Origin of the sequence: Pantoea sp. EABMAA-21, from assembly GCF_030053335.1 — a bacterium.
Taxonomy (GTDB): Bacteria; Pseudomonadota; Gammaproteobacteria; order Enterobacterales; family Enterobacteriaceae; genus Pantoea; species Pantoea communis.
The window spans coordinates 1-55,291 of record NZ_JASGBX010000022.1; the positions used below are offsets into that span (position 1 = coordinate 1).

A 55,291-nucleotide genomic window follows, 5' to 3' on the forward strand; every position below is an offset into this window, starting at 1 on the left:
CTGCCAATCCGGTGTGTGGAACGGTCCGAAAAACAACGGCCGTTATGCATGGGTTGGCAGTTTTACTTCACAGTACAACGGGTATAACTCAGGTAACGCAACCATCACCGTTTATGCCGTGGGCGGCAATTCAATCGTATACAAGGATCTCGGTGATGGGCAGGGCTGCACGAACACCTGGGCGCTCAGTGCTTCTGCAGGCGGCGTAGGCGCAGCGTCTGCTTCTGACAACAATCCGGCCTGGTCTAAATCAGGTACGATTTCATTTCAGGTTCCAGCCAATACCAGCTATTCGATCGTGTCGAACCCTCTACCAAGCGAGGGATGCTCACCGGGTGCTTTCACCGTATATACATACCAGTGACTATCTATGTGCACAGATAGCATAGGCAGTGACGGTTGTATTGGGGCACGCAGCCGCCCATCCATTACCAGTTGGCTGGCTCCATTTCAGGCGCTCATCAGAGCCGGAATTACAACCGGCACCGCCGCCAACGAGTATCTCGTCCGAGGCGCAGTCAACGGCAACTGTTTTGGAGGCTGCCGCCGATCTGATTTGCGTTGTAGGCGATGAGGACGTTTGCTTCCACACACCGGATTGGCAGAGGGGTAAAATGCTTTAATAACCGACCGCAAACCATGAAGTGCCGGTGGCGCCGGGTTCGCTGGTAAACGTAAAGCATGACTTATTCACAGAGCCAATATAGTCATGGCCATTGTCACCGTGGACCTGACGCCCCATGCTGACAACGCTGACATTCAGCACAGCTGTTTTGAACGGGGTTGTAAAACAGGCGGACGAGTCATCACCATGAGTAGATGTGAATCCCCACTGCATCATTAAGCCGGTGTCAGTATCCAGCACCTTATAACCGTTTTGTCCAAGGTTATAGGCACCGCTTTTGGCGCCTCGCCACACACCGGATTGGCAGTGATGTCAGGATGAATTGTGGTATCGTCCCCCCCTTTTTGGGGGGTATATGGCAGTCAGACAACGCATAAGAAAAATGGCCTTATCAAAGGCGCTCGATAAATACTGTCGCGTTGTGTCCGTGCACAAGCGGGGACACCTGCAGGAGTTTTATCGCATCAATGTGCTGAAACGCTCAGCGCTGGCCGAAAAGAACATGGATGAAATCACTTCCGTCGACATTGCCACCTACCGGGACGGGAGGCTGGCAACGATCAGCGACAGGACAGGCCGCACGGTTAGCGCCAATACGGTACGGCTGGAGATGGCGCTGCTCTCGGCGCTGTATAATCTGGCGCGTATCGAGTGGGGCACCTGCACGCATAATCCGGTTGAGCACGTTCGCAAGCCGCAGGCCTCCTCCGGGCGTACGCGCCGGCTGACCTCTGTTGAGGAGCGCCGGATCCGGCGTGCGTTACGGACCCGCAATGCCGAACTGTCGGTGATTTTCACGCTCGCGCTAGAAACGGCCATGCGTCAGGGGGAGATTCTGGCATTGCGCTGGGAGCACGTGGATCTGAACCTGGGCATCGCTCACCTGCCGATGACGAAAAACGGCACCGCCCGCGACGTTCCGCTGTCGTATAAGGCCCGTCAGGCGCTACGCGAATGCACGGGCGCGCTTTCCGGTCCGGTTTTCAGCTACACCTCTAACGGTTTTAAAAGTGCATGGCGCAGCATACTTGGCGGGCTCGAAATCGAAGACCTGCACTTCCACGATCTGCGGCATGAAGCCGTCAGCCGGCTGTTTGAGCTGGGCACGCTGAACGTAATGGAAGTGGCTGCGATTTCCGGACATAAAAGCCTGAATATGCTGAAGCGGTACACGCACCTGCGCGCCACACAGCTGGTCAGCAAGCTTGACGTCAGACGGCGTCAGGCGCAGAAGTTTGCGGCGCTCTTCGTGCCTTATCCTGCGGAACTGTGTGAGGAAGCCGGCGCCGTTACGGTGAGTTTTGCTGACCTCGAACACCTGACCCTCCCGGCGCCCACGCGGGAAGAAGCACTCATTAATGCGGCTACTGATCTGCTCCGGATACAGGCCCGGGCAGCCTGCGCGGGCAAGCGTCTGCCTCCGCCCGGTGCGGTGCAGGCCAACGATACCCGGAGGGTCTTAATCAGACCGCTCTGACGCCCGGAACTATTTCACGCATTCTGCCTTGCGCGGGGCCTCGTCCTCCTGCGGGTTAACCCCTGTCCGCTCCCCCCGGTCAGGCTCCATCACCTCACCCCGGAACACTTATGCGATCTTCCGTTTTCTTCGCAGCCATGCTGCTGGCGGTAGCCACTTCCTGCCTGATGTTTATCAATTTATCCGCCCGCGAGAACGTGGACCGCGTGACGCAGGGTCAGCAGGCGGGGCAGTTTCTCCAGTACGTCTCTGCATTTAACAATCTCTGGACGAGCAGCACTCCGGCCGACGGGGATGCTGCCGCGCGGATAGCCCTGCCGGACTGGCTGCCCCGGAGCAGCACGATTTTGCTGCGCATCAGCGGCGGTGCGGGGTATGTCTTTATGCCTGCCAGCCCGGGAGTTTATGCCCAGCTGATGACAGACACAGAAAACAGTTCGCACTTTGGCCTGAGCGATGCGGCCGGTATCAACACGCCGTCCGGACGGCTTGCCCGGCCTGACTTTATTCCGGCCGGATATGTGGTTTACGTGAGGTAATGCAATGCTGATTATTCCCGCCGTACTGATTTTCTCATTGATGCTCGCCTTTAACCTGCCGGCGCTTTACGCCAGCGCCCGGATAGCTGCCGAAGCCTCTGCGGCTGAAACGCAGGCCTATCCGGACGTGGCACCCATCCGGCCACTGCTGGCTGCCATGATGCTCTGCGGTGGCGTGTTCCCCGCCTGGCTTATGACGCACAACCCGGCCTTTGTCCTGTTCGTGCTGCTGCTGGCCAGCGCCGCCTATATCGACTGCGTGACACAGTGGGTGCCCGACCTGATTATTTTCCTGCTCTCCTGGCTGTCGCTGACCACGCTGCTGCCGGGCGGTTCTGATGCCATCCCCGCCCTGACGGGTGCCGCGGTTATGCTGCTGCCGGCGCTGCTGCTGAATCTCATCACCTGGTTACGTTCACAGCCGCCGGCACTGGCCTCGGGTGACCTGTACGTGCTGCCGGCCATTGGCGCCTGGCTGACGCCTACCTGGTCTGGCGCGTGTCTGGCCATGAGCCTGGTGCTGACCGCAATAGCGGGACGGTTCGTGCGCGGCGTGCCGTTTATCACCGTTCTCTATCCGGTCTTCGTGGCGGTGTCGCTATGTGGCGCGCTGTGATGATTTGCCTGCTGCTGACCGTGGCGGGCATGACGGATGCGGCGAAAGTGCTGCCGGATACCGCACGCTGCTTTCGTGAGGCGGGCGTACGATTCAGCGTTGACTGGCGGCTGCTGCAGGCTATTGCCGAAGTCGAAAGCGGGCTGAACCCCGGCGCCATCGGGCTCAACAAAAAGAACGGCCGGGTGCTGAGCGAAGACCTCGGTATGATGCAAATCAACTCCTCCTGGCTGCCGGTGTTAAGCCCGATGGGCATAACCCGTGACGTGCTGCTCGGCAACGCCTGCCAGAACATTCACGTCGGCGCCTGGATACTGGCCAAAAACATCGCGCAGAACGGGGTGAACTGGACGTCAGTCGGGGCCTACAACGCCGGTTTTAAAAACGCGAACGAGCCGTTTCGCATGCGCTACGCCCGCAAGGTATATGCGCGCTATATCGAACTCACAGGAAACTGAATCATGCAGAAAGTAACGTTAAAGCGGGCGGGCATAGCAGCCAGCGTATTTTTTTCGGCTGGTATTGCGCGGTGGGCTATCTGAGCTGGCAGTATGACGTTGACTTCTCACCCTGGCAGAAGGACGAGGCGTCCGTGCTACCCCTGACGCAGGCAATCTTCAGGCATCAATGTACCCGTGAGAACCAAACGTTAACTCGCGAAGCCGTCAAAGGCGATAAGGCTTTCGAGACCTTTAGCGCGGGGTGGTTCGGCTGCCTTTCCGACCGTTCTGACGCACTCATGCACAGTCTGTCGCTGGCCGTCACCGGATACAGTGACCTGAGCTGCAGGATGAAGGCCGAAAGTGAAGGGCGCCCTGATGATGCCTGCAAAAAGGCGCTCGATGAGCGGATACTGATGCACCGTGCGCTCAAAGAATTCCCTGCTGAATAACTACCCCTCCTGATGTCATAGCCACAGGCCCGGCTGCCCGGTGCCGGAGATTTCACCCATGCGAATCACCCACTTCTGGCGCACGCTGCTGTTGCTGGCGGCCGCGCTGTTTTTCTCCGCCACCGCACAGGCCTACTGCTTCCGCGAGGCCGGCGCCCGCTATCACGTGTCACCGCAGCTCCTGCGCGCCATCGCGCAGGTGGAAAGCGGTATGAACCCACACGCGGTCGGCTACAACCGCGACCGGCAGGGGCGCGTGACCAGCAGGGATTTCGGGCTGATGCAGATCAACTCCACGCACCTGGCAAAGCTCAAAGCCATGGGCGTTATCAGCGATGAACGCGACCTCCTGACGCAGCCCTGCCTTAACGTGCAGACGGGCGCCTGGATCCTCGCGCAGCACCTGCAGGTCTGCGGCCTGACCTGGCAGTGCCTCGGCAGCTACAACGCCGGATTTGCGGACGGCAATCAGGCCCGCCGCATGCTGTATGCACGAAAAGTCTATTCCATCTGGATGGCCAGCCGCTGAACGGCGCCGCCTGCAACTCCCTTTCTGAAGACCGGCAACTCCCGGAGACAACATGAACAAACACTTTATTACCGCGCTGCCGGTGCTGCTGCTGTGCGGCTGTCAGCTGCCCGCGCAACAGCACGCAGCCGCTCCGGCTGCGGCACAGACCACCCCGCCATCCCGGACGGCACTGCAGATGACGCAGCTCTGGACCCAGGGCGACCTCGACGCCGGCACGCCGCTGCCGGTGGCGTCCGTCCGGGCCGACAGCGACCGCGTCACGTTCAGCTGGAACGGTGACGCGGTGGAACTCCTGAGCCAGCTCGCCCGGGCGCGCGGGCTGGCTTTCAGCTACACGGGCGTGCGCCTGCCGCTGCCCGTGAACATCGACGTGCAGGGCGTTACCTATGCCAACGCGATGCGCATGATTGAGATGCAGACCGCCTGGCGCGCCACGATCGTCACCTACCCGGGGCAGATGGTGCTGCAGTTCATGCCGTCTCTGCCAGACGTTCAGACCCGACACGCGAAGGGGAACCGCCGATGAAAGCCCGACTCACCGTCCTGCTGCTGCCCGCGCTGCTGGCGGGCTGCGCGGGATTTCACTTCACGAAGGCGTCGCCCGCGCCCGGGCCGGACGGCGCACCGCCGCCGGGTCCTGAGGCCTACCTCTCGCCGCAGAAGCGTGACACGTCAGACGTGTCCGACAACCGCCGCCAGATGCTGACCGAGGGGGGGCGGACCACCGGCTTTCGCGGGGGCAAGGCGCAGCGCGCGTGGGAGCTCCGGCGTGACCTGGAGGCGCGCGCGAAGCAGCTGGACGCCACCTATGACTTCCGGCCCCTTATCAGCCCACGCGGCTGGCTGCCGCCGGTCATCACCGAGGCCGTGGACGTGGCGCACGTCACTCCCGACCAGATACGCACCGCCAGCCACGTGTACGAAATTGTTCAGCCCGAGCGCTTCGTGAGCAATCCGCCGACGTGGCGCGGCTGGCTGATGGCCGGACTCAGCACCGTGCCGCCGGACGAGCCGGTGGGCGGGCTTATCCCGGAGAACGGCGTGCAGCGCGACATCTGGCAGGCGGCGGTGAACGAGGGCTGGGCGGAAGGGCGTCAGAGCGCCGACGAGACGCTGGAGGCCAACGTCAACCGCCTGACGCGCGACTACAACGGCATGCTGCAGTACGTGCTGCTGCGCCGTCAGAACCTCATTACCGCCCCGGTGGTCACCGAGCGTCAGCAGACGGTCACCGGCGACAGCAACAAGCTCACCACCGGCGACCGCGAGCGTCGCCTGGAGTCACGCGCCGGCTTTGTCACCGACAAGGCGAAGTGGAAGCCGGTTATCAACACGGAGAAGCGATGATGTCAGCCTCAGGACTGGAACTTTACGACTTTGGCAGCGGGCTGAGCGCCGACGCGCTGCGCGGCTTTATGGTGTGGTGCGCGCGTAACAACGTCAGCGACATTCACCTGCAGGGCGACAACCACTTCGTGGTGGGCCGCTACGGCCGCCTGCTCAGGGCGAGCCCCTTCGCGGTGGCGGACGACACCCTTTCCAAGCTGATGGACGAGGTGTTTACCCCGGAGCTGCGGCCGAAGGTGCGCGGCGGGGTCGCCATTGACCGCGCGATGCAGCTCGACGGCGACATGACCGGCCGCTGGGGCCTGAACCGCGGCGAGCGCATCCGCTATCGCGTCAACCTGCTGCAGGGGACGGCGGGGCGTCAGGACAGCACCATCGGCTGGACAATGCGCGTCATTCCGTCCGATATCCCGCCGCTGGAGAGCCTCGGCCTTGAGCCGGACCTGATGGCCAACCTCCTGCCGGCCAAAGGCATGGGGCTGTGGGGCGGCATTACCGGCTCGGGCAAGAGCACGTCGCTGGCGGCGACCTACCGCTACTGCCTGGACACGGACCCGGACCGCAAGGTCACCACCAAAGAGGACCCGATCGAGTTCATCCTCGGACGGCCGGACGACGTGCTGCCGCCCCTGCAGTCGCAGGTCGGCAGGGACATTCCCGACTTCGCCAGCGGCATCCGCGCTGACCTCAGACGCGCGCCGTCGGTCATCGGGGTGGGGGAGATGCGCGACCGCGAAACCATTGACGTGGGCATCCGCGCCGGGCAGCTCGGCCACCTGACGCTGTCCACCACGCACATCGACTCACCCGGCGAGGCGTTTCCGCGCCTCATCAACGAGTTTCCGCACGAGAGTCGCGACTCTCTGGCCTGGTCGCTGCTGGGCGTGCTGCAGTACGTGGTGGTGCAGACGCTGCTGCGCACCACCGACGGAAAACGCGTGGCGGTGCGCGAGTACATCCTTTTTGACTACTACCTGCGCGAGAAGCTTGCCGGCATGCCGTGGTCGCAGTGGGGCGCGCACATCAACAGCATCATCCGGCTGGAAAAGCGCCGCATCGTGGATCAGGCCTGGCAGCTGTTCCGCACCGGGCGCATCGCCGAGTCCGAGCTGGCGGTGGTGATGTCGCCGCCTCAGCGCCGTGAGTTTGAGGAGGGCATCGCGTGAGTGAATTCAAAAAAGAGGATTACCCGCCGGGGTTCTGGCGGTGGGCGGGCAGCCCGCTGAGCTTCCTCGGCATCCCCGCCTGGCTGTTTCTGCTTTATCTCTTCTGGTTCCGCTTTCCCGCCATGAACACGATTTACGTCGTGACCGGCATCATCGCCGTGTTCCGCCTGCTGAAAGCCTTCGGCTGGGGCGTCACCGAGCTGCTGACGCGTCTTGCCCGCATTGCACGAGGCAAAAGCCTGAGCGGCCGTCCCTGGTGGTACCGGCGCTACACCGACGGTGAGTAGCCGTCTCTGACCCTGTAACAGGAGGCATCATGAGTACAGCTGACTACCCGGTATGGCTTGCGGTCCTGCCGGACCAGCGCGACGCCGCGCGCGCCGACGCCGGGAAACACCCGGACGGGGGCAACGCCATCACGTGGGATAAAGAGGCACAGCTCTGGTACGCCCGTCCGGGCGCCGACCTGAGCCGGCTGCAGAAGTGGCTGCCGGACCGCAGCATCCGCAGCAGCGGCGGCGGCGACCCGCAGTCGGAGTTTCTGGACGCGCTGACCAGCGGCGGTCTGGTGCTGGACGGCCTGCCGGTGATGGACGGGCGGCGACACCGCGTGCCGGTGGCGGACGGGAAAAAAGGGAACAAAGACGGCGTCTATCGCGGTTTTCTCGACGGCGTGAAGCCCGGCGGCTGGTTCATCAACTACCACCGCGCCGAGAACGACAAGGACATCACGCGCTGGAGGGCCAGCAGCGGCGGAGCAGGAAAAGCTGACCCGCTGGCGCGCGTGCACATCCGCGCGGTGATGCGTCAGTCGCAGGATGACTTTGCCCGCGAGCAGGCCGCGCTGTACGCCCGGCAGACCGCAAAGGCAAAGGCGCTGTATGAGCGGCTGCCGGCGGCCGACCCGGCGCACGGCTATCTGGTGCGCAAGGGCATCACGGTGGCGGATGACGTGCGCCAGACGCGCAACGGCGCGCTGGTCGTGCCGTTCGGTGACGCAGACGGCGCGTTTCGCACGCTGCAGTACATTCCGCCCGACGGTGAGAAGTTCCTGTTTAAGGACGCCCCCAAGGCCGGGCACTTCCGCGTGGAGGGCGGTGAGCTGCGCAACGGCGAGCCCGTCCTGTACGCGGAGGGATACGCCACCGCGCGCAGCCTGCACATGGTCACCGGCCGTCCGGTGGTGATGACCATCGACGCCGGGAACATGGAAACGGTGGCGAACGTACTGAAGAACCGCTACCCCGACAGCCCGCACCTGTTTATGGCCGACGTTGACCACACCAAAGACATCAATAAAGGCGTGCTGTCGGCAAACCGCGCCGCGGCAGCCACCGGCGGCGCCGTGCTGCTGCCGGACCTGACGGCCGCTGAAATCGAGCGCGGCTTTACGGATTTTAACGACCTGCACCTGTTCCGCGGCGCTGAGCGCCTGCGCGAAACGCTGCTTCCCGACATTGCTCAGGCTCTTGAGCAGCTCAACCATAAGGATGCCCCCATGGCCACACCTGACGACGCACAGCCAGCGCCGGACAATCTTCCCGCCGCGTCCCCGGACGCCGCAGCGGACTCCACTCCGGCACGCCGCCCTGGTGCGGCCAAAGAGAAAACGGATGAAATTCTGAAGCTGCGCGATGAGGGGCTGAAGCCCGCGCAGATTGCGGAGCAGCTCGGCATCGGGCAGACCAGCGTTTACCGCATCCTGAAGGCGCAGCAGCCTGAAGCCGCGCCAGCCACACCGCCAGCGCCGGCTGCCGCTGACGTGCCGGCCAGCAGGGTGAATGATTCACCCGCTGCGCCTGTGCGTGACACGATCACCCTGTACCACGGCTCACCGGCCACCTTCAGCGCCGTTGACCCTGAAAAAATTGGTCTGGGTCAGAACTTCATGGGCCGCGGATTTTATACCGATAACTCCGTTACGGGCGTGCAATATGCGATGGAGGAGATCAACCACCCGGACTATCACGTGTATGAACTGGAGATACCCTCTCATTCGGTGATTCTGGACCGCTGGGACAGTTCCTCACTCACGGATGCGCTGCGGGACCGGATAAGAGAGGCCGGGAAAACGGTCGATCAGGAGCTGACAGCGAAAGGGGAGACCTCTCGTCTGGGGTATGGAGATCTGCTCGCCGGCTGCGAGAAAATCGATGCGCCATTTTTTCAGTATGCCAGCAGCCCTGAAGGGATGCGTATTCTGAAAGAGGCAGGCATTGATGCCCTGAAAGACAACAGCTATATCGCCATCGTCAACACTGACCTCATCGATAACGTCCGGCTGCGCTTTGCAGAAGGGGCGTCAAGAGCCGAAATGGCGCAATACATTGAAAGGGCGTCAGATAATGCCGCTCAGGACGCGTCAAGGCTGTCGGAAATCCTGCAGGAAAAACCGGATGTGTCGGTTCATTATGACGCCATCCGTTCAGAGCTGGTCAGTCTGGCCAGCGCGCAGAACAAGCCAGAGGAAGCTGAAAGGCTGACCGCTCTGCTCAGGCATACGCTGGTTGAAACGGCTGATAATCCCCCTGACAGGAAAACGGCGATCACCCCGTTAAACCGGCTCTATGCGGAAGCGGTCAGAAGCCTTGATCTGAAATACGATGACAGTGCTGCCCGGCTGGGTCAGCTGGTCGACAGCGCTGTCAGCAATATGAATCCTGATCAGAAACCCGCGGCGGAACCGTTCAGACCGGAACCGGTGGCTGCTGAACCGGTTGCCGCGGTTCAGGACAGTCCGGCCCCCGAAGCGCCGCAGACGACTCCTGCTGATGCAGCTGACGTCACCGCAGTGCCAGATCCGGTCGTTCCGGCGCCTGCTGTGGCAGAGGCGCCCGCCGTTCCCCACCCGCAGCCGGCACCCGCAGCGCCAGCTGCTGCACCGGTGGCGGAGGCTGATAGCCTGCGCGCACCGCCGGCGATACAGGGCGAGCTGCGCGGAGCGCTGTCCTCGCTGATTCAGGGAAGCATTACCCCGGAGGCGTTTCAGGACACCACCGATCGCCTGCAGCGCGAACTTAACCAGGTGCGCGAGTCCGGCACCTACAACGACGCTTACGTCAGCGAAACGCAGGCGGTGTTTGACCGACTGACCGGCGACGGGCTGGCGGTGAGCGAACGCCCGGGGATGTTCAGCCGTGCGCTGAGCGCCGCGGGCCTGAAGGACAGCGACACCACGCTGTCTCTGCGCAGCAGCGGGCAGGCAGATGTGCGAACCATCCCGGCGCAGATCCAGTCGCTTTACACCCGCCTGGCGGACGGCGAGCTGTCGCGACCGCAGCTGGAAAGGGCGCTGCGCGAGGTGCGCAACGATCTGCGCCGCGCCGAGCTGTCCGGTGAGCAGTCGCCCGCAGACGTTCATTCATCCTGGGCGGCGTTTGGTCGTCTGGACCTGGCCGCCGGCGAGACGGAAGGTCGGGCGGTGACCGCGGCCGTTGCCGCACTGGCTGCGTCCCGCACCTCTGCCGCGGCACCTTCTGAAGCGGCTCCGGCGGTCGCTGACGTACCGGCGCCTGCGGTAGAGCCCGAAAAAGCAGCCACCCCGGCTGGCCCTGAGCCGATGGCACCGGTTCAGCATGCGGCAACGTCAGAAGCAGCACCGACCACTCCCGTTATCGCAGCTGAGGCCACGCCCGCACCGGAGCCGATGGTACAGCCAGGAGCAGCAGCATCCCCTGATACCTCCTCTGCCTCACCTGAAACGATGACACCGGTTCAGGATGCGCCTGCATCAGAAGCAGCACCGTCCGCTCCTGTTGCCGCAGCTGAGGTCACGCCCGCTCCTGAATCGGCCGTGGCAGAGGCTGCAACTGCCGCCGCTGATTCAGCTCCGGCCCCGGACGTGCCTGACGTTCAGCCACATGAGGCACCACCGGTGCTTCCTGCCAGCGCCGAACAGCCGGCGGCTGCCGCCACAGCAGGCTCTCCGGACTTCAGCGCGGGCTTTACCGACATCAATGCGCGTCTGCGTGCGCTGAAAGACGAAGCGGCCAGTCTGGACACGGACGTGCTGGCCATGCGGACGGGCGCGCTCATTAATGAGCGGATCGCGCTGACGGAAATGTGGTCGCAGGGTAACGATACTGAAAATGCGCGCTGGCCTTCGCAGGAAAGCGAGGCGCTGGAGGCCGACCTGCGCGCAGAGCTGGCGCAACGTTCTGACGCGCCACCTTCACCGGCGGCCGCATCCTTAGGTGAGGAAAACGCCATTCTGGTCGGCGCGCCGCGCGTGGCGTCGCAGGAAGAGGATATGCCCGCCTCATCCGGGGCGACGTCTTCCCGCATCGATGCCGATAAGCTGCTGAGCCGCGTCACGCATGACAGGCACCCGGACGGCAAAAGCGTGGTGTACAAGCTGGACGGCGAGCCCGCGTTTATAGACCGCGGTAACCGCCTGGTCATGGCGGAGGGCGCCAGCGCGCACGAAGAGAAGGTGCTTGCCGCGCTGCTGACCGCCGCCAATCACTATCAGGGCCGCATCGAACTCACCGGCAGCGACGAGTTCAAGGCGTTTGCGATCGGCGTCATCGTGGCCAACAAGCTGGACGTGAGCATGAAGAACGCCAGCCAGCAGGCCGACCTGGACGCCGCCCGCCGAGCTGCGGGTCAGCCCGTCACGCCAGCCGCCCCCGCCGATGCGGTGCGCGGCGACCCGCAGGCTCCGCGCGCGACTGAGGTTCCCCCCGTAACGACGGCGGCGCGGGCCAGCGAGCCAGTACAGAACGTCGCACCCGTGACAGCGTCACCTCAGCGAACCTCTGCACCGGCCCCTGAGCCCGCCGCGCCGAAGATTTCTCCGGCGGTGCACACCCCGGCAGAAAAAGCCCGGGAGCCGGTCACCGGTAAGGTTACCGCCTGCGGGCAGGCGCCCTTCCGCTTTGAAAAGGACGCCAGCGAGAGCACCTTTATTACGCTGCGTACGAAAGAAGGCTCTCAGACGTTCTGGGGTAAGGAGCTTGCCGGCCTGCTGCGTGAGACGCACCTGCAGCCCGGTCGCATGGTCACGCTGCAGTGGATGGGTGAGCAGCCGGTCACCGTCAATAAGCCGATGAAGGACGCGCAGGGCAACTTCAGCGGCCAGTACGAAAAGGTGCAGACCCGTCGCAATCAGTGGTCGCTGGCCCCGGTCGGCGGCACCCGCGTGCAGACCGGCGCTGAGGACATGGTGCGGCTCGCGGCCGTGGACGTGAACCGCTACACGCAGATACAGCACACGCTGGTGAGCCGTCTCGGACTCGATATCCATGCGCCACCGAAGCCTGCGGACGGCCTGTTCTGGGTGAAGCCGGACGGGCAGGGCAGCAGCGTCCCGGGCGACCCGCTCTCGGCGCCGCGCCCGGAACATAACGACCGTGCCGGCACGGCGGTGATGTCGGCGTGGGGCGATGACGGCCGGCCGGACCTCTATCTGGTTCAGGGCGACGGCCACTACCTGCAGGGCGTGGTGCGGCAGGACGGTGGGTATCAGCACGTGCTGGTCAGCCTGCCCGACAGTAAGGAAGCGCCGCCGATGGTGATTAACCTGCTCACCCCGGAGGGTGCGCAGCCCATCGGCAGCGGCAACGGCATCAACCGCTCAAACGGCCAGCCCGTGCCGCGCGAGCACGTGGTGGTGCGGCTGACCGGTGACGACCAGCAGCGCATTGCGAAGCTGGACGCGCCCGCCGACCTTCCCGCCGCGCTGCACGCCCGCCTCGGCTACGACGAGCGCTACAAAGCGGAATCAGGCTGGGTAAAGGACCAGCCGGCAGCAGCACCACAGGCAGCACCGGTCACGCCGCCGCGGCCGGCCCAGTAATCGATTCATCCGGAGACTTCACATGACAAACAAAACAGCGACCGCCCTCGTGGCGGTCTTTTTCTGCTGCACCACCTTTGGTGCCGGCGCCGCGACCTGCCGCGCGGGTAGCGCGGCGCAGACCGGAAGCGAGGCGGGCTATAACGCCGCGAAGAAGGCCAGCGACGCGTGGGCGGCACGTGAAAGCCAGACGTCCGATCAGCTGCAGAACTGCCTGTCCGGCATCCGCAATATCTCCATCAGCCTGCCCAACCTGCCAAGCCTGCAGGACATCATGAATCAGGCGTCAGAGAAGGTCTGCGGGGCGCTGACGGACAAAGTTAACAGCAACCTGCCCACCAGTATCGACCCGTGGCAGTCCTACGGCCTGTAAGGAACATCGTATGCAGAACCCCCAACCCGCTGTGCCGCCTGAGGAGGCGGCCGTGGTCCTGACCGACCCGAAAATTTACGAGCACGCGGTAAACGCCCAGAACGAGCGAACGCTGGGCGCCCGGTTTGCTCACCGCTGCCTGACCGTCGCCGTGTGGAGCCTCATCGGTAACGGGATTCAGTCAATTGTGATCGGCGTGCTGATTTATGTGCTGCTCAACATGCCTTCGCACTACCTGGCCACCGAAAACGGCCGCATCACGCCGTTCTACCCGACGGACAAGCCGGTGTGGAGCGAGAGCGACGTGCGCCAGTTCGGTGCCGACACCATCAGCAAGGCCTTCACGCTGGACTTCGTGCACTACCGCGACCAGATGACGGCGGCGTCGCCGGACTTCTCGGAAGAGGGCTTCACCGGCTACAACCAGGCGCTGACCACCGGCTCCAACATCCTGTCGCTTGTAAAGGACAAGCGTATGAACCTCACCAACACCGTGGAGCCGGGCGTTATCACCCGACGCGGCGTGATTGGCGGGCGCTACACGTGGGAGTTCCAGTATCCCGTCACGATGCGCCTGCAGGGACAGAACAGCAGCAGCCCGCCGCTGCGCTACATCTTCACGCTGCGCATTCAGCAGGCCGACGTTCGACTCAAGCCGCGCGGTCTTGAGGTCACCCAGACCATCACCAACAACGCAGGATAATCCTATGAGCAACTTTCGCACGCTGGCCCTCTGGCTGGCGCTGTGCGGCAGCGCGGGTGCCGCCACGTCAGCGGGGACCGCCCCGGCGGCCGGAACCGACGGCGGGTGGCGCTCCACCGCGTCCGCCAGCGGTGCTGCTGCAACCGGTCAGAACGCATCCGGTCAGGCGGCGGGTACGCCTGCCGCAGCAGGTCCGCTGCCCGGACAGGCGCTGCCGCCGCCGACGTCGGTGTCGTACGACCAGGCGCAGGCGACCATCGCCCCGCTGACGCCGGATGAAATCCGCCAGCTGCGCGCGCAGCAGACCGAGCAGAACCGGGCGCTGGCCACGCCGGGCATCACGGCGGTGCCGCGCATCACCGCGCAGACCGTGAGCCTGCAGCCGGGCGCGAGCCTGCCGCTGGTGCGCACCGCGGTGAACTGGCCCGCCACGGTGAGCTTTATCGACAGCACCGGCGCGCCCTGGAAAATCCTCGGGGACCCGGTGAGTGGCTCACCGGACATCGACGTGAAGTGGATACCGGGCATGTCCTTTATGGTCATCACGGCAAAGCGCGACTTCGTGAACACGCTGGTGACCGTGGGGCTGGAAGGCCTGCCGGTGCCGCTGCAGATAAGCGTGATGAGCGGCGAGGCCGACACGGCGAAGAAGACCTGGACGGTGGACGCTCGCCTTGACCTGCGCATTCCGCGCCGCGGTCCGGGGGCGGCACCCGACGCGCCGGGCCCCTCGCGCATCGGTCTGCACGATGACGTGCTGCAGGCGTTTCTGGACGGCGTACCGCCGTCGGGCGCAAAGCGCCTGAAAACCACCGGCAGCGTGCCGGACACGGCGGTGTGGCAGCAGGGCGACGACCTTTATATCCGCTCGCGCGCGGACATCCGCGACGAGTTCGACACCACGCTCTCCTCCGCCGACGGCACGCACCTCTGGAAGCTGCCGCTGACGCCTCGCGTGGCCTTTTCCGTTGACGGGCGCACCGAAGCCCTCAGCATTGCCCTGGAGTAATCATGAGCGATCAACAGAACACCGGCGGGCGCAACATCCGCCTGATGATGGGCCTGATTGCCGGCGGCATGGTGGCAGTGGTGGGGGGCGGCTACGCGCTGTGGAGCTGGCTGGCAACGCCGCCGCCCGCCGTCTCCCGCGTGGACCTGACCCGCGTCACGGGCACCACCCAGACCCGCGCGCAGGAGCAGCCGGCGTATCGCGAACTGCTGCGGGAAAATAACGCCCGCGGCGCGCAGACGGCGGCGGCTTCGAACCAGAGCTTTATCGCCAGCATTCCGCTGCAGCAGGACGTGACGACGGCGGCTGAACCGCCAAAGGCGGCCCCGGTGACGGTGACACAGCCTCTTCCCCGGCCACAGGGCAGCGGGCGCACGCCGGAGCAGGAAAAGGCCCTGACGGAGGCGCGTCAGAAGTCGCTGGCCGCGCTGCTGGTGAAGATGCAGGCGGAGCCCAAAGCGGGTGAGCTGCCCACGGCGCAGCTGCTGGGCGGCAAGGACGGGGGCTGGACGGACTGGCGCGACTCGCTGCCCGGCAGCGCCGTGCAGCTTGCCGCTGCGCGCAACCGCGACAACGTCCGGAACGCGCCGCCTGCGTCGGTGGTGGTGGAACCCTACTGGCGGGGGCCGGCCGAAATCTGCACCGGCGTGGATTCCGACAACGGCACCACGCCGGTGCTGGCCTGCATCAGAACCGGCAGGTATCAGGGGGCGGTGCTGAAGGCGCCTGAGGGGGCGAAGCTGTCCGGCGACGGCGTCATCATTCACTTCACCACCATGACGCTGAACGGACAGGCCTACAAGGTGGACGCCTACGCGCTGGATGACAAAACCCTCGTGGCCAACATTGCCAGCGACGTCAATCATCACTACCTCCGCCGCATCGTGCTGCCCTCCATTTTCGGCGGCGCCGGGGAAGCGGGTCAGCTTTACGCGCAGTCCAACACGCAGTTGCTGAGCAACGGCTTTAACACCGTCACGGCGCGTCCCGGCCTGCCGGATCCCACGGTGGTCGGCGGCGTCATTGCCGGCGGCATAGCGCAGCGTGCTGGGCAGGTGCTGACCAGCGATGCCGCCCGTCTGCCTGACCGGACCGTCTATGTCCACAACGGTGATGTGGTGGCGCTTCAGTTTATGAGCGGGGTGTACAGCACCGACGCGGAATCCGGGCAGGGGAGCACCCCATCTCCTCCGGTGGCCCCGTCGCCGGCGGCTCCGAGCAGCAACCCGACCCCGACCGCCGCCGACCTGCGTGCGGAAACACAGACGCGCATCCGCGCGGCCGAACAGAGAGGAACCCCACGTGAATGAATTCGATCCGCAGCCGGCGGTGAGCGCGGCCGATAACGCGCCGGTGTCCGCGCCGCCGGTACAGAAAAAAGAGAGCCTGCTGACGCGCAAGCTCTGGCTCGGGCAGTCGCTGCCGTGGCTCGCCGGCGGGGCGATCGTTATCCTTGCCGCCGGCTGGTATCTGCTCGTGCCGTCCTCCTCCGCGCCGGACGCCGGACAGCTTGCCTTCGGGCAGGACCCGGGCTTTGGCAGCGTGCAGCCCGCGCCAGCCCCGGCAGCCGCCCCGGTCACGCCGGCTCCTGCGCCCGCCCCGCCGCAGACCGGCGGGCTCAGCGTACCGGCCGGCGCCCTGAACGAGCCCGCAGCCGGGGGCAGCGTGCCGGATGACGTGGTGAAGCTTATCCGCGAGGGCCGCGAGTTTGAGGCGGCGAACCGTGAGGCAATCACCCGCCTGTCGGACACGGTGCGCGCGCAGAGCAGGGCGCTGACCACGCTGCAGCAGCGCCTTGAAGGCGTGGAAAAAGAAACCACCCGGCTGGGCAATCTGGTTACCGTGCTGGCCGTGAGGCCGGACACTTCACAGGGTCATGCCGCGGCTGGCCAGAAGCGCACGCGCTCCGCGCTGTCCGGGATGCGGCTCGAAAGCCTGCAGAACGGCATGGCGTGGGTCAGCTGGCAGGGCAAAACGTGGGCGGTGCAGGCGGGTGACAGCCTCGGCGGCGTCACGGTGCGTGAGGTGAATACGGACGACCGCAGCGTGACGACCAGCGCCGGCGTGCTGCGCTAGGGAGGCGTCATGGGAGGATCGCTCGACGGCATCACCATGCTGTCAAACCTGGCCTCGGGGCTGCTGAGCGCGGGCATTAACCTCGCGCTGACGCTCGGCATTCTTTTTGGCGTGGTGGGCTCCAGCGGCTTTCTCGCCCGCCAGTCCTGGCTTGCCCGCAAGGCGCCGGGGCAGGCAGCGAGCGGCGGCGCTGTCATTGCCTGGGTGCTGCTGTGCTGCGGCCTGGCGGGACTCGACCAGATTATCGGCGCGGGCGCGCGTCAGGTAGGCTGGCAGGTCTCGTTTGACGCCATCAGCTACGTTGACCAGGGCACGTTCGGTCAGGGGGCGGTGGCGGCCAACGCCCTGCTGACCCTGCTGCGCATGATCGGCGTCTGGTTCGCGCTCTCCGGCGTGCTGCTCTGGCGCAGGTCGAAAAAAGACGGCCACACCGGCCTGACCGCCGGGAACGACGTTAACACCGGCACCGCAAAATTTATCATTGGCGTGATGTTTGTCTGTAACCCCTACCTGCTTGACGCCATTCAGAAAACACTCGGCCTGCACTGACGCAGGCTGCGGAAATTCCGTCCTCACGGACGATTTAACCGGCCATCCGGCCACACTCATTTTTAAAGGAAAAAACCATGATGACTCGCCTTTACTGTGCGGCTTACGCACGCGTCCTGATGCTGTCTGAAGCTCTGCGCCGCCTGACGCTGCGCGTACTCTCCGCCTGGCTTGCGTTCATTTCCCCGATGGCCATGGCCGACGGGGACTTCGCTGATATGGCGAACCGCGTTGCCGAAGGCGCCAAGGCCGGCACGACCAGCGTGCTGGGAATGGTGCAACTGGCTGGGGTGTGCGGCGTTATCGGCAGCATTTTTGCGGCCAAGGGGATGAAGAACAACCCGCAGATCAAACTCTGGATGGTCGCACTGGGGCTGGTCACCAGCCTGCTGCTGCTGGGCATACCGGAGATGATCAAACGCGGCCAGACGCAGATGGGCATGACGCCGGTCAGCGTGGGTTAAGTCCGGATGCCGCCCCGCAGCGGGGCGGCTATGTTCCTCTTCTTTTAACTTCCCGGAGTCTTTTCATGAAAAAAAATTTTTGCACAGCGCTGGTCGCGCTGGCGCTTTCTGCCGGCCTTTCCGGCGCCGCCTTTGCTGCCCAACCTGTCACTGACGTCATGGTCAGCCAGAAGCTGGACCAGGTGAACGCTTCCGTGCAGCTCATCAACAGCAGCATGCAACAGATGCTCATTGCACTGAACCAGAGCGCGCAGAACGGCACCTGCTGGCTGGACGGTAAAGCCTTCAGCCAGGGCGCCGTCGCCAAGGTAGCGGGTCATGCGTCCGCCTGCGGTGTACAGCCCAAAACAGGCTGGCCACAGTGGCTGCCACTTCCAATAGAGGAGTCGGATCGGTCTGGGGAGTAACCGTCGACATTAAATCCCTGCTTCAGGCACCTGATGACGTAAAATTCATGCTCTTTATTGCACGAGGCATGAAACATGTTAAGAGCGGCAGGTATTCAGGATGTTGATTTCATTTATAACTTTGTCATCGCCGAAGCCAGAAAGGGGCACTTCAGCAATGCCCGCCCACGTCTGTTAAAGAACTTCTTCTTCAAGCGGGGGTTAAAAAAAACCATTACCGAACAAGTTTTCAGAGATATCAACGGGAAAAAGTTGCCTGCCGTTTTCTTTATTTACGAAGAAAACGGGGGCAGGGTTGGTTTTTTCTCATTGATTTACCGGGATGAAGAGATCACCGAAATATGGCTGATGGGTATTAACAGGACCAGCCGAGGCAGGGGGCTGGGATCGCAGTTACTTAGCCTGGCGGAGAACAAAGCCCGCGAGCTTTATCACCCTGCAACAATGTTTTTCGTACGTAGTTATCTGCGCTCAGAAAGCATGATTTCCATGCTGGAGAGGTACGGCTACGTGAAAGTGCCATCCAGTAAATACGAAAGTGGAGAATGGGTGAAATGAAACGATTTCTTCGGCATCGTAGCATCATCATTACGGAAGACTATGATGCGCTGCCGGACAGTTTATGGCGTGGTCTCTGCTTCCTGCTCAGGCGAGGCTACGCGGCAGAGGCCGGGCTGAGCAGGCGATGCGTCATCGGGGCGATTGAAGCGCTCGAACGACGCTATCCCGGCCAGCAGCTGACTGCTGACCAGGTCGTGGAGTGGATGCCGCTCGACAGGCTTTTCGCGCTTTATAATGACGACGATCCGCCCGGTATCAGGACGGCTTCGCCGCTGGGACGCTATCTGGCGCGACTGCCGGGCACCGATGTCTGTCATCCACTCAGCCGGCCGCCGTGCCGTCAGGCGCTCAGGGCGCACCGTAATATCACAGGAAGTTTTCTTCTGACCGCCATCAGACTGACGCTGCATCACCGCTACAAACCTCTCTGATTTTTCCATCACTTCAGCTTTTTAATCTCCATCAGGCCCTGCCTGTAAGGACCCGCTATGTCTGCTTATTCATCACCTGCTCAGACGGGCGGGCTGCTGCCGCTCGTGCCGGACGTGAGCGGTGAAGACGTGCCCCCGAGGCCCGTTTCTGTCGAACCCGGGCCGCCCTGCCGCTGCTGCGGCACGCGCGCGCAGCGCCTGTGGCAGGGGCCGGATGCACAGCCGCTCTGCACGCTGTGCTGGCTGACCGTGAATCTCGACAGCCCCACCGCCGCGCACGGGCATTTCGCCTGGCTGCCGGACGCGCCGGCGGCGGACATCATCAACCTGCAGCGCCGGGCCCTTATCGGGCTGCGCAGCGACAGCAAAGCCGTGCGCAAAACGTCTCGCCGCATCTGGAACTGGCTGGCCCGCCACGCGCGCGAGGTGGAGGGCATGTGGGGCACCTCACGCGCCAGCGAGTTTGCGGCGGCCTTTCGCCAGCTACCGCCGGCGAAGCGCGCGGGGCTGCAGCAGCGGCTGGAAGGCTGCGTGCTCATCCTGCCCCATGACGTATTCAGTGACCTGACCCTGCTGCTGCCGCTGGGACGCACCGCCGCAAGCGCCGTGCACACCCCGGCCTGGAATACCTATACCCGGAGCGACCTGTATGCCAAACCGCCTCATCCGCTGGACTGAAGAGATTATTACCGCCGCGACGCGCTTTGCCGTGTCGCGCGACCTGCCCGACTACTGCGACCTGCACACCGTGGTGCGCCTCAGCGAAGACGATCGCATCCGCCATCCGGAGCTGAAGGCCCCCTATATCGGTGTCACCCAGAACGGGGACTTTGTGACGGTGTATGAAGTGGCCGGCAGCTACCGCGAGCCTGACGAAGATCTGCCGGCTACTCACGACGACGCCTGGCAGGGCCGGCTTGACCGCATGACCGAGTCGCTGACCGCGCATTACCGCTTTGCCGGTCACAAACTCAGTACCGTGCACGAGTGCGATCCGGACGGGGGAGAGGCCGAAATCAGACGGCTGCTCAAACCGCAGTATCAGTCGCTGAAGCGCACGGGCCTGGAGCTGGATTATCTGCTGAACGAGCAGGTGACGAAGCTGTCGCCCTGGGTTAACGCCGAGCGCACCTGGCTTGTGTGCTACACCGGCCGCGGGGTGCTCGCCGGGCACGAACTGCGCGATGAAAACGCGCGTATCAGCGAGCTGGTCAAGGGCAGCCCGACGGCCGTGTTTGGCCAGAACCCGCTGCTGACCGAGCTGCCCGGCCTGAAAATCCGCCATGACGCCTTTCTTTCTCAGGTGGAGCGCGCGCTCGGCGACAGCGGCAAGGGCGTGCTGATGCGCCGCATGGACGTCCACGAGGCGGGCCGCGTGCTGCGCAGGCAGGTCGACCCGGGCACCGGCGAGCACTGGCAGCCGCTGCTGCCGGACGATCGCATCGTGGCCCGTGGCGTACGGCAGGGCGACGATACCACGCCGTTTCTGGCGCCCTGGCTGAACTTTCAGGTCATGGGGACGAACGTCCAGGAAATCCAGAACAACCTGCTGAAAATCAGCGGCGTGTGGCACGGCACGATCGCCGTGAACCTCGGCCCGCAGAACCCGCAGAGCTTTGCGAAGCTGCGCGAGCTGATTCCCCGCAGCGTGCCGTTCCGCATCCGTCAGGACCTGATGCCCGGCGGCATGCGCCGCCTCAGCGGCAAGCACGGCGTGCTGAGCTTCAGCGAATGGGTGCCCGGTCTGAGACCCATCTTTCAGTCGATTTCGATGCTGGCCGCGCGCGAGATGCACGAGCCGGTGTGCGTGATGACCATCACCGCGGCCACCTGGGGAGACTCGCCCGCGACGGTGACGCGCAACCTGACGCTGCTGCAGCAGGCGCTGACCTCCTGGGGCATCTGCGGCGTCACCCAGACCTTCGGCGACCCGGTGAAGGCGTGGGTGGCCACGCTCACCGGGTCCTCGGCGGCAAGCGGGCCGTGCCTGATGTATCCGCCGTTGTCCGAGGCGCTGAACCTGCTGCCGCTCTCGCGGCCCACGACGGCGTGGAACGAGGAGGGCGATGCTCTGTTTGTGGGGCCGGACGGCAAGCTGATGCCGGTGGCGCTGGCGGCCTCCAACCAGACCAAGAAAACCTCCATCGTCGCCGGCGAGTCCGGCGGCGGTAAGTCGGTGTTTATCAACCGTCAGCCCATCATTCTGGCCATGTCCGCCCAGCGGCAGCTGCCCTTCTTTGCGGGGATTGAGAAAGGCTTCAGCGCAACGGGCATGACATCGATACTGCGGGCGGGCCTGCCGCCCGAGCGTCAGGACGAGGTGCTGAGCATCATCCTGCGCAACGACGTTAAATACTGCCGCAACCTGTTCGATATCCAGCTGGGGCTCAGAAAACCGCTCAGCTACGAAGCTGAGTTTATGGAAAACGCACTGGCAGCCCTGTGTATCGACCCCGGGACCGGCGAACCGCCTAACGGGCGCGATACCCCCGCGATTCTGCGCCGGCTTGTCAGCGATTCGTTTAAGGCTGCACGCGAGGAACCGCGCCGCTATGAGCCCGGGCTGGTGCCGCCGGTCGACGCTGCGCTGGAGGAGGCCGCCATCTGGGAGGCGCATCCGGAATACCGCGACAACGCCACCTGGTATGAGGTGTGCGACCTGCTGCAGGACGCCGGCCAGACCGAGGCTGCGCAGCGGGCGCAGTTTCAGGCCGTGCCGGAACTTGCCGACATGTCGCCGCGCCTGCTCAGCGAGGATTACAAGAGCATGTATGGCACCATCGAGCGCGACGGCAGCAGTGAGGCCCTGATTAGCTATATCGCCCGCTGCCTGAGCGACGCCTGCGGCCAGTACCGCATGTTTGCCGGGCGCACGCGCTTTATGATCAGCCCCAAGGCGCGCGTGATTACGGTCGACATACAGTACGTGGCCGGGGACAAGTCCAAGGCAGGCTACCTGCAGACCGGGATGATGTATCTGTTCGCCGGGCACATCGCGGGCGGTGACTTCGTGCTGCCGCAGTATCAGGACGAGCTCTTTCCCGCGCTGCACGAACGCTGGCACGCCCTGCATCGCGCCCGCGTGCAGCAGCTGGACGAGGAGGTCAAAACCAAACAGTACGACGAGCTGCACAACGCGAAGGGCGTCCCCTTTATCTTCCCGATGCTGGAGACCGCCGACCGCGAGCAGCGTAAGTTCGGCGTGCGCACCGTGCTGGCCTCGCAGTATTTCCGTGACATGCCCGAGGCGCTGCGCCAGTCGGCCAACTCCGTCTATATGGTCGGCGTGGATCCGGAAGACCGCCGGCTTCTTCAGGAGCGATTTAAGGTACCGGACGTCACGCTGGACCGCTTTGAGCGCATGGGCAGCGGGCCGTCGGCGGACGGCAGCGGCGTGCCGTTCCTCGGCATTTTCCGTATCAAAGGGGGCAGCACCATTGCCCACATCATGAAGAACACGGTCGGTCCGGAGGAGCTGTGGGGCCACAGCACCACGCCAGTGGACATGTCGCTGCGCCGCACGCTGGAGAAAGACGTCGGCGCCGCGACCACCCGCCGCATTCTCGGCCGCTTCTTCCCGAACGGCTCTGCCGAAAAAGTCATCGAGCACCGCCGGCGCACCGCCGGTGAGGAGCGCGGCGACAGCGTCATCCGCCAGCTTGCCACCGAGCTTATCGATAAACAGGGCTACGACCTCTGACCCTTCAGGAGTGCTGATATGCAACCTTCCCCACACTGGCGCCCCTCGGGGCGCCGATGGCTTGCTGCCTGCGTGCTGGCGGCGCTTTCCCCCGGTGCATTTGCCTATCCGACCGAGGAAATGACCAGCGTGCCGATTACGACACAGGTGATGCCGGCCCTGCAGACCATGCAGGCGACGCTCGCGGAAATCCTTTCCGCAGAGCAGGAGACCGGCACGGCGGTGGTGCAGTCCTCGGATCGCACCACCACAGCCATCACGGAAGCCGCGCGCACCCAGCGCGAAGCGGAGAATTTCAACCGTCAGGCCGACCGGCTGGAAAAGGCCCGCGCGGCCTATACCGTGCCGGACAGCATCTGCAGCGAGTCGGCCTCCGGCACGGCCTCGCAGGTGAGCCAGGCGACCCGGGCATCGGCGTCGAAGCTTGCCGGCGGCAGCGGCGTGTCGAGCGCGGCCGTGCGCGAGACGCTGGCCAGCCTCCCTGTGTCACCCCGTCAGGGCGGCTACCGCAGCGCGTTCATCCACGCGGCCTACTGCACGGCGGAAGAGGCGAAGCTGTACGGCGGCACCGGCATGTGCCCGTCCGTTTCTCAGCTTCCGGGCGGCGACACCGAGGCGCGATCGCTGTACGACGGGGCGGGGCCGGCGGGTAAAGACCCGGAGCTGACCTTCACCCAGGCCCAGACGGATGCGGCCATGGCCTACGTGAACAACTCGGCGAAGCTCGACGCCGGGCGCACGCCGGGCAAGGGCGAAATTCAGACCGCCACCGGGCAGGAGTATCAGGGCCTGCTCACGCAGTACAAGGCGATGCAGAGCGCGGCAATGCAGCCCCAGCTGGACATGGTGGCGGCGAGCCAGCCGCAGGACGCCACGCAGGCGGCCCTGACCGAGGCCCGTCAGGCGCCGTCGGCCGAAAGCTACTTTCAGCAGACCGCGTCCGCGCAGGCAAAGCAGACCGGCACCATGAGCGAGCGCGAGTTTGAGGCGTTCGAGGTCGGGCGCCGCTACGCCAACACCGCGTGGGTCACCGACCTGCAGGCGATGGACGGCGATAACCTGGCGCGTGAAATGGCGCGGCAGCAGAGTCTGGCCAACTGGCTGGCGCTCGGCATCAAGAACGAGCTGCGTCAGGCCAACATCATCAGCGGCCAGCAGCTGGCGCTGGCGGCCAAAAATGAATACGCCCCGCAGCTGCAGGCGCTCTCTGCCCAGCTGAGCGCCGGCGTGAGCGCACAGTAAATTCCTACGGAGACAACAATGATAACGAGCGGTACCTTCGCGCCGGACGCCGGCGCGCTTTCATCTCTGCTGGACGCGGGCGAGGGCCCGGTGCTGGTGCTGGACCCCTGCGGCGCTCTATGGGAGGCCTTCTGGCAGTCGCCGCGCTGGAAAAACGCGTGGCAGGCGTGGCGCCTGGCGCCCGGACAGACGCAGGAAGGCGACGTCTGGGACGTGCTCGGGGCGCTCAGGCAGGTAACCGCCGAAGACGGCTGCCGTGCGCTGGCCACCGCGCTGTTTCCGGCTGATGGCCACAGCGACCTGACCCGCGAGCTCATGGCCTGCGTGCTGACCTTTGCGGACGACACCGGTCACTTCACCGGACGCAGCGCCGGGCTCGGCGGGCTGGCCGGGCAGCTGTGGGCGGACGACCTCTGGACGGCCATTGCGCGCTGGAGCCGCCTGTATCAGAAGCACCCGGCGCTGCAGACGGCACGCGCGCTGCTGACGCAGGACGGTGCGGGCGAATCGGTGCGGGCTATCCGCGATCGTATGGCCATCTTTCACCATCCGCACGTGGCGGAGAGCTTCACGGGCGGCGCCGGCTTAGACCTGCGCCGCTTACGTCAGCGTCCCGGGCAGATCATTTTCCTGACGCCCGACATCCGCTGCATGGAAAGCGCCGAACTCACCGGCGTGTACGCGTTCCTGCTCAATGCGCTGCGCGCGTTCGGCGCGCTGCACCACGTCACGTTTTCACTGGCTGAACCCGTAATTATCCCCGAAGGAGACGCACCATGACGCAGTCCGATAACCGCACCCCGGAGACCGGCGCGAAAAAGTCTTTTCTGACGCCGAAGCGCGTGGGCTGGATAGCGCTGAACGTGGTGCTGCCGGCGTGGGAGGTGTCGAGCGTGACGCGCCACGCCGGGCGCAACGTCTCGCGCCTCTGGCAGCGCATCCGAGACGTGACGGCCGGGCGCGGCGCCGGCGACTACCGCCCCGCGGACTGGTCGCAGGCCGTGGCGGACAGCGGGATGACGCCCGCGCGCCTTGCCCGTAACTTCCGCGTCAGCCGCTGGATCTGGTGGGGGCTGATGTGGCTCACCGGCCTGCCCGCCGCCGGCTTTCTGCTGATGCTGACGGCCGCCGGCAGCAGCGTGAGCGGCACCGGCTGGCTGCGCGTGGGCTGCGTGGTGCTGGTCCTGCTGCTGCTCGCCGCCACCGGCTTCGTGCAGGCCCTGAAGGCGAGCTATCGCCTGTGGCAGCTGACCGAGAAGCGTGTATCGGCGTCAGAAGCGGGGAGTTTTCAGGCGTACCTGCAGGAGACGCGCTGGTGCCGTCAGGTGCTGAGCGGGGGTCTATTATGAGGGAGAGGGCGCATGCGAAACAAACAGCGTGAAGAAATCCTGATCCGCCTGATCACCCTGCTGGACGATGCACAGCTGGGTGAACGGGGTGAGACCATTTTACACCTGCTGCACCGCGCGCGGCAGGCCAGCCGGGCGCGTGACCTGACGGCCGGACAGCACTGCCTTGATGCCCTGAGCCAGTTGCGTAAAGCCCGTCACAGCCTGCGGGTGGCTGGCGCGTCAGAGCAGGTTCTGACCCCGCTGGACTACGCCGTGGAGCTGCTACAGCCGGTATGCGATGAGGCTCAGGCTCAGCGCGTCCTGTTGATGTCGGAATCGCTGGTATGGCGCGTTCTTCTGCGAATGGTGCTGTTGCCCGCCGGCCTGACGCTGGCCATCGGGGCGGTGGTCTGGAGCACGCGCCATCTGCTGCAGTTTTGAAAGTATCGGGAGGAACCGAAATGTATATCCGGCTGGATGTGTTTGCCGGCCTGCTGAACGTCAGGCCGGGCGAGGTGCTTCACGCCGCCCGAACGGACGGCGTGCTGGACGGCATGACGCTGCCCGCCCGGCGGCAGGTGCGCGGGGCGGCGCTGATGTTCGATCAGGCTGAGGCCGTGTCGTTCGCCGAGCAGTGGCACGCGCGGGAACCGGAAGCGGGACCGGAGGCGTCCGGCGCCCCCCTGATGACGCTCAATGCCGTTGCCCGGGAGGCGGATATCGCCCCGCTGGTGCTGTGGCAGGCGGCGAGTCGCGGAAAGCGCCTGCGCGGCGTGGCGCTGCCCGTGGCCGCGAGAGAGGGCGGCCAGCTGCTGTTTGAGCCGGCGGCGGTGACGAAATTTGTGACCGAGTACCGCAAGCTCCGGCCGGAAAAGTGAATAAACTCAGCCTATTCCCGATATTGCGCACAACCCTTTTGCGGCACTATGCCGCTCCCCCATTGCTGTCTCACTCATGAGAACAAGATGACCCGAACCGAATGGCTTATGAAGTTTCGCCGCTGCCAGTCCCTTGAAACGCTTGAAAAGGTCTATGAACACCTGAGCTACACCGGAGATGCAAAGGAAGCATTTGTGATGACTCAGGCCTATGACCACCGCAAGGCGGAATTTGCCGCCGGCAAACTGTTTGACCGCGTCCCCAAACACGTCTGGCAGTACGTGAAGTAATTCCCGTCTGGCGCCGTCCCTCCCGGACGGCAAGCCCTCAGCCGGTGATCGCCGGTAAGTTAAGGAATTCTGATGAAGTTACGTAAATCACCGCGCTTAGTCGCTATGGTGTGCATACTGGCATGCCTTTTATATCTGGCCTGGCCAGCAATCACAGTCCTCAGAAGTAACGCCTCTGAGGGGGACCTTTCCCTTCTGACGTTAGCCAGTTTTACGAGTTTGCTGCTTATCTGCTGCGGGTACGCTATTAACCTTCTTCTGCTCATGACCGGATTACTGGGCACCTTGCTGTTCATGGTATCCCGCGATCTTTCCAGAGAAATTATCAGGAAGCTCCGTGCCGCTTTCAGCGTTTGTCGTAAACGCTGACATAACCGGTCTTACTCTGCCTTCTGCTTCTTCTTAACTCTTTCGCCGTTAACCTCCTGACCAGAGACCCTTATCATGCTGAACAAAACACTGAGCGTCATCGCCCGGGTGGGCATGGCCGTATTCTTCATTTACGCATTGTGGCCACACATCATTACCCTCCGGGACCACGCAGAGTCGGGGAACATGACACCGGTGGAGTGGATGGTGCTGACTGGTTCTCTGCTCTTCGCCGCCTGCTTTGCGCTGGCGCTGGTTGCCGTCGCGATGCTCGTTGCATTCAGCGTGGTTTCCGCTGCCGTTCGTGCGCTGAAAACGCACCTTGCACTCATCCTGCGCGATGCGGCCTCGCTGCCGTGTGGTCGCTGATAACGCCTTAATAACGCCGCGCTGCGGCCCTCACTTATTCCATCCGGTCAGCTCCTGACCCGCAGGTAATCCATGAAGCTACTGACAAAAATTCAGGCGGCGGCTCTGCTGTGCGCCGCGTCCTGCCCGGCGCTCGCCGACGGCGTGGACTATCAGACCATCAGCGACGCCGCCAGCAAGACCGGAGACCTTTCCCGGCAGGCGCTGGTGATGATATTCGGGGACGTGGTGATTTCGCCGTTCCAGCCCGGGCAGGCCACGCTCATCGGCTCGCTGTTCGCGCTGCTGAACGGCGTGCTGTGCACGGTGGCGCTGGTGTGGTTCCTTATCGTGACGCTGAAAACGCTGTTCAAGGGCGGGCAGGACGGTAAGGTGTTCAGCGCCGGACGCTCGATGCTGCACCCCGTGATGAGCTTTGCCGGCTTTATTACGCTTATCCCCACCGCATCCGGCTGGTCGCTGTCGCAGCTGGTGATGCTGTGGGCGGCCTCCACCATGGGCATCGGCAGCGCCAACCTGCTCACCGACAAGGCCGCCGACATGATAAGCAGCGGCATGTCGCTGGTCGTGCAGCCCACGGCGCCCTCCACGCGATCGGCGGCGCGCGCGGTGTTTGAAATGAACCTGTGCAAGTACGCCACCAACCGCGAGCTGTCCTCGCTGTACCAGGACGGCCAGGCGCGCACGGCGCTGATGGAGACGAAGGGCGGTAACGGCGACTACACCACCGGCAACGGCAGCGCGCTGTGCGGCAGCGCCCGCATCCCGGAGCCGTCATCGGGCGTGCTCGACAGCCTGTTCGGCTCGGCGGTGAACACGGCGAGCGTGACCACGGCGCAGCGTGGGGCGCTGGATACGATGCAGTCCACGCTCGATGCCGCGGCGCAGGCCTATGTCGACGCGTACCTGAGCAAGCGGGACCAGGACACCGGCACGCTGAGCGACCCGGAGACCACGATTCAGAACGCGGCGGCGGCCTATGAAACCACGGTCAACAACGCGCTTAACCAGCTCAATTATCAGGACTCGCTGCAGAGCCAGCTGACCTCGCAGCTTAAAACCTACGGCTGGATTTCGCTGGGCGCCTGGTACAACACATTTGCGACGGCCAACAGCAAAACGAACGAGGTGGCCAACGCGGCCCCGGTGACGTCAGGCGCAAGTCTTCACGGCGAAACGGGCACCGGCGATCTGTATCACCAGGTATTTACGGCCTACCGGTCGCAGGTACAGAACAGCATTTACACCGCGCCGCTGGGATCACAGACGGCCAAGGATGACGGGGCGGCTTCGAACTCAACCGACCCAGATGCAGTTTTTGTAGGATTACTGAAAAGTCCCATTCAGAGACTTACGACTGTTTTTGCAACGGGCATGACAGGAACGGAAGCTAATTTCTCAAATCAGGTTAATCCATTAATTAAAATGCAAACTGTTGGTGACTACACATTAGGCTCTACAGAGTTGGCGCTTACTGCATATGTCACAGCTTACGGCGCAGCTGCTGCTGTTGATCATTCACTAGTTGGGAAGTTTGGTGAGTTAACACAAAACCCAGCAGGAACGATAAAAGATATATTGGGCTTATTATCTCCTCCGTTTTATTTCGTGATGTTGCTGTTATTCGCGGTAGGTTTTTCACTGGCCGTATTCCTTCCCGCTGTACCTTTCCTGTACTGGATGGTCGGGGTATTTAACTGGATTGTCAGCGTCATGGTGGGATGTGCAGCGGGCCCGATGTGGTCTGCAACACACCTAGGAGCTGAAGAAGATAAGGGCAGCCGCAGCGCGTACGGTTATATTTTCCTGATTGATATGATGCTGCGCCCCTCCCTGATGGTTCTGGGGTTCTTTTTTGCATCAGTAGCAGTTATGGCTGGAGGTACGCTTCTAAACATAATGTTTGGTACCGCTGTTGCTAACGCTAACGCCGATTCTTTAATGGGGTTAGTTAAATTGGTTGGGTGGCTAATGATTTATGCCCGCATTGCGACATTCGGCGTCACGCGCGTATTCGGGCTGCAGGCCACGCTGGCTGACTATGTGATCACGTTCCTGGGTGGTGCAGGTATGGCTGGCATCATGGGCGGAATGGTGGATGACGTCAAAGGTATGTTTGCAGCAGCAGGTGGCGGTTCTCGCAGGGCTCCGGGGTTAAAAAATATGCCTAATCGACAGGGCCCATCAAAAGAAGATGGTGTGAAGTAATTATACCTGGCTTTATCTACAGTGGTGCGTATAATTTAAACAGAGGAAAATAGGCAGGAGGATGCCATGAAAAATGTACAGCGTCATGATAACTCATTTGGTTTAGTTTGGACTTTAACTCGTTCAGCTTACTATTACATTGCTCTACCATGTGCCTTGATATTTGCAGCAATAACTCTTGTTGTTGGACTCGGTAGCTCGTACAGATATACGTTATATGCGACAGATTATTTCTTGTTAGGCTTGTTGTGGGCCACTATTTTAGTCCCTCTCACTTATCGCCGACTGAGTCTTAATTCTCGTCGGAAGAAAATAAAAAAAATGGTCACTTTGCTTAGTTCAGTTGAGCGATTCATGCCTAAAAAAGAAATTCTTAATGCAGCTCATGGTAAATACCTTGGAATAGATACTAAAAGCGGAAATATTTTATACATTCACATAGTCAAAAAAGGGTTGGTTGATGTTATTGGCCTAACTATGCGTGACTGGACTAATCGTGAGTTAGAAGGCAGCACATTGCGGCTGTATACGCGAAATATTGATTTACCAGTGTTAAGTATTAATGCTCCTCCTCACATCGCTAAAGAACTATTTGATATTCTTGGCGCAATGGATGGTAATGGCTATTCTGAGTCATTTCCTCAAGAACCCTGGCCGTTACACGTTGGTATCCAGAGCCGCTTTGTGGAATACGAGCACAACGTGGTGGTTCCGCAGGCCGCCAACCTGGCCTGATACACTGACATCCTGACGCTTTTCCTCTGACACCGGCCACGCGCCGGTGTTTTCTTATCTGCAGTCTGACGGGCATCCCGTCTCCGCTTCCGGACACTCTCACATGTACTCCCAACATCCGAACGCCGCCGGCAACAATGAGCCGGCCATGGTGCTGATCACTCTTGGCCTCACGGCGCTGCTGTGCTGGCTCTACTTTGCCGACTTCGTGCGCTGGAGCTGCTGGTTTCTTTACTGGCTGTGGCGCATGGCGGACTTTCCGGCCATCCATCGCTACGCCGCCGAACGCATCAACCTGCTGGCTGCCACCGGCAACGGCGCCGAAGCGGTCAGCCTCAGCGAATGGCAGGGCGTGCTTAACGCCACGGCCGGCATCCTGTTCGTGCCGATGGTGCCGCTGATAGCCGTGACCGGCTGGGCGCTGGCGCGTCATCCGGCTCTGGGCTTTCGCAGCCGTCGCGCGATCGACATTCACTCACTGCCCCGCGTGATGGCCACCTTTGCGCCTTCCGTTATTCCGGTGCTGGCCGGGCATCGCGGCGACGGGCTGATGAACGACAAAACTGCAGAAAACGCCTGGGCGCTGAAGCCCGAAGAGTTTGCGGAGCAGCACGGCCTGATTAATCGCCGGGTGCTGGATCGCGACGCCGCCCGCGCGGTGTTTGACGCGCAGAGCGGCCCGGCCATCACGTCACCGGACCAGTGGCAGCCGCACGAGCGCGCGCTGCTGGCCGTATTCGGGCTGCAGGTGTTTGCGGATGACCGGACGGCCGCGACCACCCTGCTGGACGACCTGAACCGGTCCTGCATGACCCGCCGGCTGTTCCGGGCGCCGGAGTTCCGCAGCGTCCCCGACTGGAAGGTCTCCGAGGCGCAGGTCGCCCGGGTGCTCGCCTGTCCGGGCGTCAGCGAGTGGCTGAAGCGGCACGGCACGGTGCGCTCCGCGCTGGCGGGACTTTACGGCCGCGACCTCAGGCTGCCGCCGGCTCGCTTTCGCTGGCTGAAGGGCTGCGACCGCACGCTGTGGTACGGCCTGCACAGCGCCGACACCGCCAAAGTGTTTGTCGAGGGCGCAGGCATCGTGGCGCAGGCGCGAGCGGAGCAGATGGCCGTGAAGCTGAGCCTGCCCCGCCCACCGCTGATGACGGACGAGGCGATTGCCGGGCTCCAGTACGAGCTTGAATCGCTGGGCCTCGTTTACCCGCGCGATGCCCGGACTCAGCGTGCAAAACCACAGCGCGAGGTGCCGTTCCCGGACGCACTGTATCTGCCCGACGCGGGCGAAAACGAATTCACCGACGGCGCCGGCGTGCGCTGATAAGGAACTGATGATGAGCATGACACGCAGAGAAGGCCCGTTCACCACCGAAATCCATGGCGGCCTGCTGAGCGCCCGCCGCCATACGCCGGAAGAGGGAAGCGGGATGAACGGCGCACATTTCCATACCCGTGCGGTATCAGAACCGCTGTTCATCCTACCGCTGGCAGAGATGCCGTGGTTTGTGATGCACGGTGAGGGCCTGTACGCGCAGAACGCCCGGGATGCCCTGACGCCGCTCTATCGCGGCGATGACGCCGCGCTGCTGCTGCACTGCATTACCGGCCTGCTGACCACTGTAGAGAGTAAGCGCCTGCGCAGCCAGCGGCACCGGAAGTACGGTTATGTCGCGACAGCCCTGATTGTGGCAGGACTTTTGCTTATTAAGCCCGTTGCCCTTTCCGGCCTGATACCGGCTCCTGAAGGCCGTCTGCTCACCACAGTGGATGCGTCGCGCCCCGTTCTGCCGCCACCTGCTGCGGCGGCGCCCGTCGCACCGCCGGTAATGCCGTCCTATGACAATGGCCTGCGCAGCGAACGCCCGGCACCGCAGCCTCCCGTGGCCACGAACGACAACGGCTGGAGCCTGCCACAGAACGTGCGCGCGGAGCTGCCGGGCAATCTTAAAAAAGCCGCGGCACGGGGGCTGTTTACCGTGCCTCTCTCAAGCGGTCACGCGCGCACGATTTACGTGTTTGCCGACCCGGCGTGCCCGAACTGTCAGCGCATGGAGCGCCATTTTGAAACCGCCGCCGGTGCCGTCAACGTGGTGATTTTCCCCGTGACCATTGAGGGCCGTGAGGCGTCGCTGAACGCGCTGACGCCGGTGATGGCACTGCCGGAGGCCGAACGTGCCGCCGCCTGGAAGCAGCTGTTTGCGGCCGATGCTGGCATCGGCGTGCCGGGTGCCGCGCATACCGCGCCGGCGGTGACGGACGAGACGAAGGCCGAAACGGCCCGCGGAGCGATTGGCGTCAACGAGGTGGCCTTCCGGGCCTATCGCCTGCCGGGCACGCCGTGGACGATTTCAGACGACGGACGCTACGTGCCGCAGAGCGTGCTGAGCTCGCCGGCGGCGCTGGCGGCATTTCTGAACGGAGGGGACCATGTCGGACAATAACTCCACGCTGGATAACGCGCGCGTGAACCGGCACGTCGGCCGCTCCTGGCTGACAGATATGTTGAGCGAAGGCGGCACGCTGTTCTGGGCCATGCCGGCGGCGGTGGTCGCCGGTATTATCTGGCCGGCTACGCTGCTGCTGAGCCTGCCGGTGCTGCTGTTCTGGTCGATGATCGTGGCGCCGGCCGGCCGCTGGAAAATGCCGATGCGCATGCCGACGGACATGAACCGCGACGACCCCTCCACCGAACGGCAGGTGCCGGCGAAGGTGCTGGGCTTTCTGCCGGTGGCCAGCATCCGCATTCACACCGGCCGCGCGGCAGGCATCCTGTACGCCGGCTACCTGCGCGGCAAGGACGCGGGGCGGGAGCTGTGGCTGTCGATGGACGACCTGACACGGCACGTGCTGATGTTCGGCACCACCGGCGCCGGTAAAACCGAGACGCTGCTGGGCTGGGTGTTCAACGCACTGTGCTGGGGTAAGGGAGTTATCTTCTCTGACCATAAGGCGCAGAACGACGTGGCGATCGCAATGATGTCCATGGCGCGCCGCTTTGGCCGCGAGGACGACCTGCGCGTGATGAACTTTATCACCGGCGGGACCTCACGCGCGCAGCAGCTGCTGGACAACGTCAAAGGCCGGCCGGAGACCAACACCACCTCCGTGTTCGGGCTGGCGCAGGAGACCTACATCGTCAACCTGATGGACTCCATGCTGCCCAAAACCGGCAGCAGCGGCGGTGAGTGGCAGGAAAAGGCCAAGGCGATGAACCAGGCGCTGATTTTTGCGCTGGTCTACAAGTGCCGCCGGGAGGGCACGACGCTGTCACAGCGCACGATTCAGCAGCACCTGCCGCTGCGCAAAATCGCCGGCCTGTACATTCAGGCGGTGGAGGAGCAGTGGCATGAGGAAATCCGCCACGTGCTGCAGAACTATCTCGACACGCTCTCCGGCTTCGACATCGACAAGGTGGCCACGCCGTCGGAGTGGGACCCGGAGGCGAACCGCCAGCACGGCTACCTGATGCAGCAGTTCACCCGCATGCTGAGCCTGTTTAACGACACCTACGGCCACGTGTTCGCACGCGACGCCGGCGACGTCGATCTGCGCGACGTGGTGCACAACGACCGCATCCTGATTGTGCTGGTGCCGGCGCTGGAGCTCTCCTCCAGTGAAAGCTCCACGCTCGGCCGCCTTTACCAGTCTCAGCTGGCCATGATTTTAAGCCAGGATCTCGGCGAGAAGCTGGAAGGCCGGGCGAAGGACAACATGAAGGTGCGGAAATTCAAAGACCGCTTTCCGCTGCTCTGGATTATCGATGAGGTTGGCGCCGGCTACAGCGAAAAACTCGGCGAACTGGCCACGCAGATCCGCTCGCTGGGCTACTGCCTGCTGCTGGCCGGTCAGGAGGTCCAGCGCCTGAAGACGGCGGCGGGCGACGCGGTCTGGACGCTGATTGCCAACATGGGCGTACGCATCACCGGCAAAATCATGGATCCGAAAGATACGCTGGAAATCCTGCAGCTGATGGCCGGCACAGAGTATCGCGCGCACATGGGCAGCATGGTGCAGCAGGCCGGCATCCTTGGCGGCTGGAACGATGATAACCGCCTGCAGGTGAGCGAGAAGAAAAAGGTCGATGTTGATGAAGTTCAGGCGCTGCAGGAGGGGGAGAACGTCACGCTGTTCAGTGGGAAGGTCATCCGCGGCAGCTCGCTTTACATCAAAGATGCTGACAAGTTTGCGCAGGATGCGGTGAGGATAAACCGGTTCGTTGAGGTGAGCCCGCCCTCGGAGCAGCAGCTGCTGGCTACCATGCCGTTTCGCGAGCGCCGCAGCTACGTACGTGCCGATCGTGTACAGCACATCCTGCGCGTGCTCGATGCGGCACCGGGCCCTCAGGATACTCAGCGCCTGGTGCTGACCGACCCGGCGCTGGCCGCCGTCTGTGAGTTTGACCTGGAGTGCGAATACAGCTGGAAGCGATCGCCGCCGGCCGCGGTGCGCTCCGCGGTTCTCTGGAACATGGTGCTGGCCAGCCTGCCGGTGCGGGGGCGCGGATATAAAGTGCGCCTGCGCGAACCGCGCCTGCTGGGCGCGGGGCGCGAGGCCATCGAGCGCGCGGCGCAGAACTACGTGGCGCCATCACCGCTTAAAGCGGCGTCACAGGAAGCCTGAAAAACGGGAGATCACAGACATGATGACTGAAATCAGGTCCGGCGAACGACGGGCCTCAGAAGAGAATTTCGTGTGCATCCGGGGCTGGCGGCACCTTCATGCGCTTGCCGGGATGGAAGGGCGCCTGATGGTCATGGCGGCGGCCAGCAGAGTGCGTGGCCATCTGACGGAAAGCGAGCGCACCGAAATTGCCTTTACCGGCATCGAATTTGTCCGGGCGGGCTACAGCGTCCGTCCGGCACTGCAGATGCGCTGCGCAATGCTGGCCGCTCGCGTTGAACAGCTGGCCCTGCAACTCGACGGGGCGGAATGGATCTGGGCCGTGGATTATGAGTCCGGCGCCTGGCAGATGGCGCAGGAGAATGAGAACGCCGCAGAGAATATCGTGTTGGAAGGGATCGAGTACCAGCCCGTGCCCCATCGCAGCAATGCCGTCGGCGCGGGGGTGTATGTCCAGGTGGGGGCTTCAGGTGAGCATCATTTCGGTGTTCTTGAGCTGAGCACCGGCAGGCAGGTGGCCATACTTCCGTCGATGAGACTGGCAAGACACGTCGCCAGCTATGCCGTATCGGTCAGCGGCGGGTACGGTGACGTGCTGATAAAAGAAACGTCAGAGAAGCCGACACACCTGAGCTTTGACGCATGGCTGACAGACTGAAGGATCACCTTTCACTTCTGGCCAGCCTGCCGGCACATGAAACCGCTGAGCACCTCAGCGGTTAAAGCTTCCGAATGTTCTGCCGATACAATGGGTAAGGCTGCTCCACAGCCCCTGGCAATGAAATAGTGAAGAATCCATTTGTGTTATATGTGCAGAACCCTTCAGGGGCCTTTTCAGGCCCCTCTTTTTTTTATTTTTTGCTAAGGAATCCGCTATGAAATGCATATCAGGCGCAATCGCTGTGGCGATCGCGCTGAGTTTTGCCACGTCCGTGTCCGCCGCCGCCCCTTCCATTGACGTCGGTTTTTCTCCCGAGGGCAGCGCGCAGCAGCTGGTCCTCCGCACGCTGGATGATGCGCACGAGAGTATACGGCTGATGGGCTACAGCTTTACCTCACCCGAGGTCGTTAAATCGCTGGTCGCGGCAAAGCGCCGCGGCGTAGACGTCAGGGTCGTGGTGGACGAAAAGGGCAACCGCAGCAAAGCCAGCCAGGCGGCGATGAATGTCGTAGTGAATGCCGGCATACCGCTGCGCACCAACGACCAGTACAAAATCATGCATGACAAAGTGATCATCACGGACGGGGAGAACGTGGAGCTGGGCTCATTCAACTACTCGCGCAGCGCGGCAGAGTCCAACTCGGAAAACGCGGTGTTTGTGCGCGGCGTACCGTCGCTGGCCCAGACCTATCAGTCGCACTGGCAGTCACGATGGGACGGCGGGACAGACTGGCATTCGACCTACTGATATCAGACACAAGACTTGCTATACCCCTTTCCTGAGATGCGCGCCAACGCATCTCACACCTCTGAATAAAGTTAAGTCGCTGATTTAAGAGATCTGTAGTATTCTCAGCCAAATTCTCTTTGAATTTAGTGGAGGAGGCAGAGATGTCGCAGTCAGTTAACGCAGTCACTTCCTCATCAGGATCTAAACGCCCTTACCGTAAAGGTAATCCTTTAAGCGCGTCTGAGAAGCAGCAGGCAGCGGTGGCCAGAAAAAAGCTGACGCATAAAGAGCTCAAGATCTTCGTGCGAAATCCGATTAAAGACAGGCTTTTGATTGAGTGTGAAAAGGAAGGCGTGACTCAGGCTGAGTACATTGAGCGTCTTTTGCAACAAGCATTTAATGATACCGATGAATAGGTAATGGTATTACTTTCTTGTCGTATGTCAGTTGAAGTGATAGATTGCAAACCGTAAAGAATTCTGGCGGGCCACGCCGAAAGGTGGCAGAGGACTGGTACTGACTGATTAGTTAAGGCCAGAAAAAACGAAACCCCGATAATCTTCCTCAGTTTGGCGACTAGGTAGAAGACTAACGGGGCCCACTTATTCTGCATAGAAGCTGTTGCTCTATGCGGGGAGTATAGTTTCATGCCCGAAAAACTGCAATACCTTCGGTGCCTGCTCCTTCTGTGCAACATAAGCGCAGGAAGGTTTGAATAAGCAGGTAACTGATAAATCATCATTTTATCGTCAGGTAAAAAACCCGAATCCGGAATTTATCCCGGAAAAAGGCAAAAAAACCCTGCCGTTCTGCGAAAAAATCCGTGAAAAAGCGTTGGGCTTTACGCAGCGCATCGAGTTCCAGGCACTGGTGGCCATGGAAATCGCCCACGGAGCACGCAAGCGCCGTCCGCCTGAACTCCGCATCCGCGCGCTGGAAGCCGCGCTGCAGGCGCTCTGCCACTATTACAACCCGCTGGCCAACCGCGTGGGGGCCTCGCTCACGACCATGAGCATCCGCTGCGGTCTGGCCACGGAGAAAAAGCGCCTCTCGATCACCCGTTTCACCGGCGCCGTGCAGTTCCTGGCGCAGCTGAAGCTCCTCACCTACACCACCGAATACGACAAAGACATCGGCTGTAATATTCCTACGGACATCACCTTCGCGCCGCTGATGTGGCAGGTGCTCGACGTGTCGGAAGAAGCCGTCGCGGCCGCGCGCCGCAGCCGCATCGAGTGGGAAAACCGCCAGCGCGAGAAGAAGGGCCTGCCGCGCGCCGACGCCGGCGAGCTCATCAACGCCGCCTGGGCGTTCGTGCGCGAGCGCTTCCGCGAGTACCAGAAGTCCCGCCGCGAGCACGGCATGAAGCGCCACCGCGCGCGCAAAGACGCGCCGCGCACCCGTAAGGACATCGAGCAGCTGGTCCGCCTGCAGCTTCAGAAAGAGATCCGCCACGAGCGCTTCTTCGGCGGTCTGGACGCGGTGAAAGCCGAAATCGAGCGCCGCGTCACCGAGCGCATGAAGCTTTCACGCGGCCGCTACGCCCGACTGGACGACGATCTGCTGGTCACGACCTGACATCCGCAGAGGCCTCACGCAACTCACTGGCGCAGCCGCGCCGGCGTTCCCCTGCCCGCAATCCGGCCAGAACGGCCGTTATCCCCCTCACTCCGCCCCGTTTTCAGCTATCCGGTTTGCGCCGGAGGCCTTCGCACGTCCGCAGCAAGCCATTCGCATAAAATTCATCCACATCAGCCTCTTACTCCGTCCACCCGAATGAGATCCGGCGCACAGATTTTGCACCGGCGAACTCGTTTTAAAGTTATCCACATTAACCGCGAGAGGCCTGATTTCTTAACTCCTGACCGGATAGTCGGTTAACCGCTGTCCGGCATTTTTCCAAACCGCGCTGTTCCTTTTAAACAACCGATCTTTATTCTTTTAAAGAACTGGTATTACTTACCTTTAAAAATAAAACCTATTCGCCACCCGTCCTGTGGACAGGTGAATAACGACCGCCCTTGCAGCGGACTGCGTCCGCGCCGGTTCGGTTCAGCCGCTTCGCGTCAGAGGTAGCTCCCGCCAGAAGCGGCGGGCATAGCTCCGCAGTTGCAGAAACCCCTCCATTACCGAAGGTAGCCAGCGGCCATACACACCGGCGCAGACTGAGCATCGAGCGAAACCCACCTGAAAAGCGCCGCCGCCCCGGCCCGAAGGGCCGGAACAGAGTCGCTTTATAGATGGATGATGTAACTAGAAAATGGAGCTGCTTTAAGACTGAGGCCTGCGGTTTCTATCTTTCGTCTACGACCATCAGGCTAATGCGCGCCTGAAAGGCCGCTGCTTAAACGGCGTCTGACAGGGAGGGGTTCGGCTTTCGCCATATTTAAGCCTGTAACCGGCTCTGCCGGGCTCACGGCGCCCGATGGCATAAGAGCCGTCCTTAACGATTTCTGGCGCCTCCATGCCGCTCACGCGGCATTCAGGGGCAGGCTGCGCACTGCTCGCCCGCCTCAAAAGCTCAGGCGGGGGATTTAAAGCTGAACTAGGATTGCTGTGTGGCAGATGCTGAAAATTTCTGATTTCACTCTAAATTAAATTACAGGAAGCAGGCCCTGACTTATCGGTTTACAGCCAGAAAAGACTTAACAGTGTAGTCAGGAAGCGATATGAAAGGCCGGGAAGAAGGCGAGACTATGAATCACCCGCATAGTGGCTTAATAAGTATGGTGCATCCATCGGTCGAACTCACAGCCAAAATCAGGCACGTCATAATAATCTGGCCGGAGAAATATTGCTCATTGCGTTTTTCAACATATTCTGGTTTGGTTTGTTATCATCGTTACAGATAACTAATAAAAACATGATAATTAGCCAATCACATAGTGAATTGATTGATGCAATGCTCTAATTATTTAAAAATAACTTAAAATATCAATAACAAACATTTATTCATGCTTTTTATTGGAAGTGGGTGTATTCCTGAACATTATTTAATATAACTGCTCCGTTACCATCCGTTATAAGATTTGATTAAATTCATCCATACAGATAACATTCTTTTATCATGAAGCGTTTTCAGAACATCTCCCAGTGACCACGTGCAGGGTACCCGGCGCAACCATGTTGTATCCTTTATTTTCCCCTGATACAGCCAGATAAGTGTGGCTATCATGATTTGCTGAATCTGCGACCGTTTTCTGTATCCGGCGCGCCATTTTTTCATCTCTTCTGGCTTGACCAATCCCGCCTCGTAGTCGAACGCAGCCGGGGCAATCGTCTGATGCTGCTGACCCGGGCGGTTAAAATCAAAGAAACAGGTCAGATCAAACAAGGTAATGACATTTCTTACCTGACGGTCAAAACTATCGGACTGTTGCGCATACACCTGGTCAGCGTTCAGTTCCTCAGGCAGCCGAAGCCGTTTTCGTTCATCAGACGCTAAACGACTCACTGCCGCAACAAACCATGCCGCCCGACAATCAGTGGCGCCGTCATTCAGACACAGCGTGCCGTCCACTGCGGATACAACCTCCTGAACAGGCAATACGTTATTTCCGGTTATCATTGTGCTTCTCCCAGAGGACGCAGTGGCTCGTTCAAATCAGCGGACATTGCTGACGTAGAACACTCTCTTTCAAGCAGCAACTTTTTACGCCAGTATCCCCAGCGGAAACCCGAGAGAGAACCGTCTTTTTTTACGACCCGATGGCAGGGAATAAGAACGGCAATTGTATTCGCTGCGCATGCCTGGGCGATCTTTTGTGCTTCACGTGGTTGCCCCATCTGCTTTGCCAGTTCACCGTAACTTATCCGCCTCCCTGCCGGGATCTCTCTCAGCAGTGCCCAGACTTTCATCTCAAATTCGCTGCCGGAAGGTGCCAGCGGGTAAGAGAACGTTGCGCCGGGCATATCCATGACGTCCGCCAGTGCTTGTGCGACTTCTCTGAGCTCTGCATCGCTGCGTGTAAAACAGCCTTCCGGATATTTTATCTGCAGGCGGGCTAATCCGTTGTTTATGGAAACGCCTGGCTCAAGCATGACCAGACCTGATTCTGACACGGCGAAAAAAAACTCGCCGAGTGAACTGTCACCAGAAGAATATTGTATTTTCACAGGCATTTCGTATCTCCTTTGCTGTTGTAATCTTATTTTCTCTATTCATTAATAAAACTCACTCGGCTTCTTGCTTTTTGTTTTTTTATATAAAAAGCAAGAAGCCGATATCCATAACTGACCCTCCCTGCCATCTTTACATTCAACTGTACGTCGTGAGGAAAGAACAAAAATGGCCGTAAAAAATATCCGACAGTTTCCGGATCCTGTATTACGCAAGCGGGCTAAGCCGGTTGAAATTTTCGATGAACAGCTCGTTCTTCTGACAGATGACCTTAAAGATACTATGTATCATCATGACGGCATTGGCCTGTCTGCTCCTCAGCTGGGGGTATCGCTCAGGGTGATTGCCATCATGGCTGAAGGGAAACGTTCCGGTGCGATGGTTTTAATTAATCCCGTCCTTAAGTCCGTCAGTCGTCAGCGTTCTACCGAAAACGAAGGTTGCCTTTCGATGAATGCTGTGTGGTGTCCGGTCTCAAGGCCGGTCAGCATAACCTGGTGTGCCCGTGATGTTTATGGCAATCATATTGAGGGTGAAGCTGATGGCTGGCTGGCCAGAGCGATAATGCATGAGACAGATCATCTCAATGGAATATTAATCAGCGATTACCAGCCAGTAAAATTCAGACAAAAAATCAGGCGGGGAAATCCCTCCAGGTTATATAAGTGAAGTGAAGTGAATGCAGATCGCGAGCAGCCTTCTGCGCAGGTTTATTGCTTAACGTCCTGGTCTGGAGGCTTTGAATTCGCGATAGCCAGGCAGCTGCGGTATACGCCAAAGATACCAGGACGCCACAGTCCGGTAAGGCGCGCATTTTTCACTGAGTATCCGGAGTTCCCTCCTGGACAACACACCTTCAGGCGCATAAAGAAAATGCAGCCCCTCTGCGATACCGAAGTCATCAAGCGGCATGATATCCATGCGCTCAAGCGTATAGATAAGCAGCATTTCGACCGTCCATCGCCCGATCCCTTTCAGCGATGTCAGCCGGGCGACAAGCTCCTCATCACTGAGCATGACCGCTTCTTTTCTTCCCGGAACGAGACCGGTCCGCGCCCCCTGCGCTATAGCCTGGAGAGTCGCGACTTTTCGGGTAGAAAAACCGCACTGACGCAGGAGTTCCGGGCTGGCATTCTCAAGCTGAGCTGGTGAAGGAAATGCGGAAGCCTCAGTCATAAACGCCGCGCGCAGCCTGGCGAGAATGGCATCGCCCGCTCTGGCAGTCAGTTGCTGGTAGGCTATAGCGCGTATCAGAGCTTCATAGGGCTCTCTTTCCGGCTTAGCCTGATGACCACATGGACCAACGCGTGTAATAAGGGATGCCCATTCGGGTTGCTTTGACAGCCAGAGAGAGGCCCGTTCGTAAGAAGCTTCACAGATTTCAGACATCGTTATATCTCATTTTACTAAAAGTGCCGCAGCTTACCCGCACCCCATAGTTTTTCATCCCGTTATTTGCTTTCTATTCTTCAGCAGCATTCAGCACCATCGTATATGCGACGCGGACTGCACCGACCGTGAGTGATTTTTTGTTTTATCTGAACGAAAAAGAACTGCCGGAAGCTCATAAAACGAAAACGGCAGATATAAAAAATCAGAAAGCAAGAGCCGGAGAGTTCGCTGAAGGCGCAGAGGCCATACTGTGTTCCCTTAATATGGAGACAGTGAATATGAACACTTCAATCGAAAAAATTCGCTATGCCATCGCACAGTCTGTACTGGGCTATTTCCTTGTGGCCACCAGTGAGAAAGGCGTGTGCGCCATTTTTATGGCTGACGAAACGGAATCACTGCTGTCTGAGCTGAAGCAGACTTTTCCCCGGGCGCAGCTGACAGAAGAGAATCACGCGCTGAGCAGCCTGTCGCAGGACGTGGCGGCATACATCAGTCACCCGGATTCCTCCCGGCGTTTCAAACTGGATGTGCGCGGTACTCCCTTTCAGCAGCGCGTCTGGAAGGCGCTGAGGGCTGTTCCGGCGGGTGAAACACGGACATACCAGCAGATAGCGGGAGAACTGGGTGATAAGGGCGCAGTGCGGGCCGTGGCCGGCGCCTGTGCTGCGAACGTTATCGCCGTAGCAATCCCCTGTCACAGGGTTATCCGTAAAGATGGTTCGCTTTCTGGATACCGCTGGGGTATCGGACGTAAACGTCAGTTGCTCAGTTCGGAGATCGTGCTATGAATCCGGCATTTCCGTTATCTGCGGCAGGTGATGTGCCGTCACGCTGTGAAGCTGTGGACTGGACATTTATCAGACGGGAACTGGATGCCCAGGGGAGCGCTGTTTTCCCCGGCATCCTGACTCGTGAAGAATGCTCAGCCATGGCCGCCCTTTACAGCGAAGGCGACCGCTTTCGCAAACGCGTGGTTATGGCCCGGCACGGATTCGGACGGGGCGAGTATCAGTATTTTCGTTATCCGCTGCCGGACCTGACGCAAACGCTGCGTACGCAACTTTATCCGGGCCTCGCCGACATCGCTAATACGTGGCAGGAAAAACTCGGTCTGACAATACGCTACCCGCGCGATCACGCCGAGTTTTTGTCTCGATGCCGGGATGCCGGACAGCAGAAGGCGACCCCGCTGCTGCTTGAATATCACAACGGAGATCATTGTTGTCTGCATCAGGATCTTTATGGTGAACACGTTTTCCCGCTGCAGGTCGTGATCCTGCTTTCCGAACCCGGGCGGGATTTTGAAGGCGGCGAATTTATGCTTACCGAACAGCGCAGCCAGATGGCGTCCCGGGCTGAGGTTGTGCCCCTGAGGCAGGGAGATGCCGTTGTTTTTGCTGTCAATCAGCGACCGGTAAAAAGCGCAAGGGGCTATGCCAGAGTGGCTATGCGACATGGCGTAAGCCGGCTTCACAGGGGAACCCGCCATACGGCCGGGATCATATTTCATGACGCCCAGACCTGAGACCTCTATGACACAGCTATCTTCTTCCGGTAACGAGCTCATCCAGATGAGCGAAGGCGCAGTGATTCTCAAAGGATTCCTGCTTAAACATGAGCAGGAACTCCTGCGCAATCTTGAACGTATTACTGACCTGTCCGCATTCAGGCACATGGTCACGCCTGGCGGGTATCGCATGTCAGTAGCCATGACCAACTGCGGGCCGCGCGGCTGGGTAACCGATGAACGGGGATACCGTTATTCTGAGACCGATCCTGAGACGGGGCATGCCTGGCCTGAAATGCCCGCCCTTTACAGCCAGCTGGCCCGGCAGGCCGCCGCTGTCGCGGGCTATCACGACTTCTGTTCCGATGCGTGTCTGATCAACCGTTATATACCGGGTGCCAGATTGTCTTTGCATCAGGACAAAGACGAAAAGAACTTTACTCATCCCATCGTCTCGTTTTCGCTGGGGCTGCCTGCCACGTTCGATTTCGGCGGGCGAACACGCAGCGCTCCCGTTACTCCCTATCTTCTTGAGCATGGGGACGTAGTGGTATGGGGGGGGCCTTCGCGGATGTTCTACCACGGCATCCGGACGCTTAAAAAAGGTCACCACGAACGGATGGGGAGTCAACGTATCAACCTGACATTTCGCCGCGCACACTGAGGCGCGGGTCAGGAACAACAGGAAGCATAATGAGCAATACTAATGGAGCCCGCCACGCCGGGTGCGCAGCCAGCCCTGACAGGCCGGCTGTATATCAGATGACGGCTCCTCTCGGCCAGGAGCGGCAGACCGCAATGGACGCAATGAAGACGTACACTGACGCGGGACTGGCTGAATGGGTCTGTCATGGCAACTGCCCGCAACTGCACTTTACCGACGGACGTATTTATATTTTCGGTCCTTATGGCGTAACCCGGCTGGCCTGAAAAAATTAAAAAGCAAAAGACGGAGTGTCCTGCGGTGAGCATTTCACCACAATAGCAGCCTGACAGTAATGACATCGCCGGCCGTCAGGCCAGCCTGATAACAGAGGTGAATTATGACGCATACAGAATTTGATGCACTCCGCCGTACGGTAACGGTCCCAGAAGGTACCATCAGCTATGCCGAACAGGGGAACGGCCCCGTGGCCCTTTTCGTTCACGGGCTGATGGTTAATGGTTATCTGTGGCGTCATCAGCTGGCGGCTCTCAGTGATATCCGGCGCTGTATTGCGGTGGACCTGATGGCCCATGGACATACGGAAACGCCAGTTTCGCAGAACGTCTCTTTTGAAGCACAGGCTGACATGCTGGATGCTTTTCTCGACAGCCTTGATATTGACGCCGTCGATCTGGTTGCCAGCGACAGTGGTGTCGGGATAGCACAGATATTCGCCGTGCGTTATCCGTCCCGCGTCCGAAGTCTTGTACTGACCAACGGTGACGTCCATGACAACTGGCCACCGCAGTCGTTCTCCGGTTTTCTCGACATGGTTAAAGCCGGAGGGCTCAGAGACACGCTTCGCGGCATGGTTGAACATCCTGATAACTACCGCGCAGAGACCGGTTTCGGGCTTGCCTATGCCCGGCCTGAGAACGTGTCTGACGAAACGGTACAGGCCTATATCGGGCCACTGCTTCGGAGCGAAAACACGGTAGAAAATCTCAAACGATTTGTACTGGCGTTTGACAATCAGCAGACCGTTCGCATCGAAAAAGCACTGCAGCAGGTTGCCGCACCGGCTCTGATTGTGTGGGGAACCGATGATCCCTTCTTCCCCGCACAGTGGGCCAGCTGGCTTGCGAAGACGCTGCCGGGTACGCGGGAGTGTATTGAACTGCCGGGTGAGCGAATGCTTTTCCCGGAGGAACAACCCGCCGCGTTTAACCAGGCCCTGCGTGACTTTTTTGTGAAGCATTCAGCGGCCTGATGCGGGGCAGATCCGGTCAGCCGGTGGCTATGACCGGGTCTCGGATAACAGGTATACATATGAACAAAGTATCACAGTGGGCAACGGATGATGCGCGCTGGCAGGCTATTGTTGAGCGTAATAAAGACGCTAACGGTCATTTTGTGTATGGCGTACGCACGACCGGCGTTTACTGCCAGCCTTCCGGCGCGGCGCGCCTGCCGAAACGCGAAAACATTGAATTCTTCGACACGCCGGAAGCCGCGGAGGCACAGGGGTACCGCCCGAGTAAACGCCTGCGTCGGGGACAACCGGAACTGGAAACCGATCACTCTGCCAGGATTGCGGAAGCCTGCCGGTATATTGAAGCGTGCGAGGGAGAGGCAGCGCTGGCCGATATCGCCGTTCACGTGGGCATGAGTACGTTTCATTTCCACCGGCTGTTTAAGTCAATAACCGGACTGACGCCAAAAGCGTATGCCAGCGCACACCGTAATCAGCGACTGCGCGAGGCCCTGAACGACAATGTCAGCGTGACGGACGCCATATTCGATGCCGGTTTTAACTCGAACAGCCGCTTTTATGAAAATTCATCGGCAATGCTGGGAATGACGCCCAAAACGTGGCGGGCGGGGGGGAAGGGCACAACCATCTATTTTGCACTGGGCATCTGTTCACTGGGTGACATTCTGGTGGCGCAGAGCGACAAGGGGATCTGCGCCATTCTGCTTGGCGAGGACCCGGACGCCCTGCTGAAGGATCTGCAGGATAAATTCCCGCAGGCCGATCTGGTGGGAGGAGATGCTGATTTTGAGAAACTCGTTGCGCGGGTCGTAGGATTCGTTGAGGCACCGGAACTCGGACTGGATTTACCGCTGGATATCCGGGGAACGGCATTTCAGCAGCGCGTCTGGCAGGCTCTGCGCGATATTCCCGTTGGCGCAACGGTCAGTTATTCCGATATTGCGCTGCGGATAGGATCACCCAGAGCTGTCCGGGCCGTAGCCGGCGCCTGCGCGGCTAACATGCTGGCGGTGGCGATCCCCTGCCACCGCGTCGTGAAAAATGACGGTGCCCTGTCGGGATACCGCTGGGGCGTGGAGCGTAAGCGTGCCCTTCTGAATAAAGAGGCAAAAGTATCATGAGTAATACAGCACAAGGGCCGGCAACAACGTTGCTGCAGGATCGGCTAGGCAAAATTAACTGGGACTCCGTCAGCGAAGAGCTTTCTGCGTTTGGGTGTGCTCGTCTGCCGCAGCTGCTCACTCCGGAACTCTGTGACGGCCTCGCCGCACTGTACCCGGACGGCGATCGCTTCCGTACGCATATCCATCTCGCAAGGCACGGATTCGGAAAAGGGGAATACAAATATTTCAGCTATCCGCTACCGGACCCTGTTACGACGCTGCGCACAGAGCTGTATCCGGGACTGGCAGACATTGCCAACCGGTGGAACACCCTGATGAATATTGATGTACATTATCCGCCAACTCATCAGGCTTATCTTGAAAAGTGTCACGCCGCAGGTCAGACCCGACCGACGCCGTTACTGTTACAGTATGCGCAGGGGGATTACAATTGCCTTCATCAGGATCTATACGGCGATCTGGTTTTCCCGCTGCAGGTGGCCTTTCTGCTTTCTGAACCGGACGTTGATTTTACCGGCGGTGAATTTGTCATGACCGAGCAGCGTCCGCGGATGCAGACGCGGCCCGAAGTGGTGCGCCTTGGTAAGGGAGATGCGGTAATTTTCGCCGTTCATCACCGACCGGTACAGGGCACTAAAGGCATTTATCGCGTCAATATGCGACACGGCGTCAGCAAAATACGCAGCGGCCAGCGCCATACGCTGGGCGTGATTTTCCACGACGCTCAGTGATCCCCTTATGATAGAGGATCTCTTTTCAGATGATGACAGCATGGTGCGACAGTGGGAAGAAAAGGTCGCGCCGGGCGCCACTATTCTGCGGGGATTCGCCGGTGACGACACAGCACGGCTGCTTGGAAGCATAAGCACTATAGCCAGCATGGCACCATTCAGACAGCTCCGCACCCCTGGCGGACACGTTATGTCAGTCAGTATGACCAGCTGCGGAGATCTGGGCTGGATGAGCGACGAATTCGGGTACCGGTATACGGCAACCGATCCTGACACAGGGCGGAGCTGGCCATCCATGCCCGGCGAGTTCCGTCAGCTGGCAGAAATGGCAGCCGCGGCGGCGGGATATCCGTCGTTCAGCCCCGACGCCTGTCTGATCAACCGATATTCCCCGGGCGCAAGGCTGACCCTGCATCAGGACAAAAACGAACGCGATATGTCTCAACCCATCGTTTCCGTGTCGCTGGGACTGCCGGCCGTCTTCCTGTTCGGCGGGCTGAGCCGGGAACAGGCATGCGCCCGATATATTCTCACACAGGGCGATGTGATGGTCTGGGGAGGCCCCTCCCGCCTTAACTACCACGGCGTTCTGCCGCTGAAGGGCGGGATCCCACCCTGGCCGTCGACAGAATGCGTTCGCTTTAACCTGACGTTCAGGCGAGTCAGGACGCACTGAGGAATGAATATGACATCCGGTCATGAAAGAGCGTTCGTCAGCGATGTTGCCGCCATGCTGGGCGAAATGGTCATTCGCTGTCATCTGAAGGGCATTACGGTCAGTGACGACAATCTGAAAGCCTGCCTGTCATCCTTTGACTTTACGGGTGATCCGCACTGGCGCGCGGTGTGCCGGTACGCCCTGTCCATACTTGATAACAACTGGAGTGACGATGAAAACATCATGGACCCTGCTGGGGAGCGACGGTAAACCTTATGAAAGCCGAACTCCGGGGCGGCTTGGTGGCCATCGCAGGAATAAGATTTACGGGCGCATGGACTGTCCGGCTGCGCTCAGAGCGCTGGCAAAGGGCCACTATGTCAAACACCGCGTTTTCTTTGCGGATGAAATGACGGCGATCGCCGCCGGCTATCGTCCCTGCGGAACCTGCATGAAAGAAAAATATCGGGAATGGAAAGCGTCGCAGACCCGTCCTGAATAACCGCCAGTTATCGTCGCGTCATTTTCAGGAAAGTAAAACCTGATTTTTTTTATTTTTTTCCTTTGCCATAAACTCACGAAAAATATATTCAGTTAGCAAGAAACAGAGGTTTTCATAAAGACGAAGTCGGTATCTTTAACCTCGCGGTGAACGACAGCCGCATGACTAAAGATAACAGGAGTAGGGATTATGAGTAAAAATAAAGAACTGGTCGCCAAATGGTTTGATTCAGTCTGGGGTGCAAACTATAACCCGGAAGTTATTCGCGAACTGGCGGCGGATGATATTTTCTTCCACTATCCAATGCACGGTGAATTCCGCGGTCCGGAAGCGGTCATCGCCATGCTGACTGACTTCCGTGAATCTTTCCAGGATCTGAACTTCTGGGCAACCGGTGAGCTGATCGAAGAAGGTAATAAAGTGGTTGCCACCTGGGACGGCGGCGGTACGCATACCGGTAAAGCCTTCACTGAGTCGCCATTCGGTGGACCTCTGCCGGCCAATTCCGGTAAGGTCATTCGTTTCACCGGCACCACCATTATCGAAATTGAAAACGGTAAGGTGAAATCCGAAGTGGGTCAGGAAGGTGCTATTGACGCACTTCTGCAGATGGGCCTGGTAAAAAAAACCAGCTGATGTCTGCGTGACTGAACCGGCGCTGTGTCTTCCAGGGAAGGACGTGTAGTGTCTGCCGGTCAGTCAGCTCCGATACCCTCAGAAAAAGCCGGGAATAACATCCTGGCTTTTTTCATTGTCTTCAGAGAATCATAATGAATGAATCTGATGAAATCAGCAGCAATCTGTTCCCGTCCATGCATGAACCCGACACGACCGCCGTTAAGCGATACACGCTGACGCTGTCGGATTATTCAGCATCCTTATCGCTTCCTTCACTCAAAAGCAGCGCGCCAGCTCCCTTAGTTATCTTCTTCCACGGAGCGGGCGGCGAAGATGGAGGTGCACTGGCTCAGCTGCATAACCTGTCGGAGACGTTCCGGTTCATTCTTTTTGCTCCCCGCTCCGGTGCGGATTCATGGGATCTGCTGCGCGGCGGATGGGGTGAGGATGCAGACGCTGTTGTCCGGCAGCTGGCGTGGCTGAAGAATCGGTACACGATAGATGACAAACATATTGTGATGGCAGGCTTTTCCGATGGCGCATCCTATGCGCTCAGCCTGGGAGGGCGCTGTGCTGAGGTTACCCACATCGTTGCCTGGTCACCGGGATTTTATCTGGGAAACGTTACGGGGAAAAATATCTTTATCAGTCATGCAGATAATGACAGAGTCTTACCCTACTGCATGACGCAGCGCATGGCGCGTGAGCTAGAGGTGAATAACAACAACCTTATTTTCCGTTTCCATCAGGCGGGACACTCCGTGCCGGGTACGTTTGTGGAGGATGCACTACATTACTGCCTGGCTGCGGACAGGATCGGCTGTGAGCAAAAAGAACCGCCTGTAAAAACAGAAAAGCGCTGAGGACATTTACCCCTCTACTGTCAGGATGCTTACCCGGCAGAGAATAATGCCAGTCAGTGCGGATCGTTTAAAAACTCATGCCTTTTACCGGGTTTGCTTAAATGAACATGCGCAAAGGGGGCGCTTGTGAAGAGGGTGTCAGCCGGGTCCGATTCATTCGCCGGTCTGTGCCGGTACCCGCGCCGGGAGGACGGCGTCGGCTCCGGATAAGGGCGGTTTTTTATCAGCAGTGAGGGCGTTCAGGATTTCTTGCGCGCTGAAGGACCCCGATATTTATCCTGAACACGTCTCACCGGCGTCTACACATTATGCAGCGACAGGACTGAATATGCTTTTTAAAGTGAGAACATGGCGCCTCCCGATAAACCGGAAGTGCCATGCGGGGGAGTTTGACGCGATTACAGCTCAGTTGATTCCTGCCTGAGCGCCGCAGTCACGCTATCATCCCTGCCCATGTGCTTATAAAAGCGGTCCAGCGAAGGATAATCTGTCAGTTTTACGTCGAGCATTTTAGACCAGCGCAGAATGACCAGAAGATAAGGGTCAGCCACGGAGCGCCTGTTATTCACAAGCCAGCGGTTTTTACCCATCGCATCGTTCAGTATGCCGAGATGATGAACGAGCGTCTGCAGCGCTTTGCTTTTCACCTCCGCTTTCACGTCGGCGGTCCCGGGTATCCGTTCAGGGTGGAGCAGCGGAGTGAACGTCTTATGCACATCGGAATTAATGTAGCCCAGCCAGCGCAGGACGCTGATCTCTCCCCGTGAAGAAGGGTCTCCCAGCAGTCCGGCCTCCGGAAACTCCTGTGCCAGGCAGAACAGAATGGCAATGTTCTGACTCAGCGTCCATTTTTTTCCGGGAAAGTCTGCTTTCAGCACCGGAACGGTACCGGATGGGTTCATCATCAGAAAACTCTGCGAACGGCGGGTTTTTTCATCTGTTTTTACAAGAACATAATCCGCTCCCGTCCAGTTCAGTACTATGTGCGCCGCCAGCGAGCAATAGCCTGGCCAGTAATACAGCGTGTACATATTCGTTCCTCCTTATTAGCACAGCCTTTAACCGGCTGTGCAGGGATGTACCATCCGGGCGTCGTTTCCCCCGGATGACCCGGCCTCATCAGGCCCCTGGTCCTGGCGTTTCTGGCGCCTCGCGTCCCAGCTGGTCCAGCAGGCGAAACTCTTCGTCCGTAAGGTGAACACTGGCCGCCGCCACGTTCTCTTCGAGATGGCGGATTTTGCTTGTGCCCGGAATAGGCAGCAGGACCGGGCTTCGTTTCAGGACCCACGCAAGGGCGATCTGGCTCGGACTGTAACCCTTCTCTCTGGAGAGCGTGTCGAGTAACGACCCTGACTTGGCGAGATCCCCTGCTCCCAACGGGAACCATGGAATAAATCCGATATTGTTTTCCGTACAATAATCGAGCACGTCTTCATGTGTGCGGGTAACGAGATTAAACATGTTCTGAACTGACACTACCGGGAAGTGGCGTTGTGCACACTGAATCTGTTCAATACTGACTTCACTCAGGCCGGCGTGCCTGATCAGCCCCTCCTTCTGCATTTCTGCTATAACACCAAACTGTTCATCAGCGGGAACAAGAGGGTCAACACGATGCAGCTGCCAAAGGCCAATCTGTTCAACTCCGAGTTTGCGGAGGCTCATCAGAACGGTCTGGCGAAGATACTCAGGCCGGCCAACCGGTTTCCAGACATTCGGACCGTGACGGGTAAATCCGCCCTTGGTGGCAATCAACAGGTTGTCGTAAGGATGTAGCGCTTCCCGGATGAGTTCTTCACTGATATCAGGACCGTAGCTGTCAGCCGTATCGATGAAGTTAACCCCTATTTCCGGTAAGCGGCGCAGTGTTTCAAGGCAGGATTTTTTATCTGCCGGCGCTCCCCAGATGCCGTCCCCGACAATGCGCATTGCGCCATAGCCCAGTCGATTTATCGTGATATCACCCAGCGTGAACTGACCGGATGCCGATGCGTTTATCTCTGTCATAGGAACTCCATTGTGTGTATTTCTCATAAGCAGTGTACTGATACGCCAGACATGAACTCTCTGTTTATTGCTTTTCAATAAACGAAGTTGAATGCAGTTTAAAAGGATGCTATCCCTTTCTTTTACTCTGCAATGAGGAAAGTGAAGATGAGTCATGCGAACATAACGAAAGTTATTTTAAGCAGTGGTTATAGTCCGTCGGAAAAAAAAGAGCAGTTAATAAGTTCAGTACGGATGCTATCCTGTCATCGCGGGGAGGATTTTGAAAACACATGTAAGCTTTTACAAAAAAGAATAAATGTGGACGTTAATGGCATTGAGGATGAAGCGAAAATATTGCTGGCTTATTTTTATCTAAAAGAATTCTGCACTTCAGGGCAGGGTAACCTTGGTGAAGGAAAATAAGCGATATAGCAATTTTAATTCTCTGCGCCGGCAGCCTCACACAGATATTAAGTCCCCCAGAACGAGGCCATTTAAAGGCCTCTTCGTCAGCAGAACAAGTGGCTACAGGAACGGAGCCACTTGTTCTGCTGACGCATAATGTCCAGCTTACAAGTTTAAATTCATTCTCCTGAACAAATCAGTAACTATTTAAAACGCTCTCAGGTGGCTTCCAGCACTAACAAGGATAGATGTGAGGGGGTATGATTTCCGAACCAGACGGTGTTGCGGGCAATCCGGGTTACTCGTCCATCGCAGGGTTTAACGCCCGTATTTGGATTGCAATCGAAGTGGGGGAAGTTACTGCTCGCGATATCGAGTCGGAGACGATGTCCAGCCCTGAACAGGTTGCATGTCGCAAAAGGTGTGATAACCAACTCAATCTGCCTGTCGCCGGTAATGTCCCCGGCTGGCTCTCCACCGTTTCTGTATCTACATCTGATTATGCCGTCAGTAATATTCATTGCATATCCCTGAGGATAATCTTCATTCGGAGGATAGACGTCAATAAGCTTGGCGGTAAAATCGGTATCAGGCGCATCACTGCTTACCCATAGCGTAACGGCGATTTCTCCCGCAACGAGAAGATCCTGCTCAAGTACGGCTGTCTGAAAAGCCAGCACGTCTGCGCGGGCGCTGAGGGGTAAGCCATCTCCCCGGGTGCCAAAAAATTCCGGATATTCTCTCTGATCAAATGCCCCTCCCCTGAACACGGGTAATCCTGAGGTCAGCGATCCACCTATAGTGGGCACTGGATTGCGGGGGTCGGAGAGGTAATTTATGCAGTTCTGCGCGGCGGGTTTTTCTGAGGCAAGTTTTCCTCCCGCATCAAGCCAGAATGTTTTCTGAGTTGTGCCCTGCAGGGGCCATTTATCACTGTGAAGCCATTTTCCTCCATGGTCGAGTCGGCCCTGATGATTTTTTTTTCCGGTCCCGCCGCCCATACAAAACACAGAAACATCCGGGATTATTTTGTCGTTTTCGGAATGCCGGATGGTTTTATCAAACCATTTGAGTCTGCATTCAAGCCAGGTGGTTTCAATATTTCCGTCGAAGCAGGCCTGTTCTCCGAAATCCACATCACCGCTGAAGCTTTGGTTTCTGTCGCCATGTAACCACGGCCCCATAATCAGCCTGTGCCTGTGGCTACCTTTACCGAAGGCCCGGAAATTGTTTAGCGTAGAACTGACATAATTGTCATACCAGCTCGACATAAATAAAACCGGAATATCCGGCAGATCGTCATAACAGCCCTGTGCCCAGATACCGTTGCGCTTCCAGTATTCATCAAAATCGCAGTTATTCCATTGTTCAAACAGGTAGCTCTCATATTCCGGCACATGCCGAAGAGGTGAATGCCCCGGAAACCAGGGAAATCGTCTGAACCAGTCTGTAATATTTTCATTGTCAAGTGCATCGCGGATCCGCTGGTCCCCTTTGGCGCGGGGGCTTTCCTTCGCCTGTCTGTATGCCCAGGTGACCTGTTTCATTTCAAATGCACCTCCCTGGCGTATTCCACATTCCCACGCGTTACTGAAACCGCCGGAATCAAGAACCATAGCGCACAGTGCAGGAGGCTTAAGGCAGGCCATTGCCAGCTGAGTATGCGCGGCGTAGGACAGTCCCATGCTGCCTATCTTTCCGTTGCACCACGGCTGGCTGGCCAGCCATGAAAGTGTGTCGAACCCGTCCTCCCCTTCACCGGTATACTTAATGAAAGTACCCTCAGATTCATATCGTCCCCGGCAATCCTGAATAACCAGAACATACCCTCTGTCCGTGAAAGACCGCGCCATCTCCGTCCTGGAGATTTTCGCTCCATCAGAAGTGGATTCTGAACGTGAGTATTTATTTTTTCCGTAAGGTGTACGCTCTATAATAACCGGCCAGCAGCCTGTGCCGGAAGGAAGATAAATATCCGTTGATAATTTTATCCCATCGCGCATGGGTATCATTACGTTCATCATATGACGGTCGTCAGTAATCATTATATTCTCCGGTCAGTATCCCGTGTAAATTGCAAAGCTGAGCATGCCGATTGCCATAAGGGCATATATAAAGAAAAGAGGAAGAATGAATTTCGCCCACTGAGCCCAGCCTACCTGTGCCGCGGCCAGAAGCACTAACAGTCCGCTTGATGTGGGTGTTATTAAATTTGTCAGGCCGTGCCCCAGCAAAAAAGCAAGCACGGTGCTCTGGGCTGATACTCCTGATAACTGACCCAGCGGTGCCATGACAGGCATGGTCACAGCCGCCTGACCGGAGGTAGAAGGTATAGCAAAATCCAGTATTAGCTGAGTTGTAAACATACTGTATGCGGATACCAGCGGGCCGTGATTACTCACCAGATTAGACAGATTAAAAATAATCGTATCCAGAACCTGAGCTTTAGTGAGGACAATTTCAACGGCGGTTGCGAGTCCAATAAGTAAAGCTGCAATAAGCGTCTTCTTCATTCCTTCAACAAAAGCATCAGCGCATGCGTTAGCGCTCATGCCGGAGAATGCGGATATTACAATGCTCATGAAAAGATACCAGGCAGCAATATCATTGTTTTTCCAGTGCCATTTTTGCGCGCCAAAAACCATTGCAGCTACACCTGATATCAGCAGCAAAAGAAGCATACGCTGTCTGCCGGTCAGGGTCGTTTCGCCCCCTGTTTCCCGCTGATATGGCAGACAGCCGTGTCTGCGTATCGCCATAATCAT

General features: G+C 59.8%; 61 protein-coding genes and 3 pseudogenes (1 of these 64 cut by a window edge). 56 read left to right on the plus strand and 8 right to left on the minus strand.

The genetic code is table 11. From position 1 onward, the window contains the following. Positions 1-364 (plus strand): annotated as a pseudogene (locus QMZ65_RS22925) (shufflon system plasmid conjugative transfer pilus tip adhesin PilV); the annotation flags it as partial. A gap of 255 nt (positions 365-619) precedes the next feature. Here QMZ65_RS22925 and QMZ65_RS25405 read toward each other — a convergent pair. Next, a complete protein-coding gene (locus QMZ65_RS25405; protein ID WP_502921543.1) occupies positions 620-841 on the minus strand; it encodes a gp53-like domain-containing protein in 222 nt (73 codons plus the stop codon). A 139-nt stretch (positions 842-980) separates the two neighbouring features. Here QMZ65_RS25405 and QMZ65_RS22930 point away from each other — a divergent pair, with 139 nt between their 5' ends. The 40 genes from QMZ65_RS22930 (at position 981) to repA (ending at position 38,273) form a co-directional block, all read left to right on the plus strand. Next, a complete protein-coding gene (locus tag QMZ65_RS22930; protein WP_283216771.1) occupies positions 981-2,102 on the plus strand; it encodes a site-specific integrase in 1,122 nt (373 codons plus the stop codon). Positions 2,103-2,212: 110 nt separating this feature from the next. Further along, positions 2,213-2,641 carry a type IV pilus biogenesis protein PilM gene (pilM, locus tag QMZ65_RS22935; protein WP_283216772.1) on the plus strand — a complete coding sequence of 143 codons (429 nt, stop codon included), beginning with the start codon at positions 2,213-2,215 and terminating at the stop codon, positions 2,639-2,641. Between the two features lie 4 nt (positions 2,642-2,645). Then, positions 2,646-3,257: a prepilin peptidase gene (locus QMZ65_RS22940; protein WP_283216773.1), complete on the plus strand. Its 612-nt coding sequence runs from the start codon at positions 2,646-2,648 to the stop codon at positions 3,255-3,257. A 29-nt stretch (positions 3,258-3,286) separates the two neighbouring features. Continuing rightward, a complete protein-coding gene (locus QMZ65_RS22945) occupies positions 3,287-3,715 on the plus strand; it encodes a lytic transglycosylase domain-containing protein (protein ID WP_502921544.1) in 429 nt (142 codons plus the stop codon). Between the two features lie 71 nt (positions 3,716-3,786). Then, positions 3,787-4,149 carry a hypothetical protein gene (locus QMZ65_RS22950; RefSeq protein ID WP_283216775.1) on the plus strand — a complete coding sequence of 121 codons (363 nt, stop codon included), beginning with the start codon at positions 3,787-3,789 and terminating at the stop codon, positions 4,147-4,149. Between the two features lie 58 nt (positions 4,150-4,207). Next, positions 4,208-4,678 carry a lytic transglycosylase domain-containing protein gene (locus QMZ65_RS22955; protein WP_283216776.1) on the plus strand — a complete coding sequence of 157 codons (471 nt, stop codon included), beginning with the start codon at positions 4,208-4,210 and terminating at the stop codon, positions 4,676-4,678. A gap of 52 nt (positions 4,679-4,730) precedes the next feature. Beyond that, positions 4,731-5,207, plus strand: a complete 477-nt coding sequence (locus QMZ65_RS22960) for a DotD/TraH family lipoprotein (RefSeq protein ID WP_283216777.1) — start codon at positions 4,731-4,733, stop codon at positions 5,205-5,207. Next, on the plus strand, positions 5,204-6,028 hold the full coding sequence (locus QMZ65_RS22965; RefSeq protein ID WP_283216778.1) for a type IV secretory system conjugative DNA transfer family protein: 825 nt from the start codon (positions 5,204-5,206) through the stop codon (positions 6,026-6,028). The genes QMZ65_RS22960 and QMZ65_RS22965 overlap by 4 nt, the downstream gene beginning before the upstream one ends. Further along, positions 6,025-7,194 carry a plasmid transfer ATPase TraJ gene (gene traJ / locus QMZ65_RS22970; RefSeq protein ID WP_349306772.1) on the plus strand — a complete coding sequence of 390 codons (1,170 nt, stop codon included), beginning with the start codon at positions 6,025-6,027 and terminating at the stop codon, positions 7,192-7,194. The genes QMZ65_RS22965 and traJ overlap by 4 nt, the downstream gene beginning before the upstream one ends. Then, positions 7,191-7,481, plus strand: coding sequence for a conjugal transfer protein (locus QMZ65_RS22975; protein ID WP_283216779.1), 291 nt, complete (start codon positions 7,191-7,193; stop codon positions 7,479-7,481). The genes traJ and QMZ65_RS22975 overlap by 4 nt, the downstream gene beginning before the upstream one ends. Positions 7,482-7,510: 29 nt before the next feature. Beyond that, positions 7,511-12,991: an LPD7 domain-containing protein gene (locus QMZ65_RS22980; protein ID WP_283216780.1), complete on the plus strand. Its 5,481-nt coding sequence runs from the start codon at positions 7,511-7,513 to the stop codon at positions 12,989-12,991. 22 nt (positions 12,992-13,013) lie between these two features. Continuing rightward, a complete protein-coding gene (locus tag QMZ65_RS22985; RefSeq protein WP_283216781.1) occupies positions 13,014-13,364 on the plus strand; it encodes a conjugal transfer protein in 351 nt (116 codons plus the stop codon). 10 nt (positions 13,365-13,374) lie between these two features. Then, a complete protein-coding gene (locus QMZ65_RS22990) occupies positions 13,375-14,067 on the plus strand; it encodes a DotI/IcmL/TraM family protein (RefSeq protein WP_283216782.1) in 693 nt (230 codons plus the stop codon). Positions 14,068-14,071: 4 nt separating this feature from the next. Continuing rightward, the gene (locus tag QMZ65_RS22995) at positions 14,072-15,076 is read left to right on the plus strand and encodes a DotH/IcmK family type IV secretion protein (protein ID WP_283216783.1); all 1,005 of its coding nucleotides are present in this window, start codon (positions 14,072-14,074) and stop codon (positions 15,074-15,076) included. A 2-nt stretch (positions 15,077-15,078) separates the two neighbouring features. Next, on the plus strand, positions 15,079-16,386 hold the full coding sequence (gene traO / locus QMZ65_RS23000; RefSeq protein WP_283216784.1) for a conjugal transfer protein TraO: 1,308 nt from the start codon (positions 15,079-15,081) through the stop codon (positions 16,384-16,386). Then, positions 16,379-17,152: a conjugal transfer protein TraP gene (gene traP, locus QMZ65_RS23005; protein ID WP_283216785.1), complete on the plus strand. Its 774-nt coding sequence runs from the start codon at positions 16,379-16,381 to the stop codon at positions 17,150-17,152. The genes traO and traP overlap by 8 nt, the downstream gene beginning before the upstream one ends. Before the next feature lie 9 nt (positions 17,153-17,161). Continuing rightward, positions 17,162-17,701: a conjugal transfer protein TraQ gene (gene traQ / locus QMZ65_RS23010; protein WP_283216786.1), complete on the plus strand. Its 540-nt coding sequence runs from the start codon at positions 17,162-17,164 to the stop codon at positions 17,699-17,701. A 77-nt stretch (positions 17,702-17,778) separates the two neighbouring features. Then, entirely contained in the window at positions 17,779-18,165 is a 387-nt protein-coding gene (locus QMZ65_RS23015) for a DUF6750 family protein (protein WP_283216787.1), read from the plus strand. A 65-nt stretch (positions 18,166-18,230) separates the two neighbouring features. Continuing rightward, positions 18,231-18,572 (plus strand): hypothetical protein, encoded by a 342-nt coding sequence (locus QMZ65_RS23020; protein ID WP_283216788.1) that lies wholly within the window; start codon positions 18,231-18,233, stop codon positions 18,570-18,572. A 75-nt stretch (positions 18,573-18,647) separates the two neighbouring features. After that, a complete protein-coding gene (locus QMZ65_RS23025) occupies positions 18,648-19,130 on the plus strand; it encodes a GNAT family N-acetyltransferase (RefSeq protein ID WP_283216789.1) in 483 nt (160 codons plus the stop codon). After that, a complete protein-coding gene (locus tag QMZ65_RS23030) occupies positions 19,127-19,564 on the plus strand; it encodes a hypothetical protein (protein WP_283216790.1) in 438 nt (145 codons plus the stop codon). Before QMZ65_RS23025 ends, QMZ65_RS23030 begins: the two co-directional genes overlap by 4 nt. A gap of 57 nt (positions 19,565-19,621) precedes the next feature. Then, the gene (locus QMZ65_RS23035; protein ID WP_283216791.1) at positions 19,622-20,242 is read left to right on the plus strand and encodes a conjugal transfer protein; all 621 of its coding nucleotides are present in this window, start codon (positions 19,622-19,624) and stop codon (positions 20,240-20,242) included. Then, a complete protein-coding gene (locus QMZ65_RS23040; protein WP_283216792.1) occupies positions 20,214-23,264 on the plus strand; it encodes an ATP-binding protein in 3,051 nt (1,016 codons plus the stop codon). Before QMZ65_RS23035 ends, QMZ65_RS23040 begins: the two co-directional genes overlap by 29 nt. Before the next feature lie 18 nt (positions 23,265-23,282). After that, the gene (gene traW, locus QMZ65_RS23045; RefSeq protein ID WP_283216793.1) at positions 23,283-24,506 is read left to right on the plus strand and encodes a conjugal transfer protein TraW; all 1,224 of its coding nucleotides are present in this window, start codon (positions 23,283-23,285) and stop codon (positions 24,504-24,506) included. A gap of 18 nt (positions 24,507-24,524) precedes the next feature. Continuing rightward, the gene (locus QMZ65_RS23050) at positions 24,525-25,286 is read left to right on the plus strand and encodes a prepilin peptidase-dependent protein (protein WP_283216794.1); all 762 of its coding nucleotides are present in this window, start codon (positions 24,525-24,527) and stop codon (positions 25,284-25,286) included. Further along, the gene (gene traX / locus QMZ65_RS23055) at positions 25,283-25,855 is read left to right on the plus strand and encodes a conjugal transfer protein TraX (protein WP_283216795.1); all 573 of its coding nucleotides are present in this window, start codon (positions 25,283-25,285) and stop codon (positions 25,853-25,855) included. The genes QMZ65_RS23050 and traX overlap by 4 nt, the downstream gene beginning before the upstream one ends. Before the next feature lie 12 nt (positions 25,856-25,867). Then, entirely contained in the window at positions 25,868-26,278 is a 411-nt protein-coding gene (locus tag QMZ65_RS23060; RefSeq protein WP_283216796.1) for a hypothetical protein, read from the plus strand. A gap of 20 nt (positions 26,279-26,298) precedes the next feature. Beyond that, the gene (locus QMZ65_RS23065; protein WP_283216797.1) at positions 26,299-26,715 is read left to right on the plus strand and encodes a hypothetical protein; all 417 of its coding nucleotides are present in this window, start codon (positions 26,299-26,301) and stop codon (positions 26,713-26,715) included. Positions 26,716-26,802: 87 nt separating this feature from the next. Then, positions 26,803-27,006: an Hha/YmoA family nucleoid-associated regulatory protein gene (locus tag QMZ65_RS23070; protein WP_283216798.1), complete on the plus strand. Its 204-nt coding sequence runs from the start codon at positions 26,803-26,805 to the stop codon at positions 27,004-27,006. A gap of 444 nt (positions 27,007-27,450) precedes the next feature. Then, positions 27,451-27,744 carry a hypothetical protein gene (locus tag QMZ65_RS23075; protein WP_283216799.1) on the plus strand — a complete coding sequence of 98 codons (294 nt, stop codon included), beginning with the start codon at positions 27,451-27,453 and terminating at the stop codon, positions 27,742-27,744. Positions 27,745-27,816: 72 nt separating this feature from the next. Continuing rightward, entirely contained in the window at positions 27,817-29,952 is a 2,136-nt protein-coding gene (locus QMZ65_RS23080; RefSeq protein WP_283216800.1) for a DotA/TraY family protein, read from the plus strand. Between the two features lie 66 nt (positions 29,953-30,018). Further along, complete coding sequence (gene excA / locus QMZ65_RS23085) at positions 30,019-30,687, plus strand: plasmid IncI1-type surface exclusion protein ExcA (protein WP_283216801.1); 669 nt, start codon at positions 30,019-30,021, stop codon at positions 30,685-30,687. Between the two features lie 103 nt (positions 30,688-30,790). Further along, positions 30,791-32,005, plus strand: a complete 1,215-nt coding sequence (locus QMZ65_RS23090) for a secretion/conjugation apparatus DotM-related subunit (protein WP_283216802.1) — start codon at positions 30,791-30,793, stop codon at positions 32,003-32,005. A gap of 10 nt (positions 32,006-32,015) precedes the next feature. After that, on the plus strand, positions 32,016-33,125 hold the full coding sequence (locus tag QMZ65_RS23095; RefSeq protein ID WP_283216803.1) for a thioredoxin fold domain-containing protein: 1,110 nt from the start codon (positions 32,016-32,018) through the stop codon (positions 33,123-33,125). Further along, positions 33,112-35,304, plus strand: coding sequence for an F-type conjugative transfer protein TrbC (gene trbC / locus QMZ65_RS23100; RefSeq protein WP_283216804.1), 2,193 nt, complete (start codon positions 33,112-33,114; stop codon positions 35,302-35,304). Before QMZ65_RS23095 ends, trbC begins: the two co-directional genes overlap by 14 nt. A gap of 19 nt (positions 35,305-35,323) precedes the next feature. Next, positions 35,324-35,962 carry a hypothetical protein gene (locus QMZ65_RS23105; RefSeq protein WP_283216805.1) on the plus strand — a complete coding sequence of 213 codons (639 nt, stop codon included), beginning with the start codon at positions 35,324-35,326 and terminating at the stop codon, positions 35,960-35,962. 217 nt (positions 35,963-36,179) lie between these two features. Continuing rightward, the gene (locus QMZ65_RS23110; protein WP_283216806.1) at positions 36,180-36,713 is read left to right on the plus strand and encodes a phospholipase D family nuclease; all 534 of its coding nucleotides are present in this window, start codon (positions 36,180-36,182) and stop codon (positions 36,711-36,713) included. Between the two features lie 143 nt (positions 36,714-36,856). Further along, complete coding sequence (locus tag QMZ65_RS23115) at positions 36,857-37,111, plus strand: replication regulatory protein RepA (RefSeq protein ID WP_283216807.1); 255 nt, start codon at positions 36,857-36,859, stop codon at positions 37,109-37,111. A gap of 231 nt (positions 37,112-37,342) precedes the next feature. Next, a complete protein-coding gene (gene tap / locus QMZ65_RS25410; RefSeq protein ID WP_071825190.1) occupies positions 37,343-37,414 on the plus strand; it encodes a RepA leader peptide Tap in 72 nt (23 codons plus the stop codon). Continuing rightward, positions 37,407-38,273, plus strand: a complete 867-nt coding sequence (gene repA / locus QMZ65_RS23120) for a plasmid replication initiator RepA (RefSeq protein WP_283216808.1) — start codon at positions 37,407-37,409, stop codon at positions 38,271-38,273. Before tap ends, repA begins: the two co-directional genes overlap by 8 nt. A gap of 1,432 nt (positions 38,274-39,705) precedes the next feature. Here the strand turns inward: repA and QMZ65_RS23125 are convergent. After that, positions 39,706-40,263, minus strand: coding sequence for a hypothetical protein (locus tag QMZ65_RS23125; protein WP_283216810.1), 558 nt, complete (start codon positions 40,261-40,263; stop codon positions 39,706-39,708). Beyond that, positions 40,260-40,817, minus strand: coding sequence for a methylated-DNA--[protein]-cysteine S-methyltransferase (locus QMZ65_RS23130; RefSeq protein WP_283216811.1), 558 nt, complete (start codon positions 40,815-40,817; stop codon positions 40,260-40,262). The genes QMZ65_RS23125 and QMZ65_RS23130 overlap by 4 nt, the downstream gene beginning before the upstream one ends. 166 nt (positions 40,818-40,983) lie before the next feature. Here QMZ65_RS23130 and def point away from each other — a divergent pair, with 166 nt between their 5' ends. Beyond that, on the plus strand, positions 40,984-41,484 hold the full coding sequence (def, locus tag QMZ65_RS23135) for a peptide deformylase (protein WP_283216812.1): 501 nt from the start codon (positions 40,984-40,986) through the stop codon (positions 41,482-41,484). A gap of 48 nt (positions 41,485-41,532) precedes the next feature. On the opposite strand, the gene QMZ65_RS23140 is transcribed toward def, so the two are convergent. Continuing rightward, entirely contained in the window at positions 41,533-42,204 is a 672-nt protein-coding gene (locus tag QMZ65_RS23140) for a DNA-3-methyladenine glycosylase family protein (protein WP_283003295.1), read from the minus strand. Between the two features lie 281 nt (positions 42,205-42,485). Here QMZ65_RS23140 and QMZ65_RS25415 point away from each other — a divergent pair. The 13 genes and pseudogenes from QMZ65_RS25415 to QMZ65_RS23200 all read left to right on the plus strand — a co-directional run. Further along, positions 42,486-42,725 (plus strand): annotated as a pseudogene (locus tag QMZ65_RS25415) (hypothetical protein); the annotation flags it as partial. Positions 42,726-42,731: 6 nt separating this feature from the next. After that, positions 42,732-42,998 (plus strand): annotated as a pseudogene (locus QMZ65_RS25420) (methylated-DNA--[protein]-cysteine S-methyltransferase); the annotation flags it as partial. Next, the gene (locus QMZ65_RS23150; protein ID WP_282981183.1) at positions 42,995-43,735 is read left to right on the plus strand and encodes a 2OG-Fe(II) oxygenase; all 741 of its coding nucleotides are present in this window, start codon (positions 42,995-42,997) and stop codon (positions 43,733-43,735) included. The pseudogene QMZ65_RS25420 and the gene QMZ65_RS23150, both read left to right, overlap by 4 nt. Before the next feature lie 7 nt (positions 43,736-43,742). After that, positions 43,743-44,381, plus strand: coding sequence for a DNA oxidative demethylase AlkB (gene alkB / locus QMZ65_RS23155; RefSeq protein WP_283216813.1), 639 nt, complete (start codon positions 43,743-43,745; stop codon positions 44,379-44,381). A gap of 134 nt (positions 44,382-44,515) precedes the next feature. Beyond that, positions 44,516-44,647: a hypothetical protein gene (locus tag QMZ65_RS23160; RefSeq protein ID WP_283216814.1), complete on the plus strand. Its 132-nt coding sequence runs from the start codon at positions 44,516-44,518 to the stop codon at positions 44,645-44,647. Positions 44,648-44,760: 113 nt separating this feature from the next. After that, positions 44,761-45,633 (plus strand): alpha/beta fold hydrolase, encoded by an 873-nt coding sequence (locus tag QMZ65_RS23165; RefSeq protein ID WP_283216815.1) that lies wholly within the window; start codon positions 44,761-44,763, stop codon positions 45,631-45,633. A gap of 59 nt (positions 45,634-45,692) precedes the next feature. Then, positions 45,693-46,757 carry a bifunctional DNA-binding transcriptional regulator/O6-methylguanine-DNA methyltransferase Ada gene (gene ada / locus QMZ65_RS23170; RefSeq protein ID WP_282981186.1) on the plus strand — a complete coding sequence of 355 codons (1,065 nt, stop codon included), beginning with the start codon at positions 45,693-45,695 and terminating at the stop codon, positions 46,755-46,757. Then, positions 46,754-47,491, plus strand: a complete 738-nt coding sequence (locus QMZ65_RS23175; protein WP_282981187.1) for a 2OG-Fe(II) oxygenase — start codon at positions 46,754-46,756, stop codon at positions 47,489-47,491. The genes ada and QMZ65_RS23175 overlap by 4 nt, the downstream gene beginning before the upstream one ends. A gap of 7 nt (positions 47,492-47,498) precedes the next feature. After that, positions 47,499-48,167: a DNA oxidative demethylase AlkB gene (alkB, locus tag QMZ65_RS23180; RefSeq protein WP_283003297.1), complete on the plus strand. Its 669-nt coding sequence runs from the start codon at positions 47,499-47,501 to the stop codon at positions 48,165-48,167. A 3-nt stretch (positions 48,168-48,170) separates the two neighbouring features. Continuing rightward, positions 48,171-48,419: a hypothetical protein gene (locus tag QMZ65_RS23185; protein ID WP_282981189.1), complete on the plus strand. Its 249-nt coding sequence runs from the start codon at positions 48,171-48,173 to the stop codon at positions 48,417-48,419. Then, positions 48,382-48,651 carry an Ada metal-binding domain-containing protein gene (locus QMZ65_RS23190; protein ID WP_282981190.1) on the plus strand — a complete coding sequence of 90 codons (270 nt, stop codon included), beginning with the start codon at positions 48,382-48,384 and terminating at the stop codon, positions 48,649-48,651. Before QMZ65_RS23185 ends, QMZ65_RS23190 begins: the two co-directional genes overlap by 38 nt. 189 nt (positions 48,652-48,840) lie before the next feature. Further along, positions 48,841-49,287: an ester cyclase gene (locus tag QMZ65_RS23195; protein ID WP_283003298.1), complete on the plus strand. Its 447-nt coding sequence runs from the start codon at positions 48,841-48,843 to the stop codon at positions 49,285-49,287. Positions 49,288-49,421: 134 nt separating this feature from the next. Further along, on the plus strand, positions 49,422-50,132 hold the full coding sequence (locus tag QMZ65_RS23200; protein ID WP_283003299.1) for an alpha/beta hydrolase: 711 nt from the start codon (positions 49,422-49,424) through the stop codon (positions 50,130-50,132). Positions 50,133-50,530: 398 nt separating this feature from the next. Here QMZ65_RS23200 and QMZ65_RS23205 read toward each other — a convergent pair whose 3' ends face one another. Together QMZ65_RS23205 and QMZ65_RS23210 are read right to left on the minus strand one after the other, a co-directional pair. Continuing rightward, positions 50,531-51,163 carry a glutathione S-transferase family protein gene (locus QMZ65_RS23205; protein WP_283003300.1) on the minus strand — a complete coding sequence of 211 codons (633 nt, stop codon included), beginning with the start codon at positions 51,161-51,163 and terminating at the stop codon, positions 50,531-50,533. An 88-nt stretch (positions 51,164-51,251) separates the two neighbouring features. Next, positions 51,252-52,139 (minus strand): aldo/keto reductase, encoded by an 888-nt coding sequence (locus tag QMZ65_RS23210; protein ID WP_283216816.1) that lies wholly within the window; start codon positions 52,137-52,139, stop codon positions 51,252-51,254. A gap of 147 nt (positions 52,140-52,286) precedes the next feature. Between QMZ65_RS23210 and QMZ65_RS23215 the strand changes: the two genes are divergently transcribed. Then, positions 52,287-52,544 carry a hypothetical protein gene (locus QMZ65_RS23215; protein WP_283216817.1) on the plus strand — a complete coding sequence of 86 codons (258 nt, stop codon included), beginning with the start codon at positions 52,287-52,289 and terminating at the stop codon, positions 52,542-52,544. Between the two features lie 200 nt (positions 52,545-52,744). Here QMZ65_RS23215 and QMZ65_RS23220 read toward each other — a convergent pair whose 3' ends face one another. Together QMZ65_RS23220 and QMZ65_RS23225 are read right to left on the minus strand one after the other, a co-directional pair. Then, complete coding sequence (locus tag QMZ65_RS23220; protein ID WP_283216818.1) at positions 52,745-54,571, minus strand: CocE/NonD family hydrolase; 1,827 nt, start codon at positions 54,569-54,571, stop codon at positions 52,745-52,747. Between the two features lie 12 nt (positions 54,572-54,583). After that, positions 54,584-55,291, minus strand: partial view of a YfcC family protein gene (locus QMZ65_RS23225; RefSeq protein ID WP_283216819.1) — the 3' portion only. The gene runs 699 nt beyond the window's last position; 708 of the gene's 1,407 nt are visible here — the last part of the coding sequence; its start codon lies off the right edge, out of view; the stop codon is at positions 54,584-54,586.

What these genes read in the sequence shown, in the direction of transcription:
- QMZ65_RS25405 (WP_502921543.1), bottom strand. Translation starts at nt 841, where the DNA reads ATGATGCAGTGGGGATTCACATCTACTCATGGTGATGACTCGTCCGCC.
- QMZ65_RS22930 (WP_283216771.1), top strand. Translation starts at nt 981, where the DNA reads ATGGCAGTCAGACAACGCATAAGAAAAATGGCCTTATCAAAGGCGCTC.
- pilM (WP_283216772.1), top strand. Translation starts at nt 2,213, where the DNA reads ATGCGATCTTCCGTTTTCTTCGCAGCCATGCTGCTGGCGGTAGCCACT.
- QMZ65_RS22940 (WP_283216773.1), top strand. Translation starts at nt 2,646, where the DNA reads ATGCTGATTATTCCCGCCGTACTGATTTTCTCATTGATGCTCGCCTTT.
- QMZ65_RS22945 (WP_502921544.1), top strand. Translation starts at nt 3,287, where the DNA reads ATGACGGATGCGGCGAAAGTGCTGCCGGATACCGCACGCTGCTTTCGT.
- QMZ65_RS22955 (WP_283216776.1), top strand. Translation starts at nt 4,208, where the DNA reads ATGCGAATCACCCACTTCTGGCGCACGCTGCTGTTGCTGGCGGCCGCG.
- QMZ65_RS22960 (WP_283216777.1), top strand. Translation starts at nt 4,731, where the DNA reads ATGAACAAACACTTTATTACCGCGCTGCCGGTGCTGCTGCTGTGCGGC.
- QMZ65_RS22965 (WP_283216778.1), top strand. Translation starts at nt 5,204, where the DNA reads ATGAAAGCCCGACTCACCGTCCTGCTGCTGCCCGCGCTGCTGGCGGGC.
- traJ (WP_349306772.1), top strand. Translation starts at nt 6,025, where the DNA reads ATGATGTCAGCCTCAGGACTGGAACTTTACGACTTTGGCAGCGGGCTG.
- QMZ65_RS22980 (WP_283216780.1), top strand. Translation starts at nt 7,511, where the DNA reads ATGAGTACAGCTGACTACCCGGTATGGCTTGCGGTCCTGCCGGACCAG.
- QMZ65_RS22985 (WP_283216781.1), top strand. Translation starts at nt 13,014, where the DNA reads ATGACAAACAAAACAGCGACCGCCCTCGTGGCGGTCTTTTTCTGCTGC.
- QMZ65_RS22990 (WP_283216782.1), top strand. Translation starts at nt 13,375, where the DNA reads ATGCAGAACCCCCAACCCGCTGTGCCGCCTGAGGAGGCGGCCGTGGTC.
- QMZ65_RS22995 (WP_283216783.1), top strand. Translation starts at nt 14,072, where the DNA reads ATGAGCAACTTTCGCACGCTGGCCCTCTGGCTGGCGCTGTGCGGCAGC.
- traO (WP_283216784.1), top strand. Translation starts at nt 15,079, where the DNA reads ATGAGCGATCAACAGAACACCGGCGGGCGCAACATCCGCCTGATGATG.
- traQ (WP_283216786.1), top strand. Translation starts at nt 17,162, where the DNA reads ATGGGAGGATCGCTCGACGGCATCACCATGCTGTCAAACCTGGCCTCG.
- QMZ65_RS23015 (WP_283216787.1), top strand. Translation starts at nt 17,779, where the DNA reads ATGATGACTCGCCTTTACTGTGCGGCTTACGCACGCGTCCTGATGCTG.
- QMZ65_RS23020 (WP_283216788.1), top strand. Translation starts at nt 18,231, where the DNA reads ATGAAAAAAAATTTTTGCACAGCGCTGGTCGCGCTGGCGCTTTCTGCC.
- QMZ65_RS23025 (WP_283216789.1), top strand. Translation starts at nt 18,648, where the DNA reads ATGTTAAGAGCGGCAGGTATTCAGGATGTTGATTTCATTTATAACTTT.
- QMZ65_RS23030 (WP_283216790.1), top strand. Translation starts at nt 19,127, where the DNA reads ATGAAACGATTTCTTCGGCATCGTAGCATCATCATTACGGAAGACTAT.
- QMZ65_RS23035 (WP_283216791.1), top strand. Translation starts at nt 19,622, where the DNA reads ATGTCTGCTTATTCATCACCTGCTCAGACGGGCGGGCTGCTGCCGCTC.
- QMZ65_RS23040 (WP_283216792.1), top strand. Translation starts at nt 20,214, where the DNA reads ATGCCAAACCGCCTCATCCGCTGGACTGAAGAGATTATTACCGCCGCG.
- traW (WP_283216793.1), top strand. Translation starts at nt 23,283, where the DNA reads ATGCAACCTTCCCCACACTGGCGCCCCTCGGGGCGCCGATGGCTTGCT.
- QMZ65_RS23050 (WP_283216794.1), top strand. Translation starts at nt 24,525, where the DNA reads ATGATAACGAGCGGTACCTTCGCGCCGGACGCCGGCGCGCTTTCATCT.
- traX (WP_283216795.1), top strand. Translation starts at nt 25,283, where the DNA reads ATGACGCAGTCCGATAACCGCACCCCGGAGACCGGCGCGAAAAAGTCT.
- QMZ65_RS23060 (WP_283216796.1), top strand. Translation starts at nt 25,868, where the DNA reads ATGCGAAACAAACAGCGTGAAGAAATCCTGATCCGCCTGATCACCCTG.
- QMZ65_RS23065 (WP_283216797.1), top strand. Translation starts at nt 26,299, where the DNA reads ATGTATATCCGGCTGGATGTGTTTGCCGGCCTGCTGAACGTCAGGCCG.
- QMZ65_RS23070 (WP_283216798.1), top strand. Translation starts at nt 26,803, where the DNA reads ATGACCCGAACCGAATGGCTTATGAAGTTTCGCCGCTGCCAGTCCCTT.
- QMZ65_RS23075 (WP_283216799.1), top strand. Translation starts at nt 27,451, where the DNA reads ATGCTGAACAAAACACTGAGCGTCATCGCCCGGGTGGGCATGGCCGTA.
- QMZ65_RS23080 (WP_283216800.1), top strand. Translation starts at nt 27,817, where the DNA reads ATGAAGCTACTGACAAAAATTCAGGCGGCGGCTCTGCTGTGCGCCGCG.
- excA (WP_283216801.1), top strand. Translation starts at nt 30,019, where the DNA reads ATGAAAAATGTACAGCGTCATGATAACTCATTTGGTTTAGTTTGGACT.
- QMZ65_RS23090 (WP_283216802.1), top strand. Translation starts at nt 30,791, where the DNA reads ATGTACTCCCAACATCCGAACGCCGCCGGCAACAATGAGCCGGCCATG.
- QMZ65_RS23095 (WP_283216803.1), top strand. Translation starts at nt 32,016, where the DNA reads ATGATGAGCATGACACGCAGAGAAGGCCCGTTCACCACCGAAATCCAT.
- trbC (WP_283216804.1), top strand. Translation starts at nt 33,112, where the DNA reads ATGTCGGACAATAACTCCACGCTGGATAACGCGCGCGTGAACCGGCAC.
- QMZ65_RS23105 (WP_283216805.1), top strand. Translation starts at nt 35,324, where the DNA reads ATGATGACTGAAATCAGGTCCGGCGAACGACGGGCCTCAGAAGAGAAT.
- QMZ65_RS23110 (WP_283216806.1), top strand. Translation starts at nt 36,180, where the DNA reads ATGAAATGCATATCAGGCGCAATCGCTGTGGCGATCGCGCTGAGTTTT.
- QMZ65_RS23115 (WP_283216807.1), top strand. Translation starts at nt 36,857, where the DNA reads ATGTCGCAGTCAGTTAACGCAGTCACTTCCTCATCAGGATCTAAACGC.
- QMZ65_RS23125 (WP_283216810.1), bottom strand. Translation starts at nt 40,263, where the DNA reads ATGATAACCGGAAATAACGTATTGCCTGTTCAGGAGGTTGTATCCGCA.
- QMZ65_RS23130 (WP_283216811.1), bottom strand. Translation starts at nt 40,817, where the DNA reads ATGCCTGTGAAAATACAATATTCTTCTGGTGACAGTTCACTCGGCGAG.
- def (WP_283216812.1), top strand. Translation starts at nt 40,984, where the DNA reads ATGGCCGTAAAAAATATCCGACAGTTTCCGGATCCTGTATTACGCAAG.
- QMZ65_RS23140 (WP_283003295.1), bottom strand. Translation starts at nt 42,204, where the DNA reads ATGTCTGAAATCTGTGAAGCTTCTTACGAACGGGCCTCTCTCTGGCTG.
- QMZ65_RS23150 (WP_282981183.1), top strand. Translation starts at nt 42,995, where the DNA reads ATGAATCCGGCATTTCCGTTATCTGCGGCAGGTGATGTGCCGTCACGC.
- alkB (WP_283216813.1), top strand. Translation starts at nt 43,743, where the DNA reads ATGACACAGCTATCTTCTTCCGGTAACGAGCTCATCCAGATGAGCGAA.
- QMZ65_RS23160 (WP_283216814.1), top strand. Translation starts at nt 44,516, where the DNA reads ATGGACGCAATGAAGACGTACACTGACGCGGGACTGGCTGAATGGGTC.
- QMZ65_RS23165 (WP_283216815.1), top strand. Translation starts at nt 44,761, where the DNA reads ATGACGCATACAGAATTTGATGCACTCCGCCGTACGGTAACGGTCCCA.
- ada (WP_282981186.1), top strand. Translation starts at nt 45,693, where the DNA reads ATGAACAAAGTATCACAGTGGGCAACGGATGATGCGCGCTGGCAGGCT.
- QMZ65_RS23175 (WP_282981187.1), top strand. Translation starts at nt 46,754, where the DNA reads ATGAGTAATACAGCACAAGGGCCGGCAACAACGTTGCTGCAGGATCGG.
- alkB (WP_283003297.1), top strand. Translation starts at nt 47,499, where the DNA reads ATGATAGAGGATCTCTTTTCAGATGATGACAGCATGGTGCGACAGTGG.
- QMZ65_RS23185 (WP_282981189.1), top strand. Translation starts at nt 48,171, where the DNA reads ATGAATATGACATCCGGTCATGAAAGAGCGTTCGTCAGCGATGTTGCC.
- QMZ65_RS23190 (WP_282981190.1), top strand. Translation starts at nt 48,382, where the DNA reads ATGAAAACATCATGGACCCTGCTGGGGAGCGACGGTAAACCTTATGAA.
- QMZ65_RS23195 (WP_283003298.1), top strand. Translation starts at nt 48,841, where the DNA reads ATGAGTAAAAATAAAGAACTGGTCGCCAAATGGTTTGATTCAGTCTGG.
- QMZ65_RS23200 (WP_283003299.1), top strand. Translation starts at nt 49,422, where the DNA reads ATGAATGAATCTGATGAAATCAGCAGCAATCTGTTCCCGTCCATGCAT.
- QMZ65_RS23205 (WP_283003300.1), bottom strand. Translation starts at nt 51,163, where the DNA reads ATGTACACGCTGTATTACTGGCCAGGCTATTGCTCGCTGGCGGCGCAC.
- QMZ65_RS23210 (WP_283216816.1), bottom strand. Translation starts at nt 52,139, where the DNA reads ATGACAGAGATAAACGCATCGGCATCCGGTCAGTTCACGCTGGGTGAT.
- QMZ65_RS23215 (WP_283216817.1), top strand. Translation starts at nt 52,287, where the DNA reads ATGAGTCATGCGAACATAACGAAAGTTATTTTAAGCAGTGGTTATAGT.
- QMZ65_RS23220 (WP_283216818.1), bottom strand. Translation starts at nt 54,571, where the DNA reads ATGATTACTGACGACCGTCATATGATGAACGTAATGATACCCATGCGC.